At 62.9% G+C, this 57,671-nt stretch carries 49 protein-coding genes (1 of these 49 running past the window's edge); 35 read left to right on the top strand and 14 right to left on the bottom strand.

Going from position 1 to position 57,671, the window contains the following annotated elements; translation table 11 throughout:
- Positions 1 to 441: the 5' portion of an oxidoreductase gene (locus tag QQS38_RS20840; protein ID WP_479647255.1), read on the bottom strand. The gene continues 393 nt to the left of window position 1, outside the view; the window shows 441 of its 834 coding nt (coding positions 1-441); it begins with the start codon at positions 439 to 441; the stop codon falls past the left edge of the window.
- Positions 442 to 595: 154 nt separating this feature from the next.
- Here QQS38_RS20840 and QQS38_RS20835 point away from each other — a divergent pair, with 154 nt between their 5' ends.
- Both QQS38_RS20835 and QQS38_RS20830 read left to right on the top strand, forming a co-directional pair.
- Complete coding sequence (locus QQS38_RS20835) at positions 596 to 1,507, top strand: AraC family transcriptional regulator (RefSeq protein WP_479647254.1); 912 nt, start codon at positions 596 to 598, stop codon at positions 1,505 to 1,507.
- Positions 1,508 to 1,811: 304 nt separating this feature from the next.
- Positions 1,812 to 2,561, top strand: a complete 750-nt coding sequence (locus tag QQS38_RS20830) for a cupin domain-containing protein (RefSeq protein WP_479647253.1) — start codon at positions 1,812 to 1,814, stop codon at positions 2,559 to 2,561.
- Between the two features lie 15 nt (positions 2,562 to 2,576).
- Here the strand turns inward: QQS38_RS20830 and QQS38_RS20825 are convergent, their stop codons facing one another.
- The gene (locus tag QQS38_RS20825) at positions 2,577 to 3,797 is read right to left on the bottom strand and encodes a DUF5621 domain-containing protein (protein WP_479647252.1); all 1,221 of its coding nucleotides are present in this window, start codon (positions 3,795 to 3,797) and stop codon (positions 2,577 to 2,579) included.
- Positions 3,798 to 4,623: 826 nt separating this feature from the next.
- Between QQS38_RS20825 and tssB the strand changes: the two genes are divergently transcribed.
- From tssB to QQS38_RS20720, 21 genes are all read left to right on the top strand, one after another.
- Positions 4,624 to 5,163: a type VI secretion system contractile sheath small subunit gene (gene tssB / locus QQS38_RS20820; RefSeq protein WP_479647251.1), complete on the top strand. Its 540-nt coding sequence runs from the start codon at positions 4,624 to 4,626 to the stop codon at positions 5,161 to 5,163.
- 66 nt (positions 5,164 to 5,229) lie between these two features.
- Entirely contained in the window at positions 5,230 to 6,723 is a 1,494-nt protein-coding gene (tssC, locus tag QQS38_RS20815) for a type VI secretion system contractile sheath large subunit (RefSeq protein WP_479647250.1), read from the top strand.
- A gap of 77 nt (positions 6,724 to 6,800) precedes the next feature.
- Complete coding sequence (locus QQS38_RS20810) at positions 6,801 to 7,289, top strand: Hcp family type VI secretion system effector (RefSeq protein ID WP_277428516.1); 489 nt, start codon at positions 6,801 to 6,803, stop codon at positions 7,287 to 7,289.
- Positions 7,290 to 7,355: 66 nt separating this feature from the next.
- Positions 7,356 to 7,805 (top strand): type VI secretion system baseplate subunit TssE, encoded by a 450-nt coding sequence (gene tssE, locus QQS38_RS20805; RefSeq protein WP_479647249.1) that lies wholly within the window; start codon positions 7,356 to 7,358, stop codon positions 7,803 to 7,805.
- Between the two features lie 5 nt (positions 7,806 to 7,810).
- The gene (gene tssF / locus QQS38_RS20800) at positions 7,811 to 9,580 is read left to right on the top strand and encodes a type VI secretion system baseplate subunit TssF (protein WP_479647248.1); all 1,770 of its coding nucleotides are present in this window, start codon (positions 7,811 to 7,813) and stop codon (positions 9,578 to 9,580) included.
- Positions 9,535 to 10,623 carry a type VI secretion system baseplate subunit TssG gene (gene tssG / locus QQS38_RS20795; RefSeq protein ID WP_479647247.1) on the top strand — a complete coding sequence of 363 codons (1,089 nt, stop codon included), beginning with the start codon at positions 9,535 to 9,537 and terminating at the stop codon, positions 10,621 to 10,623. The genes tssF and tssG overlap by 46 nt, the downstream gene beginning before the upstream one ends.
- Before the next feature lie 11 nt (positions 10,624 to 10,634).
- Positions 10,635 to 13,337 carry a type VI secretion system ATPase TssH gene (gene tssH / locus QQS38_RS20790; RefSeq protein ID WP_479647246.1) on the top strand — a complete coding sequence of 901 codons (2,703 nt, stop codon included), beginning with the start codon at positions 10,635 to 10,637 and terminating at the stop codon, positions 13,335 to 13,337.
- Between the two features lies 1 nt (position 13,338).
- A complete protein-coding gene (locus QQS38_RS20785; RefSeq protein WP_479647245.1) occupies positions 13,339 to 15,264 on the top strand; it encodes a type VI secretion system Vgr family protein in 1,926 nt (641 codons plus the stop codon).
- Between the two features lie 29 nt (positions 15,265 to 15,293).
- The gene (locus QQS38_RS20780) at positions 15,294 to 16,022 is read left to right on the top strand and encodes a toxin-antitoxin system YwqK family antitoxin (protein WP_479647244.1); all 729 of its coding nucleotides are present in this window, start codon (positions 15,294 to 15,296) and stop codon (positions 16,020 to 16,022) included.
- A 3-nt stretch (positions 16,023 to 16,025) separates the two neighbouring features.
- Complete coding sequence (locus QQS38_RS20775; protein ID WP_479647243.1) at positions 16,026 to 16,412, top strand: DUF4280 domain-containing protein; 387 nt, start codon at positions 16,026 to 16,028, stop codon at positions 16,410 to 16,412.
- Between the two features lie 12 nt (positions 16,413 to 16,424).
- Positions 16,425 to 16,640, top strand: coding sequence for a hypothetical protein (locus QQS38_RS20770; RefSeq protein ID WP_479647242.1), 216 nt, complete (start codon positions 16,425 to 16,427; stop codon positions 16,638 to 16,640).
- A gap of 22 nt (positions 16,641 to 16,662) precedes the next feature.
- Positions 16,663 to 17,643: a substrate-binding periplasmic protein gene (locus QQS38_RS20765; RefSeq protein WP_479647241.1), complete on the top strand. Its 981-nt coding sequence runs from the start codon at positions 16,663 to 16,665 to the stop codon at positions 17,641 to 17,643.
- 28 nt (positions 17,644 to 17,671) lie between these two features.
- Positions 17,672 to 18,949 carry a dicarboxylate/amino acid:cation symporter gene (locus tag QQS38_RS20760; RefSeq protein ID WP_479647240.1) on the top strand — a complete coding sequence of 426 codons (1,278 nt, stop codon included), beginning with the start codon at positions 17,672 to 17,674 and terminating at the stop codon, positions 18,947 to 18,949.
- An 8-nt stretch (positions 18,950 to 18,957) separates the two neighbouring features.
- A complete protein-coding gene (cuyB, locus tag QQS38_RS20755) occupies positions 18,958 to 19,668 on the top strand; it encodes a cysteate racemase (protein WP_479647239.1) in 711 nt (236 codons plus the stop codon).
- The gene (locus QQS38_RS20750) at positions 19,665 to 21,086 is read left to right on the top strand and encodes a dicarboxylate/amino acid:cation symporter (protein WP_479647238.1); all 1,422 of its coding nucleotides are present in this window, start codon (positions 19,665 to 19,667) and stop codon (positions 21,084 to 21,086) included. Before cuyB ends, QQS38_RS20750 begins: the two co-directional genes overlap by 4 nt.
- Positions 21,083 to 21,664, top strand: a complete 582-nt coding sequence (locus tag QQS38_RS20745) for a hypothetical protein (RefSeq protein ID WP_479647237.1) — start codon at positions 21,083 to 21,085, stop codon at positions 21,662 to 21,664. The genes QQS38_RS20750 and QQS38_RS20745 overlap by 4 nt, the downstream gene beginning before the upstream one ends.
- Positions 21,665 to 21,748: 84 nt before the next feature.
- Positions 21,749 to 23,080 carry a type VI secretion system baseplate subunit TssK gene (tssK, locus tag QQS38_RS20740; RefSeq protein ID WP_479647236.1) on the top strand — a complete coding sequence of 444 codons (1,332 nt, stop codon included), beginning with the start codon at positions 21,749 to 21,751 and terminating at the stop codon, positions 23,078 to 23,080.
- Between the two features lie 14 nt (positions 23,081 to 23,094).
- Complete coding sequence (locus tag QQS38_RS20735) at positions 23,095 to 23,853, top strand: DotU family type IV/VI secretion system protein (protein ID WP_479647235.1); 759 nt, start codon at positions 23,095 to 23,097, stop codon at positions 23,851 to 23,853.
- Between the two features lie 37 nt (positions 23,854 to 23,890).
- Positions 23,891 to 28,048 carry a type VI secretion system protein gene (locus QQS38_RS20730; protein WP_479647234.1) on the top strand — a complete coding sequence of 1,386 codons (4,158 nt, stop codon included), beginning with the start codon at positions 23,891 to 23,893 and terminating at the stop codon, positions 28,046 to 28,048.
- Positions 28,045 to 29,154 carry a type VI secretion system protein TssA gene (gene tssA / locus QQS38_RS20725; protein ID WP_479647233.1) on the top strand — a complete coding sequence of 370 codons (1,110 nt, stop codon included), beginning with the start codon at positions 28,045 to 28,047 and terminating at the stop codon, positions 29,152 to 29,154. Before QQS38_RS20730 ends, tssA begins: the two co-directional genes overlap by 4 nt.
- A gap of 27 nt (positions 29,155 to 29,181) precedes the next feature.
- Complete coding sequence (locus QQS38_RS20720) at positions 29,182 to 30,555, top strand: DNA/RNA non-specific endonuclease (RefSeq protein ID WP_479647232.1); 1,374 nt, start codon at positions 29,182 to 29,184, stop codon at positions 30,553 to 30,555.
- A 131-nt stretch (positions 30,556 to 30,686) separates the two neighbouring features.
- Here the strand turns inward: QQS38_RS20720 and QQS38_RS20715 are convergent, their stop codons facing one another.
- A complete protein-coding gene (locus QQS38_RS20715; protein WP_479647231.1) occupies positions 30,687 to 32,048 on the bottom strand; it encodes an ATP-binding protein in 1,362 nt (453 codons plus the stop codon).
- A complete protein-coding gene (locus tag QQS38_RS20710) occupies positions 32,048 to 32,710 on the bottom strand; it encodes a response regulator (RefSeq protein WP_479647230.1) in 663 nt (220 codons plus the stop codon). Before QQS38_RS20710 ends, QQS38_RS20715 begins: the two co-directional genes overlap by 1 nt.
- Before the next feature lie 137 nt (positions 32,711 to 32,847).
- Here QQS38_RS20710 and QQS38_RS20705 point away from each other — a divergent pair, with 137 nt between their 5' ends.
- The 5 genes from QQS38_RS20705 to QQS38_RS20685 all read left to right on the top strand — a co-directional run bounded on the left by QQS38_RS20705 (position 32,848) and on the right by QQS38_RS20685 (position 39,249).
- Entirely contained in the window at positions 32,848 to 33,306 is a 459-nt protein-coding gene (locus QQS38_RS20705; RefSeq protein ID WP_479647229.1) for a PepSY domain-containing protein, read from the top strand.
- 69 nt (positions 33,307 to 33,375) lie between these two features.
- Complete coding sequence (locus tag QQS38_RS20700; RefSeq protein WP_479647228.1) at positions 33,376 to 33,849, top strand: DUF2271 domain-containing protein; 474 nt, start codon at positions 33,376 to 33,378, stop codon at positions 33,847 to 33,849.
- Positions 33,850 to 33,857: 8 nt separating this feature from the next.
- Positions 33,858 to 36,074, top strand: a complete 2,217-nt coding sequence (locus QQS38_RS20695) for a PepSY domain-containing protein (RefSeq protein WP_479647227.1) — start codon at positions 33,858 to 33,860, stop codon at positions 36,072 to 36,074.
- Positions 36,055 to 37,026, top strand: a complete 972-nt coding sequence (locus QQS38_RS20690; protein WP_479647226.1) for an FAD:protein FMN transferase — start codon at positions 36,055 to 36,057, stop codon at positions 37,024 to 37,026. Before QQS38_RS20695 ends, QQS38_RS20690 begins: the two co-directional genes overlap by 20 nt.
- A gap of 1,665 nt (positions 37,027 to 38,691) precedes the next feature.
- Complete coding sequence (locus QQS38_RS20685; protein WP_479647225.1) at positions 38,692 to 39,249, top strand: sugar O-acetyltransferase; 558 nt, start codon at positions 38,692 to 38,694, stop codon at positions 39,247 to 39,249.
- A gap of 232 nt (positions 39,250 to 39,481) precedes the next feature.
- Here QQS38_RS20685 and QQS38_RS20680 read toward each other — a convergent pair whose 3' ends face one another.
- Together QQS38_RS20680 and QQS38_RS20675 are read right to left on the bottom strand one after the other, a co-directional pair.
- Entirely contained in the window at positions 39,482 to 39,931 is a 450-nt protein-coding gene (locus QQS38_RS20680; protein ID WP_479647224.1) for a hypothetical protein, read from the bottom strand.
- 233 nt (positions 39,932 to 40,164) lie between these two features.
- Entirely contained in the window at positions 40,165 to 40,614 is a 450-nt protein-coding gene (locus QQS38_RS20675; RefSeq protein WP_479647223.1) for a winged helix-turn-helix transcriptional regulator, read from the bottom strand.
- A 132-nt stretch (positions 40,615 to 40,746) separates the two neighbouring features.
- Between QQS38_RS20675 and QQS38_RS20670 the strand changes: the two genes are divergently transcribed.
- Positions 40,747 to 41,619, top strand: a complete 873-nt coding sequence (locus QQS38_RS20670) for an NmrA family NAD(P)-binding protein (protein WP_479647222.1) — start codon at positions 40,747 to 40,749, stop codon at positions 41,617 to 41,619.
- Between the two features lie 80 nt (positions 41,620 to 41,699).
- Entirely contained in the window at positions 41,700 to 42,071 is a 372-nt protein-coding gene (locus QQS38_RS20665; RefSeq protein ID WP_479647221.1) for a DoxX family protein, read from the top strand.
- Between the two features lie 213 nt (positions 42,072 to 42,284).
- Here QQS38_RS20665 and QQS38_RS20660 read toward each other — a convergent pair whose 3' ends face one another.
- The 3 genes from QQS38_RS20660 to QQS38_RS20650 all read right to left on the bottom strand — a co-directional run bounded on the left by QQS38_RS20660 (position 42,285) and on the right by QQS38_RS20650 (position 44,817).
- Positions 42,285 to 42,710, bottom strand: coding sequence for a cupin domain-containing protein (locus QQS38_RS20660; RefSeq protein ID WP_479647220.1), 426 nt, complete (start codon positions 42,708 to 42,710; stop codon positions 42,285 to 42,287).
- 75 nt (positions 42,711 to 42,785) lie between these two features.
- Positions 42,786 to 43,613 carry an AraC family transcriptional regulator gene (locus QQS38_RS20655; RefSeq protein ID WP_479647219.1) on the bottom strand — a complete coding sequence of 276 codons (828 nt, stop codon included), beginning with the start codon at positions 43,611 to 43,613 and terminating at the stop codon, positions 42,786 to 42,788.
- A gap of 76 nt (positions 43,614 to 43,689) precedes the next feature.
- The gene (locus tag QQS38_RS20650; RefSeq protein ID WP_479647218.1) at positions 43,690 to 44,817 is read right to left on the bottom strand and encodes an ATP-binding protein; all 1,128 of its coding nucleotides are present in this window, start codon (positions 44,815 to 44,817) and stop codon (positions 43,690 to 43,692) included.
- Between the two features lie 121 nt (positions 44,818 to 44,938).
- Here QQS38_RS20650 and QQS38_RS20645 point away from each other — a divergent pair, with 121 nt between their 5' ends.
- On the top strand, positions 44,939 to 45,337 hold the full coding sequence (locus QQS38_RS20645) for a response regulator (protein ID WP_479647217.1): 399 nt from the start codon (positions 44,939 to 44,941) through the stop codon (positions 45,335 to 45,337).
- Between the two features lie 175 nt (positions 45,338 to 45,512).
- Entirely contained in the window at positions 45,513 to 46,754 is a 1,242-nt protein-coding gene (locus QQS38_RS20640) for a cystathionine gamma-synthase family protein (protein WP_479647216.1), read from the top strand.
- Positions 46,755 to 46,840: 86 nt separating this feature from the next.
- Here QQS38_RS20640 and QQS38_RS20635 read toward each other — a convergent pair whose 3' ends face one another.
- Genes QQS38_RS20635 through QQS38_RS20625 form a run of 3 tightly spaced genes read right to left on the bottom strand, consistent with a single transcriptional unit; the run spans position 46,841 to position 49,836 of the window.
- Entirely contained in the window at positions 46,841 to 47,170 is a 330-nt protein-coding gene (locus QQS38_RS20635) for an AtuA-related protein (RefSeq protein WP_479647215.1), read from the bottom strand.
- Complete coding sequence (locus tag QQS38_RS20630; RefSeq protein ID WP_479647214.1) at positions 47,157 to 48,515, bottom strand: acyclic terpene utilization AtuA family protein; 1,359 nt, start codon at positions 48,513 to 48,515, stop codon at positions 47,157 to 47,159. Before QQS38_RS20630 ends, QQS38_RS20635 begins: the two co-directional genes overlap by 14 nt.
- A 16-nt stretch (positions 48,516 to 48,531) precedes the next feature.
- A complete protein-coding gene (locus QQS38_RS20625) occupies positions 48,532 to 49,836 on the bottom strand; it encodes a CitMHS family transporter (RefSeq protein WP_479647213.1) in 1,305 nt (434 codons plus the stop codon).
- Positions 49,837 to 49,936: 100 nt separating this feature from the next.
- On the opposite strand from QQS38_RS20625, the gene QQS38_RS20620 reads away from it, so the two are divergent.
- On the top strand, positions 49,937 to 50,830 hold the full coding sequence (locus QQS38_RS20620) for a LysR family transcriptional regulator (protein WP_479647212.1): 894 nt from the start codon (positions 49,937 to 49,939) through the stop codon (positions 50,828 to 50,830).
- A 166-nt stretch (positions 50,831 to 50,996) separates the two neighbouring features.
- On the opposite strand, the gene eutC is transcribed toward QQS38_RS20620, so the two are convergent.
- Positions 50,997 to 51,809: an ethanolamine ammonia-lyase subunit EutC gene (gene eutC, locus QQS38_RS20615; protein WP_479647211.1), complete on the bottom strand. Its 813-nt coding sequence runs from the start codon at positions 51,807 to 51,809 to the stop codon at positions 50,997 to 50,999.
- Entirely contained in the window at positions 51,806 to 53,185 is a 1,380-nt protein-coding gene (locus tag QQS38_RS20610; RefSeq protein ID WP_479647210.1) for an ethanolamine ammonia-lyase subunit EutB, read from the bottom strand. The genes eutC and QQS38_RS20610 overlap by 4 nt, the downstream gene beginning before the upstream one ends.
- A gap of 213 nt (positions 53,186 to 53,398) precedes the next feature.
- On the opposite strand from QQS38_RS20610, the gene QQS38_RS20605 reads away from it, so the two are divergent.
- Positions 53,399 to 56,197: a type VI secretion system Vgr family protein gene (locus QQS38_RS20605; protein ID WP_479647209.1), complete on the top strand. Its 2,799-nt coding sequence runs from the start codon at positions 53,399 to 53,401 to the stop codon at positions 56,195 to 56,197.
- Positions 56,198 to 56,215: 18 nt separating this feature from the next.
- On the top strand, positions 56,216 to 57,671 hold a 1,456-nt coding region (locus QQS38_RS20600; RefSeq protein WP_479647208.1), incomplete at its 3' end, for a T6SS effector phospholipase Tle3 domain-containing protein.

Raw genomic sequence — 57,671 nt, 5'->3', positions numbered from 1 at the left:
GATGCCCGGCATCGTGATATGGCCGCCCATCGACGTGATATTCAAAATGTGGCCGCGGCGGCGCTGGCGCATGAATGGCAGGACGGCCTTCATCATGGCCACCGCACCAAATACATTCACATCGAACTGTCGGCGCATTTCCGAGAGCGGCGATTCCTCCACGATGCCCTCATGGCCGTAACCGGCATTGTTCACCAACACGTCGATTGGGCCAACGCCGGCCTCGATTTCCGTGACGACGCCCTCGATCGCATCGAAATCGGTCACGTCGAGCACTCGCGCCCAAGCGCCATGCGCGGACATGGACTCGAATTCGCGCTTTGCCTGCGCACTTCTTACGGTACCGACGACCTTGTGACCCGCTGCCAGCGCTTCGTGAGCGAGGGCGCGGCCAAAGCCGCTGCTCACGCCGGTGATGAGCAGAGTTTTCCTTGATGCCATTTAACCTTCTCCCGAATGTCGATTCGCGAGTGCATACTAATCTGACGAACGAGGTAAATTAAGGCGAGTTCCACTGATTTTCTTGCATAAAACTATGAACGCGATACACACTTCGGCCCGACATTCAGCGCTAGCTTCACGAAGCCAGAAACGCATGGTTGCCCTGCTGAATACGTTGGCGCCTAACGAGGGCTACAACCTCACGGCACTGCCGAGCGTGCGCATCTTGCGCTCGAACCGGGCGCTGTCGCGCACCCCCGTTCTGTATGACCCCGGTATCGTGGTCGTCTGCCAGGGGTGCAAGCGAGGTTATTTCGGCGGCCAGCTCTACTTGTACGACGAGCGTCACTACCTGGCGGTGTCCGTGCCCGTGCCGTTCAGCATGGAGACCGACGCAACCGAAGAGCGCCCGCTCCTTGCTCTGTATCTGCAACTCGATTTCGCATTGGCTGCCGAACTCGCGGAGCAAATCGACCGCGAAGGCCAACCGCAGCGCGCGCCAGCGCCTCGCAGCATGGTCTCGACGCCAATGGACGAGGCGATGTACGCATCCGTGCTGCGCTTGCTCGAGGCAATGCATCGACCACTCGAAGCGGCCGTATTGGGCGGTGGGTTGCTGCGCGAGGTGTATTTTCGGGTGCTCACCGGAGCCCAGGGAAGCGCGTTGCGCGCGGCTTTGGCGATGCGTGGGCAGTTTGGTCAGATCGGCCGCGCGCTCCGCCTGATTCACGCAAGCTTTGCTCAGCCCCTCGACGTCAGGCAACTGGCCGATGAAGCGGGTATGAGCATTCAGAGTTTCCACAGCCACTTCAAAGCGATTACGCAGGTGTCGCCGATTCAATACATAAAGTCGACGCGCCTTCACCAGGCCCGCTTGTTAATGGTCCGCAACGATATGACTGCGGAGGCGGCGGGGCACGCCGTGGGTTACGCGAGCCCGTCCCAGTTCAGCAGGGAATTCAGGCGTTTGTTTGGCTTGACGCCGGCCGCGGAGGCTAAGCGTATGCGCCGGAGCTTCGCTATCCCGGCCGTATTCGCCGACACGGCTTATGTCTCCTCGCACTGACTTGGGCTCATTTCGTTTTTGCCACGCCACGCCGCACCGCTATCGCGTAGTCAAACCGGAAGCTAGCACGATCGGATTGTTCGGTCTCGAATCGATACCGGAGCGCTACACGCGACCCTACGCGGCATAACCTGCTGACTCACGCAATAAAAACGACTCAGCGCAATGCTTTAGTCCCGTCGAACGGTATCGGCAGCCTTCATTGCTTTGATTAAATCTCACTGCGTCGGCTTTCCTGAGCCTATGGCCTGCCACGTAGCGGCGTGGCAATTTCCCCCCCCCGAGCTGAGCGACCGAACACGATATGTCCACCTTACATGAAGCAGCGGCACCCCGATCCTTCGTCGATCTTCGAAAATTTGCATCGGAGAAATCCGCAACGATCGGTACGGCGGCTACGTCAGATTCGATCCGGCAGGATCGATTTCTCGCGAATCGTTGCTGTCTGGAACTGCCGCCGGGCCCCGTCAGCGTGGGCGTCATCGCCCTCGATGCAGGATGCGGTGTCGTGCCGAGCCAGCCGGCGGACGAATTCATCATCGTTTCGCAAGGAACGATCACGTTGACGCAAGACGAGAGCACGCTGACGTTAGCGGCTGGCGATAGCGCTGTGCTGTGCCACGGAGCGGCGTTTTCGTGGGCGGCGCAGGGGCCCGTCTCGATCATCTTCATGCGCGATGCGGGCAGCCAGCCTGGCCAAAAGAACATCGTTCCGATTCGACACGACCCACAGCTCGAGCCATCGGGTGCGCCTGCCGCGGAATTGTTGCTTACGCCGACGCCGGTTTGCCGCAATTACACGGATTACCTTTCCGCCGATGGCGAGTTCGTCTGCGGCACTTGGGATTCAGCGCCCTATCACCGCAGAGCAATGTCGTATCGCCATTTCGAACTGATGCACCTCTTGGAAGGCAGTGTCACATTCGTCGACGAAGCGGGGCGAACCGGCACGTTCGAACGCGGCGACATCTTCCTCGTCGAACAAAGCGCACAGTGCAGTTGGGAAAGTCGTGAGCACGTCGCAAAGGTATACGCGATCTATCGCCCGGCATAGCATTGCGCTTGCGTATCAAACATACAAACCCATGCTCGACATGCTTGCCGTGAGTTGTCGCGTGGAGATGTCCACCGCTTGTTGTCCGCCGCCGCGAATCGGCAGCAACACGGTCGGAACGCCGCTGAGCCGCGTGGGCTGGAAGCCGATGTCGATCAGCGACTGCTTGAGCGCCGTATAGAACTCGGCTTTCTTATAGTCCTGAACGACTGCCCGCGTATCGGCGCCTTGATTTTCGAAGACCCACATGTACAGGTGGGGCAAGGTGCGTTTGAATATCCTGCGATGATGCTCGTTGATGAAGAAGTCGGAAAACTTCACGTACTGATCGACGCGGTTATTAAGAAAATCCCGTGTCTTACGAGCCCCCAGCAATGCTCCACCGATACCGGGGCTCGTCTTTTTGAAGCCGGACATCTTCGCCTTCATTTTTGCGTACAGATTGCATTGCTCGAGCGCGTTGTAATCGGGCGAGGGAGGGGCGGTGAAGCGTGTTCCAAAATGATCGAGAAATTTCCATGCAAGAAACCATGCCATTTGCGCAGATTCGCCTAGTTCCTTCTTTACGCTTTTATCCAGGTTGACTTGTCCGCTATGATTTCCGGGAAACGGAATATAAATCGCGTTCGTCCCTGAGTTGGTAAATGTGACGCGTTTGGCGTCCTGCGGCTTGAAAAAGCCTCGGGTCTCATGCATCGACAGCACCGACAGATAATTCTTGACGTTGCCTCGAATCGTGCTTGCGTCGTCGTCGCTCTTGTTCCCGATGCCGGCGACAGGGTCCACTGCGAAGATGTTGACGGCGATGTCCGGAAAGATTTCTCGAAGCTTGTACGCGAGTTTCGTGCAAGTCACCGCGCCGCGGCTCCAGCCCAGCATGTTGACGGTCCGAGGCGCAGGATTCAACTCCGCAATCGTTGCAATGGCGTGCATGACGTTATCGTCCCAACCGGCCCCCGTCATGACCCCGGTCGCCTTCCAATTGTGATGGGAGTGCCCCATTTCTTTGCTGCCGAAGAACGACTTCGCTTGCTTGTCGCGCGTGAACGGATTGAATTGCCCCGGGATGGGCGCCGTTGTCGGGCTGCTGCCCGGACCGTCGCAGATCAGGAAGTCCTGGTATTCAACGCCCGCGGCGAGACGGCCGAATTCCGCAACGATTTCTCCTTGCCCATCTCGGCTGGCGCAAGTGCCATGATTAAAGACCGTGAATACGGGCGAAGTAAATGCGGGCATGGGGTATTCACCTTCAATGGAGTGTTGCGGCGTTGCTCATCGGGCTATTGCGAGCATGCAAGGCACAGGCTGTCAGGCTGAGATCACAGGATAGCAGCGCCATTGAAAATATTGCAATGGGGGGCGAGTGCGCCGACCGAGGAATCGGTACCGATTCCAATTTCGATATACCTGGCCTTCATGTTGATTTAATTAATCATACAAATAAATGAAGCCACGAAGCACGCATGACGCGCAGGCCTGTATGACGAGTCAATTTTCGATGTGCAACTAGGGTTTTCGCTTAACTTGCCCTCGGTCGAGCTTGCTCGAACATTCGATTGCCTTACTAGTATGCTCGATCGACCAAGCCCTAATTGACAATGCCGGGCGTCTGTTCGGGGGGCAACACTTTTTAAGTTTTGTATGCTAGAGTCGCGCCTCAAAGAGACCTGAAACAGATCAAAGCAGAATTCAGTCGAGCGTTGCGGACCACAACCTTTTCAACACGACACGGGGACAACTCACGGATAGGTCGGGCAACGACCATTTGAACGAGTCATCACGAGGTACGCGTGGCATCGGTCGATGCTCCCGCTCGCCTCGACAGTGAGGCGGTGTGCGGTCGGGGGGCGCGCCGGTTCATTGATATCGCAGGGGCTTCGGCGCCGAGTAGCGACCTCTAGGTTCGTCTCGCGTCGCATACGCGCCCTGCGTCTTAAGGGGTAATTTCTTCTCCCCGCTTCGCAGCAGCCGCCCCCCTTACGAGTCCGAGTCATTTCATCGCGAGGCGCCGCATGCGCGGCTATTCCGATTGCGCGTTCGTGTTTTTAGTCCGGAGGGGACCATGTCCAATAGTTTGCAGAAATGGGTCGGGCGCAATCGTCCGCCGCGTGTTCAGATCACCTATGACGTCGAGATCGGCGACGCAGTCGAAAAGCGCGAATTGCCGATGGTCGTCGGCATGCTCGCCGATCTTTCGGGGCAGCCGGCCACGCCGCTTCCCAAGTTGAAGGAACGCCGCTTCGTCGAGATCGATCGCGACAACTTCGACGAAATCATGGGCAAGATCGCGCCGCGTCTCGATCTCTCCGTGCCCGACACGATGAAGGGCGAAGGCAACCTCAAGGTCGAGCTCAAGTTCAATCAGTTCTCGGATTTCCATCCGGAAAGCATCGTGCGCCAAGTGCCGCGCCTCGCGAAACTGTTGGAAGCGCGTCAGCAGTTGCGCGACCTGCTGGGCAAGCTGGACGGCAACGACGAACTCGATTCCATCCTCGAGCGCATCGTTCAGAACTCCGAAGAGCTCAAGAAAGTGCAGAGCGAAGCGAATGCCGGCGGGGTGTCCGCAGCCGAGCCGGCAGCCGAAGGCGCACCGGCCGAGTAAGCGGCGCCGCGGCGCGGGGCCCGCGCCCAGCTTCGCTGATGCAACGAACTGACAAAGGACTACCAGATGGAAACGAATTCCGCCGTCGAATCGTCGGCTGCAGGCGCAACGACTAACGCCGATCTCTCCCTGCTCGATCGCATCGTGCTCGAAGGCAACATGGCCGTCGAGCCGTCGCAGGGCATCTACGCGAAGAAGCTGATCGGCCAGCTCGCGTCGCAGATCCTCGACGAAGGCATGCGCACGAGCCCCGACAAGGGCGTGGTCGCGATGATCAATGAGCGCGTGGCCGAGATCGACAAGCTGCTCACGGACCAGCTCAACGCGATCATGCACGACGAGGCGTTCCAAGCGCTCGAGGCGTCGTGGACGGGCCTGCACGACATGGTCTATGGCACCGAAACCAGCACGCGCCTGAAGCTGCGCTTGCTCAACGTCACGAAGAAGGAACTGCTCAAGGACCTCGAGACCGCCGTCGATCACGACATGAGCGTGCTCTTCAAGAAGGTCTACGAAGAGGAATACGGCACCTTCGGCGGCTATCCGTACTCGGTGCTGATCGGCGACTACTCGTTCGGCCGGCATCCGCAGGACATCGCACTGCTCGAGCGCATCTCGAAGGTGGCAGCGGCCGCGCACGCGCCGTTCATCGCCGCCGCCGCCCCGACCCTGTTCGATTTGAAGGCGTTTACCGAGCTGGGCGTCACGCGCGATTTGTCAAAGACCTTCGAAAGCGCGGAACTCGCGACGTGGCGCAGCTTCCGCGCCTCGGAAGATTCGCGCTACGTCTCGCTCGTGCTGCCGAGCTACGCAGCGCGCTTGCCCTATGGCGCGAAGACGAAGCCGGTCGAGTTGTTCAATTTCGAGGAGGACGTCGACGGCTCGGATCACAGCAAATACCTCTGGGCGAACTCCGCGTACCAGCTCGGCCTGCGCATTACCGATGCCTTCGCCAAGTACAGCTGGTCGACGGCAATCCGCGGCGTGGAAGGCGGCGGCAAGGTCGACGGCATCGCCGCGCACGCGTACAAGACGTCGGAAGGCGACGTCGCGCTCAAGTGCCCGACCGAAGTGACGATCACGGACCGCCGCGAGAAGGAACTCAGCGATCTGGGCTTCATCGCGCTAGTGAACTCCAAAGGCTCGAACTACGCGGCGTTCTTCGGCGGTCAAACGGCCAACAAGCCGGTGCTGTACAACAAGGACGAAGCGAACGCGAACGCGCAGTTGTCGGCGCGCTTGCCGTACGTGCTCGCGGCATCGCGCTTCGCGCATTATCTGAAGGTGATCATGCGCGACAAGGTCGGCAGCTTCCAGACGCGCGGCGGCATCGAAGCGTTTCTGAACAACTGGATTTCCGATTACGTCTTGATCAATCCGTCGGCGTCGCAAGAGCAGAAGGCGCGTTTCCCGCTTGGCGAGGCCCGTGTGGACGTGACGGAAGTGCCCGGCAAGCCCGGCTCGTATCGCGCGACGTGCTTTATCAAGCCGCACTTCCAAATGGAAGACCTGACGGCTTCGATTCGGCTCGTGGCCGACCTGCCGGCGGCGGCTGCCTGACGGCGAGCAACGCATGAACGTGCGGCGTGCGCTGGAGCGCCGCCGCTTCCTTCGCCATACATCGAATCGGAATACACATGGATACAGTCATCCTGCAGTTCAAGGACATCAAGGGCAACTCGCTGATCGACGGCTACGCCGACGGCATCGTGCTCTATTCGTTCAGCCACAGCGTCGCCATGCCGATGAACTCGGACACGGCCAACACCGAGCGCACGATGGGCCGCCCGACCTTCAGCGAGTTTTCGATCACGAAGGCGACCGACCAGGCAACCCCGGCCCTGTACGCGGCCTGCGCCGCGGGCACGAAGCTCGGCGATGCGACCATTTCGATCGGCCGCAACGAAGGCGGCAAGTTCATGCTGCTGATGAAATACGTGCTGAGCAACTCGATGATTTCGCACATCAGCACGGGCGGCGGCAGCTCCGAGATGTCGGATTCGGTCACGATCCACTTCACGCAGATGACGTCGCAATACACCCAGCAAAACACCGACTCGACGAAGAAAGGCAATGCCTCCTTCGGCTGGGATCTTGCCGCGAACAAGGCAGTCAGCGTGTCGTGATGAAGTGAATGCGGTGCGCCGCCCGAAGGTGGCGCACCCGGTAGTTTTGGGTTCTACGCTTACGTTATGTCGACCATGCGCCAGGGCTATCCGATGCCGCTGTTCGAGCGTCTCGTCGAGGATTCCGACGCCTGGCTCGAAGGCGAGGGCGCGCTGCGCGATTCGGTGGCGCGCGAGCTCTCGCGCCTGCTGAATGCGCGCTCGCGTTTGACGATGGCCGAGTTCACCCGCAGCGACTGCGGCGTGCTGGACTACGGCGTGCCCGACTTCTCGGAGCGGTCGTTGCGCTCGGGCGCCGATTGCGATGCGATCCTAGCGGCGGTGCGCCACGCGATCGCGCTGTTCGAGCCGCGGCTCGTCAACGTGGGCGTGAAGTTCGCCTTCCGCGGCGATAACAGCCGCGACGCGGTGCTCGTCGTCGAGGGCGACATTCGCGTCGAACGATCGGTCGACCACGTATTTTTCGAATTGGCGGCCGGCGCCGGCGCAAGCCGGGACGACCCGGACGGATGCTGACCGACATGGCGCCAGACGATATCCTCCAGTACTACAAACGTGAGCTGTCCTATTTGCGCGTGCAGGGCGCGGACTTCGCTCAGCGTTATCCGAAGGTCGCCTCGCGTCTCGCGTTGCACGGCACGGAGTCGCTCGACCCTCATACGGAGCGTTTGATCGAAGCGACGGCGTTTCTCGCGGCGCGCGTGCATCGCGATCTGGACCAAGCGTTTCCGCAAATTGCCTCGGCGCTGCTCGAGAACGTCTGCCCCTCGCTCGCCCAGACCGTGCCGTCGATGACCGTCGCTCAGTTCGAGCTCGATCCGACTCAAGGCAAGGTCACGGCCGGGTTTCGCGTGCCGCGCCATACCGGGCTGGCGGCGCTGACGGAAGACGGCGAAGCGTGCCGCTTCCGCACCGCATGGGAAACCGTGCTGTGGCCGCTCGTTATGGCCGATGCACGGTTCGGCGACGACGCGACGCTGCGCCTGCGGCTCGATTGCGAGCCCGGCGTCGACTTCTCCGAACTCGAAATCCGCACGCTGCGGCTGCACTTGCATGGTGACTGGATGGTCACGATGCCGCTGTACGAGTTGCTCGTCTCGGGCGTCGTGGGCGTCTCGCTCGCGCCCGCCGATGCGCCGCTCGTCCGTCTCGGGCAATCGGCGTGGCGCGAAGTGGGCTATGCCGAAGAGGACCGCGTGCTGCCGGCGCCGGCTCACGCGCATCCCGCCTACGGCCTGCTGCAAGAATATTTCGCCTTCCCGCGCAAATTTCATTTCTTCGATTTGGACGTGCCGGCCGGCGTATTCGGCAAGGGCCGCAGTTGCGAAATCGTTCTGCATCTCGATCGCATGCCGCGCGCTCGCGCCCTCGCGCACCTCGGCGCACAACATTTTCGGCTCGGCTGTACGCCCGTGATCAACTTGTTCGCGCAGACGACCGAGCCGATCGTCGTCGACGGGCGCCGCCACGAGCACCGTCTCGTCGCCGAGCAGAAGCGCGAGGCCATCACGGAGATCCATTCGATCGTCTCGGTCATCGCGTCGGATCCCGTCGCCGATCGCGCGATCGTGCTGCCGGGCTACACCGCGGTCGATCGCATGGATTTGGACGGCGAGAGCAAGCAATCGACATTTTGGTTCGCGCGGCGCGAGCACAGCGTGCGCGGCAATGTGCCGGGCGTCGACACTTACCTGAGCTTCGTCGATGCGAAGCACAACTTCGTCGATCCCGCCACGCCGGTCGTCTACGCGAACGTCCTTTGCACGAACCGCCGCCTTGCCGAACATGTCCCTATCGGCGCGCGCATGCTCGTCGAACGGGTGTCGCGCAATACGCGCGTGCGATGCCTCTATGAGCCCACGGCGCCGCGCGAGCCTGCGCTCGGCAGCGAAACGCTGTGGCAGTTGGTGTCGTTGCTCACGCGCAACTATCACTCGCTGGTCAGCGGCCCGAACGGCAGACGCGAGTTGCAGGAGATGCTGATGCTGTTCGCGTCGGAGGGCCTGCGCGAACAAGACCAAATTCGCGGCATCAGCCGCATCGGGGCGCGCCACGTCACGGCTCATGTGGGCGCCGACGCATGGCGCGGCTATTGCCGCGGCACCGAGGTCAATATCGAATTCGATGCGGACGCGTTCGTCGGCAGTTCGCCCCTGATGATGGCCGCCGTGCTCGCGCGCTTCTTCGCGATGTGCACCTCGGTCAACTCCTTCGTCCGGCTAGTGGTGTGCCGTGGAGATGAGATATGGAAGCAATGGGAACCGATGACCGGTTGCCAGCAGTTGCTCTGATCGAGCGGCTTCTCGCTCATCCTCATGACTTCGACTTGTTCCAGGCGATTCATTTGCTGGAATGCGCGCAGTCATGGGCGCGGCCGCTCGGAACGGGCGACGGCACGGACGAGGCGGTGCGCTTTTCGGGCCATGTGTCGCTGGCCTTCGAGCCGAGCGATATCCGCACCGTGCGCAGCCACGCTGCCGGCAACGATCGCGCCACCTATACCGTGAGCACGGCGGCGATGACGCTCGCCGGCGCGAGCGGACCGTTGCCGTTGGCGTTCACCGAATGGCTCTTGAGGCGCCGCGCGGCGCGCGAAACGGCGATGTCGGATTTCCTCGACATCTTCAATCACCGCTTCCTTTCGTTCTTGTATCGCAGCCGTCAAAAGCATGCGCCCGGGCTCAATGGGCGCGCACCCGATGATGCGACGCTGACGGCCTGCCTCGATGCGCTGGGCAATCTCGGCCTGCGCGCGGGCGAACGCGGGCCGGGCGGCGCGCGGCGCTGGTTGCGTCATGCGGGGCTGCTCGGGGGCGCCCCGCGCTCGATGTCGGGATTGCTGGCGTTGCTGTCCGACCGGCTTGGCGTCGCCGTGCGCGGCGCGCAGTTCGTCGGAGGCTGGCGCGAGCTCGACGCACGCGATTCGGCGCGCTTGTCGGGCCTTCGCGGCGCGGCTTCGCGTTTGAACGGCAGGGCGGTCGTGGGGCGGCGCTGCTGGGATCAAGCGGCGGGCGTTCGCATCGAGTTCGTCGATCTGCCCCAGGAACGGTTCGAGGCGCTGTTGCCCGGCGGCGCGCTGCACGCGCTCACCGCATGGCTCGTGCAATCGTATTTGGAACAGGACCTCGATGTCCATATCGTGCTGCGGCCCGCGCCTAGGAAGGCTGTGTTTGCCGTAGGCGGCGCGGGCGCGGCGCGGCTCGGGTGGACGTCGTGGCTCGGCGCGGCGCGCGGCGCGAGTCAGGATCCCAAGGCTCCGGCGCCCCTCGCGCCTGCCCGCTTCACGCTGCGCCTGCCCCCGTCCGCGGCGGCATGGCGTCCAACGAATGCATAACCCGGCCCATCATGGAAATTGACATTCGCACTTTGGTGAGCCGGCTCAACCCGGCGTGCAAGCATGCCATGGAGCTTGCGGCGCAGCTGTGCGTACGGCAGACGCATTACAACGTCGATGTCGAGCACTTCCTGCTGCAATTGCTCGAATCGGATGCGCCCGACTTGCGCGTCATTCTCGAGCGCTTCGAGATCGCGTCCGACGACGTCTGCGCCCAACTGCAAAAAGCCGTCGATCAGTTCAAGCGCGGCAATGGCCGCACGCCCGCACTATCGCCGAACTTCTCGCGTTTGTTCCAAGAGGCTTGGCTTCTCAGTTCGATGCTGCTCGGACAGCAGCAGATTCGCTCGGGCACGGTCCTGCTCGCATTGCTCGAAGTGGACAGCCTGCGCGGGTTGTTGCTCGAGTCGGCGCCCTCGCTGCTGAAGATCGCGCGCGCGACGCTGCGCGAATCGTTGCCGTCCGTGCTGGCCGCGTCGACCGAAGACGGCGGGCAGGCGGCGGCGCCTGCAAGCGGTGCGGCGGCGGGCGGTGCATCCGCCGCGCAAGCCCCGCTGCCGGCGATGCCGTCGGCAGCGGGGCGCGGGCCAGGCGGCTCGGCGCTCGCGCAGTACACGGTCGATTTGACCGAACTGGCTCGCGAAGGAGCGATCGATCCGATTTGCGGACGCGATCTGGAGATTCGTCAATTGATCGACGTGCTGCTGCGCCGGCGCCAGAACAACCCGATCCTCACGGGCGAGGCCGGCGTCGGCAAGACCGCCGTGGTCGAAGGTTTCGCCCAGCGCATCGTGCAAGGCCAGGTGCCGCCCGCATTGCGCAACGTCACGGTGCGCTCGCTCGATCTCGCGCTGCTGCAAGCCGGCGCGGGCGTGAAAGGCGAGTTCGAGAATCGGCTCAAGTCGGTCATTGCCGAAGTGAAGGCGTCGCCTGTGCCGGTGATTCTCTTCATCGACGAGGCGCACCAGTTGATCGGCGCTGGCGGCAGCGAGGGGCAGGGCGATGCCGCCAATTTGCTCAAGCCCGCGCTCGCGCGCGGCGAGTTGCGCACGATCGCGGCCACCACCTGGGCCGAGTACAAGAAGTACGTGGAACGCGATCCGGCGCTCGCGCGCCGTTTCCAAGTGGTCAAGGTCGATGAGCCCAGCGAGGCGGTAGCCATCGAAATGCTGCGCGGCATGGTGCCCAAGCTCGCGCATCATCACGGCGTCGAAATCGTCGACGAGGCCGTGCGCGACGCCGTCAAGCTGTCGCATCGCTATATCTCGGGGCGTCAGTTGCCGGACAAGGCGATCAGCGTGCTCGATACGGCGTGCGCCCGCGTGGCCATCGGGCAAAGCGGCGTGTCGCAGGATCTCGAGGCGTTGGGCCGGGCGCTCGAAGCGGGCGAGAACCAGTTGCGCGTGCTGCGCCACGAAGCCGCGACGGGCAGCGATCATGCCGATGCGATCGCCGCGTTGACGAAACAACTCGAAGAACAGCGCGCCAAGCATGCGCGGCTCGCCGATAAGCTCGCCACCGAGCGGCGCGCGGTGGAAGAGATCCTCGCATGGCGGCGCAAGATCGCCCGCCAGGTCGAGGCGCAAGAGCCGGCCGAAGAGGGCGAGGACGCCGAGTCGTTGCTGGCCAACCTCGGGCGCCTCGAGAAAGGCCTCGAGGCCGTGCAGAACGACGAGCCGATGGTGCCGGTATACGTCGATTCGGCAATGGTGGCCGAGGTCATCTCCGGCTGGACCGGTATCCCGGTCGGCCGGATGCTCGCCGATGAGCTGCACACGGTGCTGTATCTGCACGACAAGCTGGCCGAGCGCGTGGTCGGACAGGACGAGGCGCTCGACGCCATCGCTCGACGCGTGCGCACGTTCCGCGCCGATCTGGACGACCCGAGCAAGCCCGTCGGCGTGTTCCTGCTGGTCGGCCCGAGCGGCGTCGGCAAGACGGAGACCGCCGCTGCGCTAGCGGACACGTTGTACGGCGGCGAGCGCAACATGATCACGGTGAACATGTCGGAGTTCCAGGAAGCGCACAGCGTGTCGGGCCTCAAAGGCGCGCCCCCGGGCTATGTGGGCTACGGGCGCGGCGGCGTGCTGACCGAGGCAGTGCGGCGCCGGCCGTACAGCGTCGTGCTGCTCGACGAGATGGAGAAGGCGCATCCGGACGTGCTCGAGCTGTTCTTCCAAGTATTCGACAAAGGGATCATGGAAGACGGCGAAGGCGTGCCGATCGACTTCAAGAATACGTTGATCCTGCTCACCTCGAACGCAGCGCAGGAGGTCATCACCGAAGCGAGCCAGGGGGGACGCCGGCCGCCGCCGGAGGAATTGATCGAGCGGCTGCGCCCTGCGCTGCTGCGCCAGTTCAGCCCCGCGTTCCTCGGCCGGCTCGTGCTCGTGCCGTACTACCATCTAGGCGACGCCCAAATCGCAGCGATCGTCAATCTGAAGCTGAACCGGCTCGCGGAGCGTTTCGCGCGCAACCATCACGCCCAGTTGACCTGGGACGACGACTTCGCGCGCGTCATCACCGAGCGCTGCAAGGAAGTGGATAGCGGCGCGCGCAACGTGGATCACATTCTCACGCACATCGTGCTGCCGGAACTGGCGCGCGAGGTGCTCGAGCGAATCTCGGTGGCCGAGCCGTTCTCCGCCGTTCGTTTGAAATTCACACCGACGGGCGGCCTCGCGTTCAGCTTCGCGGCGGGCGACGGAGTCTGACATGCCGGCAGTCACGACGGTCCAGACGGGCAGCTTTCTTTCGGTCAGTACGCCGTTCGGGGCGGATGTATTGCTGCTCGAAGGTTTCTCGGGGCGCGAGGCGATCTCCGAGCCGTTCCACTTCGAGCTGCGCATGCGCTCGAGCAACGCGGCGCTATCGGCGGCCTCCATCGTCGGTCAGAGCGCGACCGTGGCGCTGCAGACCCAGGGCGGATCGGCGCGCTACTTCAACGGCATCGTCACCCGCTTCGCGCAGGTGGGCGCCGATGCGGCGAACGGCTACTACTCGGCGGCGCTCGCGCCGCGTTTGTGGCTGGCCACGCTCGGCAGCGACCGCGTGATCTATCAGAACCTGAGCGTGCTCGACATCATTCAAAAGGTGCTGGCTCCCTTCAACGTCACGGTGAAGCAGAGCACGACGGGCACGTACGCGGCGCGCGAATACTGCGTTCAGTACGACGAGAGCCCGTTTCAGTTCATCTCGCGGCTCATGGAAGAAGAGGGCATCTTTTACTTCTTCACGTTCGCGAACGGCAGCCATACGATGGTGCTCGCGGATAGCCCGTCCGCGCACGAGCCGATAGCCGGCGCTTCGCAATTGTGGTTCTCGAGCGATTCGGCGGCGCACGACCCGTCCGAGCGCGTGAGCGCGTTCGAACTCGTTACCGGACTGACCGAACGCACGCATATCGTCGCCGATTACGACTTCACGTCGGCAGCGGTCTCCACGGGGACTTCGTCGGCATCGAGCGGGGTGACGAACGGGACGCGCTATACGTTTCCGGGGCGCTATGCGCAGGCGTCTGACAGCGCGCACACTGCCGATTTGCGGCTCGCGGCGCTGCAGATCGGCCAGCAGACCGGTCGCGGCGCCAGCGCCTGCTATGCGCTCACGGCCGGGTCCAGCTTTACGCTCGGCGGTCATGCCAACAGCGCGGTCAACACGACCTATGTCGTGCGCGCCGTCGAACACAGCGCGGCGAACGACGTTTACAAGAACGAATTCGTCGTGTTTCCCTCGTCGGTTCCGTTCCGTCCGCCGCTCGTCACACCGCGGCCCGTGGTTGCGGGCAATCACACGGCGACGGTATCGGGCTCTTCCGGCGAGGAGATTTGGACCGATTCCTTTGGGCGGATCAAGGTCAAGTTTCATTGGGACCGCTCCGACAGTCAGAACGAGAACACGTCGTGCTGGGTGCGCGTCGCGCAGACCGTCGCGGGAAGCGGCTGGGGGCACTTCTTCCTTCCGCGCGTCGGGCACGAGGTGATCGTGAGCTATGTCGACGGCGATCCGGACCGCCCGCTCGTGACCGGCAGCGTGTACAACCAATCGAGCACGCTCCCGTATGCGCAGCCGTCCATGCAGACGCGCAGCACCATCATGTCGCGCTCGTCCAAGGGCGGCAGCGCAGGCAATGAAATCCGCATGGAGGATAAGACCGGCAGCGAGGAGTTGTACTTGCATGCCCAGAAAGACATGACCGTGTCGATCGAGAATGCGCTTGCGACCACCGTGATCGCAGGCAACGAGACGCATACGATTCAGAAGGGCGACCGCACGGTGGACGTGCAGACGGGCAAGGAAACGTACACGGTCAAGGGCACGCGCTCGCTCGACGTGACCGGCGACGAAACGCATACCAACCACGCGAAGTACACGCACGATGTGACGGGAGACTACACGCTCAAGGTGAGCGGCAATTTGACGATCGACGTGAGCGGGTCCATCACGTTCAAATCCGGCACGTCGTTGACCTCGCAGGCCGGCACCTCGCTCTCCAATCAAGCGGGCACCACGCTCGAGAACAAGGCCGGCACCACGCTCACACTCGAGGGGCTCGAGGTGCAGTGCAAGGCGTCGGCCGCGGCGACGGTCGACGGCGGCGGGATGCTGACCGTGAAGGGCGGCCTCGTGAAGATCAATTGACGCTGCCGCCTACCTGACGAACGACCGCCATGTCCGAGCCCAAGCCTACGAGTCTCCCGCTTTCCCCGGCCGCGCCGCCGGGCGCGCTCGCGCGCACCGTGATCGAGCAGCGCGATGCGAGCGGCGCCGTGACCGGGCGCACGTCGACGGCGGGCGGCGTGCCGCACGGCGCCATGACGCGTTGCACGCCCGACGGCAGGCCGACCTTGGAAGCGCAGTATGCGCACGGGGTCTTGTCGGGGCAGATGCGTGCGTTCGATCCGCCGGGGGTGCCCGCGAAAGAGGCGCATTACGTCGATGGCAAGGAACATGGCGTGACGACGCTGTATCAGGATGGCCGCGTCGCGGCACGGCAGTGCTTCGCGGCGGGCGTGCTTCAGGGCGAAAGCGTGTCGTATGCGCCGTCGGGCCAAGTCACGTCGCGGCTTCCCTATCTAGCCGGCAAGCTCGAGGGCGAAGCCGTGTATTTGCACGAAGGCGTGGTCGTGCGGCGCGCGCGATACCGCGCGGGCGTGCTCGAGGGCGAAACGCGCGAGTACGCCGCGGACGGCACGCTGGTGCAGAGCCTTCCGTATCGCGCTGGTTTGTTGCATGGAACGGCGCGCCGCTTCGGCCCGGACGGCCAGGTAATGGCCGAACGACGCTACGCAAGCGGCAAGCCGCAAGAGGCATGGCGCAGCGTCGACGCGCCCGTTGCCGGCGCGGCGGGCGGGCTGCCGAAGATCGTCGCTAACTTCGAGAAATGGGTGAAGGGCTGAGCCATGGGCATTCTCGTCACCACCGGCACCACGTTGCAATGCAGCTTCGGCGTGGCGCCTTCGTCGCTGAACGTGCTCCCCACTGCGTGCGTCATGTCGGGCGCGCCGGCCGCGACCATCATGGACAACGCGCCCATGGTCAACGTCATGCCGTTCGGCATGTGCAACTGCCCGGCCAACCCGCAGGTGGCGGCCGCCACGGCGGCGGCGCTGGGCGTGCTCACGCCGATGCCGTGCGTGCCGGTCACGGCGGCGCCGTGGGCGCCGGGCTCGCCGACGGTGCTGGTCGGCGGTATGCCCGCTTTGCAGGACAGCTCGAAATTGATGTGCAACTGGGGCGGCGTGATCCAGATCGTCGCGCCGGCGCAATTCACCACCATGGTTCCCTGAGGACGAGTCCCGATGCCTTACGTTTTTTCCATGACGGCCCGAATGGCGACGATTGCGGCGTGCTGCATTCTGCTGCTATGCGTGCTGCTGTTCCTGCTCGGCGTCGAGATCGGTGCGCGGTATGCCACGCCCGATGCGCCTGCCGCATCTGCCGCGCCTGCCGCCGCGGCTGCGGCTGCGAGCGCGGGCGCTGCGGCCTCCGCCGCGCCCGCTTCCAATGCTTCTTGAAATCTGTCAACGGTAATCGCTTATGTCTACGCTTCACAGTTCGTGTCCCGCACCGCACCGGCGTCGCATCGAGGCACGCGCGCTGCGCGCGCTCGCCGGTCGCGTTGCGGCCGCTTTGACGATCGGCGTTTCGCTCTTCGCGGGAACGGGAATGGGCACGGCCGCCGCGGCCGGTACGGTGGCGGCTGTGCCTGCCGCCGCCGCGGCGCCGGCCAGCGCGCCGCTCGTGCTGACGCCTACCGGGCTCGTGCGCATGCCCGACGGACGCCTGCTCGCGCCTGAGTTCGCGCGCATCGTGAACCGCGGCGAATTGGTGGTGGCGATGCTCGGCGTCGATCAGCCGCCGTTCTTCGAGACGCGCAACGGCCGCCTGCAGGGCATCGACGTCGAGATTGCCGACGAACTGGCCGCCAAGCTCGGCGTCAAGGTGCGCTTCAACCGCGACGCGAAGACCTTCGACGGCGTGGTCGGCCTGCTCGCGAACGGCGACGCCGATGTGGCGATCAGCAAGCTGTCGCGAACCTTGGCTCGCGCCGAGATCATCAGCTTCAGCACGCCGTATGTCCGGCTGCATCGCGCCCTCTTGCTCAATCGCATCAACTTCGCGCAGGTGGCGCACGGGCGTACCGCGCCGGACGTGATCCGCTCGTACGACAGCACGATCGGCGTGGTGATGAACTCGTCTTACTCGCAATATGTGCGCACCAACTTTCCCGATGCGAAGGTCAGACCGTACCCGAGCTGGGATGCGCTGCTCGGTGCGCTCGACAAGGGCGAGGTGACGGCGGCCTACCGCGACGAATTCGAAGTGAAGCACGTCCTCAAAAGCAACCCGACGGCATCGCTGAAGCTACGCGTGGTCACGCTGGACGATCTCGACGACCCGATCGCAATCGGGGTGAACGTATCGACGCCCGCCATGCTCGCGTTCGTCAATCAGTTCCTGAGCGAACGCAGCAAGAAGCTCGACGTCAAGACGTTGCTGCAGGCAACCGATAACTAAAAAGACAGCGCATCTCGGAGACCGAACGATGAATACGAAAAAGCTTTATGCCTTTGCCGTGAACCCGTGGGTGGTGATCGGCGCGCTCGCGCTCGGCAGCGCTTTCGGCTTGTTGCTTCCCGCGATGGCGGCGAAGCTGGAGGTGATCGGCGATCTTTACGTCAACTTGCTGAAGATGACGACCTTGCCGTTCATGGTATCGGCGGTGATCTTCAGCCTGCAGCGCCTCTTTCGCGATGGCGGCACCTCGCGCCTGCTGCTGCGCGTGGTGATCGTTATCCTCGGCGCATCGGCGACGGTCGCGCTCGTGGGCGCGATCGTGCTGCTGACGATGCGGCCCGGCGTCAATATTTCGACGGCGACGATGCATACGTTCGGCGCGATGGTGGGCAGCGACGATTCGGGCTCGAACGAGACGGTGATGAGCCTGTACGGAACGGACACCATGCCGAAGACCATCGGCTTGACCGACATGCTCAAGAGCCTCGTCCCGAGCAATATTTTTGCGGCGCTGGCCAGCGGCGACGCACTCAAGGCGTTGGTGTTCGCACTGTTGTTCGGCCTGGCCGTTGGCCGCGTGCCGGAACGCATCTCCGTGGGCCTGAGCCAAGCGCTCGAAACCGTGTATCACGCGTGCCAGAAGCTCATGCATTGGCTCAGCTATCCGCTGCCGCTGATCTTGTTTTGCATGAGCGCGGCGCAATTGGGCAAATCGGGCGTAGGACCGTTGCATGCGATGCTGCAATTCGTCATTGCGTTCTTCGTCGTGGCGCTGTTGCTGCTCGTCATTGCCGCCACCATCATCTGGAAGCGCTCGGCCAATTCGCTCGGCAGCACGCTCGATGCGCTGCGCGCGCCGTTCGCACTGGCACTCGCGACGCGCAACAGCGCCGCTTGCATGCCGAGCATGATCGAAAGCCTCGTCGACCGGCTCGGCTTCGCCCGTTCGCGCGTCGAGTTGATGGTGCCGCTGACGGTGTCGCTCCTGCGCGTCGGGCCGATGGTCTACTACGTGTGCGCAACGCTGTTCATCGCGCAGCTCTACGGCAAGCACCTCGGCGTGGCCGAAGTCGCCACCGTCTTGCTCGCGTCGGTTCTGGCGGGCTTCGCATCGGCGGGGATGACCGGCCTCGTGACAGTGTCGCTGATCGGCATGACCTGCGTCTATCTGAGCCTGCCCTTCGAGGCGGCTTTCATTCTGTTTCTTGCAGTCGATCCGCTGTGCGACATGCTGCGCACGCTGATCCTCGTCATCGGCAATACGGCGGCCGTGTCGATCATTTGCCCCCGGCCGCTCAAGCTCTAGAACCGGCCATGGCGCTGATAGGCATCTTAGGCGGCATGGGGCCGCTTGCCACCGTCGATTTCATGGAACGGGTGATCGCGTTGACGAGCTCGGCCGGGGCCTTGTGCGACCAGCAGCATCTGCCGTTGCTGGTGGCGCATCTGCCGCATATTCCCGACCGGTCGGAGGCGTTGCTCGGCACCGGCGAAAGCCCGTTGCCGGCGCTGCTGCACGGCATCGACATGCTCAACCGCAACGAGGTGGAGCTCATCGTCATACCATGCAACTCGGCCCATCACTGGTACGACGCGATGCGCGCCGAGAGCCGTGCGCCGATCATTCACATCGCCGAGGCAAGCGTGGCGGCGTTGCCCGCGGGCGTCGGGCGCGTGGCCGTGCTTGCGACGGGCGGCACCTTTCATTGCGGGCTCTATCAGCGCATGCTTGCTGCGCGCGGGTTCGAATCGATCGAGCCGGACCTCGACACGCAGCGGCACATCGATGCTTGTATCCGCGACGTCAAGGCGGGGAAGATCGGCGCATCGACCGAACACCTCGCCCTTGCGCTGGACTGGTTCGTTCGTCATGGAGCGAAGGCGGGCATCCTGGGCTGCACCGAGCTGCCGCTTGCCGCACAGCAGATGGACGCTCCGCCGATCCCGATGATCGACAGCACGCTCGAGCTCGCGCGTGCGACGGTATCGTACGGTCTCGCGCACGGCTGGAATCAGGCGCTATGAACAAGTTGAGACAACTGCCCAATTCGGCGCTGCTCCTGCTCTTGTGCGTGCTGCTCGGCAGTGTCGCGGGCGCGTTCGCCGAGCCCGTGGGCGAGGCTGCCTATGCCGTCGGCCAACTCTACATTTCGATCGTCAACATGGCTGCCGTCCCCTTGCTCGTGGTGGCCATGTTCTTCGGGCTGCGCCAGCTCATGGGGCTGCCGCGTCCCGGCCTGCGCATCGGCACGATGCTGATGTTGGCGCTTGCTCTCGTCGCGCTATCCGCGCTCGTCGGGACGCTGGCCGGCGTGATGGCGGCGCCCGGCTTGCACTTGACGCAAGCCGCACACGCCGAGCTTGGCCGCCTGATCTTGTCGAGCGGCGGCGATGCCGGCGAGGTGCGCATGGCGCTGTTCTCCCAAGGGGCGGACGGCATACCCGAGCATCTGTTCGCCCTGACCGAAATCGTCCCCGATAATTTCTACAGCGCGCTCGCGAACGGCCGGGCGCTCGGCATCCTGACCTGCACGATCTTCTTCGGCATGGCGTTCGCCGCCTTGTCCGCCGAACGGACGAAGGTGCTCAACGGAATCTTCGAGAGCATCTACCGCACGCTCGAAGCGCTGATCGATTACGCCAACCTGCTGTTGCCCGTGCTGGTGTTCGGTACGGCGGCTCATATGGTCGCGCATATGCCGCGCGAGGTCCTATCGGCGATGGGCGGCTTCATTTCCGTCTTCGTGATTTCGGCGGGCGTATTGTCGTGCATCGCGCTGGCCACGATCGCGACGCGCACGGGCGTCTCGTTCGGCCGCGTCGTCGCCTGCCTGCGGGCGCCGATGTTGGTCGGATTCACCTCCGGCACCGCGACGGCAGCGATCCCCCACACGATCGAGGCGATGAGCGCCAAGCTCGGCTTCAGTCGCGGCGTGGCGGATCTGGTCGTGCCGTTCGGCGCAGTATTCCTGCGCGCCGGCTCGGCGCTTTATTTCGCGCTCGTCGCCTCCTTCGTTGCGAACTTGTACGGCAACTCGCTCAATCTGGGCGACTGTGTAATGATCTGCGCCGCCTCCACGGTGGCCGCTTTCGCATCGGCAGGGCGCAACGGCGTGGGCGGCATTGCCGTCGCGGGGATCGCATTGTCGCTGCTGCGCCTGCCCGTGGAGGCGGCTTTGGTGATATTCGTCGGGATCGATCTGATTTGCGACGGACCGCGCAATCTGCTGAGCCTGCTGTCGACCTGCATGGTCGTGGCGCTGGCGTCGGGGGGCTTGCAAGCCGATCGGGCCGCTAGCCCGCAACCGAGCGCGATGCCGCATCGCGATTCGGTGGTCGTGCGCCTGGCGTTCACGCGGGCGCAGCTGGCGGTGGTGGCGGGCTGCGCCGTCGTGGCGGCTTCTTTGATCGTAGTCATGGGTATTGGAGTGGGGGCAAGATGACGGACTGGCGACGCTTTGCGGGACAGCCTTCCTTCGTGCGGGGCAGCGTGCTGCGCGATGCGCGCGCGGGCTCGCGCGCGACGAGGTTAGCGGCGCGCGGCGAGACGGCTCGCATCCGGCGCTGGGCCGCGGGCCTGCTGGCGGCGGTGTGCTTGGGGGGACTGGGCGGGTGCTCGATGCTGTTTCCGTCGGGCGACAAAGTGAAATGGGACGAGCTCACGCTAGCGGCGAGCGACGAAGCGAACAACGACAGCCCGGTCGCCGTCGACGTCGTGTTCGTGACCGACAAGACGCTGCTCGCGCGTGTGGCGGAGCTGCCTGCTTCGAAATGGTTTGCCGTGCGCGGCGATCTTGCCGCCACCTTTCCCGATTCGATCCGCTACCAAAGCTGGGAGCTCGTGCCCGGTCAACGGCTCGTGGTCCCCGGAGAAAAGCTTCGAGGCCCGCGCGTGGCGGGCGTCTTCGTATTTGCGGACTACTCGGGGCCGGGCGCCAATCGCGTTCGCATCGAGCGGTTCAATGGCCGGCTCGTCGTGCAGCTGGGCGACAACGCATTTTCCGTTTCGAGTGTGAAATGACCGAACTTCGCTGTTCCTTCGATCGCCGGCTCGCGGCGCCGCCGTGCGCCAGCCGGGCCCCTCTCCTTGGCGGGAGGGGCCGTCATGTCTGAGCGACTCATTCCCGTCGTCGACCGCGTCGAGTGGTTCGAGGGCATGCTGCTGGCGCCGCAGCACTTCCAACTGCTCGGCGCGCGTGTCGACTCGCTCGTCGCTTGGCAGAGCTTGGCGGCGGCCCCGTTCAGTTGGGGCGTGCGGCGCCTCGTGTTCGACGAGGGGTTGCTCGCGGCCGGCGTCGTGCGCGTGCTTGCGCTCGAGGCCATCATGCCGGATGGCACGGCGGTGTCGTACTCGGCCGAAGTCGCTCAGCACGGCCGGCTCGAGCTGTCGCTCGCCCCGTTCGCGGAGCGGCTCGCCACGGCTGCGCTCGAGATCTATCTCACGCTGCCCGTCGCTTCGTCGGCGCGCGCAGAGTCCGACATGCGCCGGTTCCGCTCGGTGGCGGGAGAACCGGTGGAAGACGACACCTCGGGCGCGCCGCCGGCCGACATTCCCCGCCTCGTGCCGAACCTCGCGCTCGAAGTGGGCGAAGTGCCCTCCGGGCGCTTCGTGTCGCTGTGCCTGGGTGCCGTCTACAAGGACAATGAAGTCGTCAAGCTCGGAGAGCGTCAACCTCCGCTGCTGGAAGTGGCGCGCGACAATCCGCTGTGGAAGGCGGTCGCGGGGCTGCTCGGCCAAGTGCGCGGCAAGGCGGCGTTCGTCGCACGCCAGACGGCCATCCCCTCGTCGAAGGCGGACGATCGCCTGACCCAGCTCGAGCTGAAGGACCGCCTGCGCAGCCTGCTTTCGGCGCTGCCGCTGGCCGAGGCCGTGTTGCGCACGCCGCATCTGCATCCGCTTGCGCTCTATCATGCCCTGGCTGCGCTGCATGGCTCGCTTTCGATGCTCGCACCCGGTGGCCTGCCGCCCGTTCCGCCGGACTACGATCATGCCGATCCGCTCGCCGTTTTCACGCCGCTGCTCGGCTCGTTGCGCGAAGCGATCGCCGAAGTCAGCGAAGGGTACCGCGAGCGCAAGTTCCGCTACGGCAACGAGATGTTCGAGATCGCCTTGCAAGCGCAGTGGGTGCAAGGGCGGCTGATCATCGGTTTGCGCGGCCAATCGGATCGAGATCTGCTCGCTTGGATCGATGGCGCAGTGATCGGCTCCGAATCGGTCTACGCGTCGCTGCGCAGCCGGCGCGTGCTCGGCGCGGCGCGCCGCGCGGTGGAATACGCGGAAGAACTCGGCATACGCTCCGGCTCCGGCTACCTGCTGTTCGAGGTGCAAGCCGATCCCGCGCTCGTGCGCGCAGGCGAGGCCCTCGTCATCAGCAATCCGAACGAAGGGGCCAGCGCGCAGCGGCCTCAGGAAATGCTGCTATTCACGAAAGACTGACGGCGTACACCAAGATGGCACGCACCCGTATCGAAACGAAAGAGAACGACCTCGCGATGGATCAGTTTTGCGCGTTCCTCGACGAACTCGTCAAATCGCAACGGCGTTTCTCCGAAGCGGCCGAGACCGATGCCGAGCAAGCCGCGCAAGGCATGTCGCGGCATCTTTTGAACGTGCTCGAGATTCAGACGCTGCAGTCGCGCCGCGACAGCACGCGCTTCGACATCGAGAACGTGGCGGACGCTCGCTACCTCAAAGCCGTCCTCGCCGACGAACTGCTGCTCAACACGCCGTGGGCCGGACGCGAGCGCTGGACCGCGTACTTGCTCGAATCGTCGCTGTTCCGCACCAACATCGCGGGCGATCTCGTCTTCAAGAAGATCGAGGAATTGCTGTCGGACCGCGAGCCGTCGCGCCGCGAAATCGCTCGGCTGTACCTCTTTGCGCTCGCGATGGGCTTTCAGGGGCGTTTTCGCGGCGCGGGCGAGCAGGCCGATGCGCGGCTGCGCAGCTATCGAGAGGAGCTCTACGAATTCATCTATCAGCGCCGTGCCGATTTGGGCGGGCGCGACCGTGTGGTGGCCGAATCCGCGTATGCGAATACGCTTTCCCATATCGCGCCGCGCAAGCTGCCGACCGTCAGCCGCTGGAGCGTCATGACGCTGCTCGCGGTCGTGGCGTTGCTCGCGATCTCGGAGATGCTGTGGCTGTGGCAGTCGTGGCCCGTGCGTCAGGCCCTGCACGGCGATACCGTCGTGGGAGCGAGCTCATGAACGCCTTGCATCGTTCGTTCATTGCGGGGGCGGCGCTATGCTGACGAGCAATCTATTCCTATTGTCGGTCGCCGTGCTGATCGTCGTCGTGCTCGTCGTGCTCGGCGCGGTTTTCTGGATCGCGGCGCATAGTGCACAGAACAAGCCGGCCGCCGATCGCAAGATCGTGCGGTTGCGCACCGATTCGCTGCGCAATGCGTTTCGTCATGCCGTCGAGTTGATCGAAGGCAACATCGCCTCGCGCAGCGAGCGTTACAACGTGCCGTGGGTCATCGTCCTGAACGAGGGCGACGACCCGCGCCCGCTGCCGATCGCGCAGGCGGGCGTCGCGAGCGTCTTGAGTTCGGAGGCGGCAAACCCGGCCGCCATCCAAGGCATCTCGTGGAATTTCTTCGATCGTGGCGTGGTGATCGACATCAAGGCCGCGTACCTCGGCTCGCCCGACGAAAGCAGCGACGAAAAGCCGTGGGACGAATTTCTGAGCCTGTGCCGCAACTACCGGCCGCAGCGGCCGTTCGATTCCGTCGTCGTGACCGTGCCGGCTTCCATGCTGCTCGCCGACCATCCCGACACGCGGCTCGAATTGGAGCGCCACGCAAAGCTCGCGCATCGCCGGCTATGGCTTGCACAGAATCGCTTCGCGATGCGCTTCGCCGTCTACGTCGTCGTGACCGGCTGCGAGAGCCTCGAAGGCTTCGCCGGGTTCGCGCGCGCATTGCCCGAGCCGCTGCGCGCGAGCATGCTGGGCTGGTCTTCGCCGTTCGATCTTTCCACGACCTACCAATCGAGCTGGGTCGATGCCGCGATGGGCAGCATCGAGCGCGCGGTGTCCGACGCAAGTGCCGAGTTGTTCACGCTCGATACGGGCATGCTGGACGTGCAAGGGTGTTTGCTGCTGCCCGCGCGTGTCGATGCGATGCGCGCGCAGTTGCAGCTGTATGTCGATGAACTGATGCGGCCGAGCGCCTACCACGAGCCGTTCTTCTTCCGCGGCATCTACCTGACCGGCGACAGCGGCGAGCTCGCGCAACAGGGCGCAGACCGGCCGCAGGCAGGCGACGCGTCGGCGCCCGATGCGCCCGAGGCCCTCGATCCGTACGACGAGCACCGCGAGCCGCGCTTCGCGGCGGAGGCGGGCGCCGACACCGGCGGGCCGGAGCACGACGGGCACGACCCAAGCCGGGCGTTGAACGACCTCATGCTGCAGCCGGCCTTCTTGCGCGATTTGTTCGAGAAGAAGGTTTTCCTCGAATACGGGTTGACGCGGCCGTCGCGCTCGCAACACCTCACTCGGCCCCTGCTGCATCGCGCGGTGCGGTGGGGGGCGATTGCCATGCTGGGAGGCTGGACGATCGGGCTCACGGGCGCCACGCTCGTGCTGAGCCATCGCAACCCGCGGCTCGTCGCCGCATTGAACGAACTGCACCTCGATTCGCAGGAACGCGACGCCGCCGCGCGCGGCGGCGAGGCTCTGCCGTCGGATTGGTACCGCAAGAAGACGTTGTCGCTGATCGGCATGAACGATCAACACATCGGCACGCTCTGGACCGTGTTCATGCCCGGTTCATGGAGCGCATTCGACGATTTGGACGAACGCGTGCGGGCTCGCTTCGAACACGAGTTCGGCGAGATCGCACTGACGGCGCTCGAACGCGAGATGCTGCTGCGCGTGAGCCGCATGACCGGCGTGACGAGCGATCCGAGCACCGGCCAACTGATCGTCGGCGCCGATTGCGCGGCTCCGGCGCTGAGCAACGATTCCCCCGTGGTGAGTAGCTTGGCGGTCGAAGATTTGCCTGCGATGCAAGCCATGCAGCGCTACGTCGCTACGATCGATCAGCTGGACGCAGCTCTGGCGGCCATGCAGCGGTTGCAGCGACCGTCTTCGGGCAACGAAGAAGCGCTACGGCTCGTGGTGCGCTATGCGTTCGGCGTCGAGCTGCAGGGCAACGTCGCCGGCAGCCTGCGCTACTTCTATCGCGACGCTTCGCGCCGCGGCGGCGCGTATTCGGCGGACGGCACGGGCGGTTTGAATACGCCGGCGATTCGCGAGGCGGTGCGCTGCACGTTCGACAAAGGCGCGCAGCAACTCGATGCGCAGATGTTCACGGCCAACCCGCTACTCACGGCCGAACGCGCGGTGACCGCACAAATCGACGCGTTGTCGGTCGGCAGCATCGGCCTTGGCGATTTTGCGCAGACGGACGGCAGCTATCAGGCGATCGTTTCCGGCATCGATACGCAGCAACGTCTGCTCGCCTCGGGCAAGGCGGGCTGGATGCACCAAGCTCAGTTCAACCCCGGCCCCGTGTGGGAGCGCACGTTCGTGCGCGCCACGCAAAACCGGTTGCTCGGTGCCGACCTCGTCGCGCAAACGCGGGAACGTTCGGCCACGGCCTTTCAGGCGTTTACGAGCGAAATGGCGCAGCGCTTCGGCGGCCCCGATGGCGCCATCGTATGGGTGGACAAGGATGCGCGCTACGCGGTTTCGCCGGCACGGCTCGCATTGCGCGACGGCTTGGCCAAGTTGTTGGCGCAGCCGTTCATGGTGGCGCCGCGCAATCTATCGTTGCCGACGGTGGCCGACGGCTCGATCGTGACGTGGGATCGCACGCGGCTCGATCAAGCGATTGCGCTCGGCGACGAGCGCAAGAAGTATCTGACCGATGGCCTCGCGACCTTGCCCGATGCCGTTCGGCCCGCCGTGCAGCAGGCGCTCGATGCACAGTTTGCGCGCCTCGTTCTCGATCAAGTGGCGTCCGCGGCGTCCGTGGGGCCCACGGACGGCGATCCGAACAGCGCGGCCTTCGAGGCGGCGCGCCCCCGGCTCGTGAAGATCCGCGCCGCGCTTGCGGAAATGGGGGCGAATGCGCAGGCGGCCGATCTGGACACGTTCGTTTCGAGCGACGCCATGCAGCATCTTCGCCTGGTGGACACCATGCTGACGCAATCGGATCTGTACGCGACGCGCCCGGCTTACAGCGGATCCACGACGGTCAAGCCGGTGCTCGCGGCATTCGGCGTCAACGATGCGGCCGCGCTGAACGCGTATCTGCAGCAGCAATCGCTGCGGGCGCTCACGCTGGGCAAAGATGCGAAGACGTATCTGGCGGCGCTCGATGCCGCCGATGCGAACTCGCCGCTCGCACAGCGTTGGCAGGCGATCGTCACCGATCTGGAGCGTTACCAGCTCAAGAACCCGAACAGCAGCTTGCTGATGCTCGAGCAATTCTTGCAGACCGTTGCGGCCGACCCCAACGCGGGCGATTGCGTCGACCGCTTCCCCCCGCGCCCGGCCGGCGTGGGCGGCGATTACTTCACGACGCTGCATATGCGGCTTTACGACGGCCTGCTGACGCGCTGCGGCTCGAGCTATGCGAATACGTTGAGCCGCGAGTGGGATGGTTTCGCGTCGGCGTTCAATCAGAGCGTGGCCTGGCGCCGGCCGTTCAGCAGCCCCGCGCGGTCGGTGAAGCTGAACGACGCGGACGCAATGCCTGCCGATTTCGGCGAACTCGGTGCGGCATTGAAGCGCTACGAACAGGTGGCTTCCTCGTTACGTTCGGCGGGCGGCCCCGGTGCGCGAGCGATTCATGCCGATGCAGTGCGCCGCTTCGTCGAGCAGTTCGATCCTGTCGATGCGTTGCTCGCGCCGCTTTATCCCGCTGCGGACGGCACGATCGCGGGCTACGACGTCAACGTCGACTTCCGCGCCGACCGCACGGCGGAAGTGGCCGGCAATCAATTGATCGATTGGACGATCCGCATGGGGGATCACAGCCTGTCGATGCAGGACGCCCCGCATTCGCTGCACTGGGAATACGGCATGCCGGTCACGCTCGTGCTGCGCTTCGCGAAGAATTCGCCGCTGGTTGCGAAGAACGATCCGGCCCAGCGCAATTTCGCGACCGACGGCCAGACGCTGACATGGCAGTTCACCGATCCATGGGCGTTGCTTTCATTCGTTTCCGCGCAGCGGGTAGCCGATACGACGGTGCGCGCGAGCGCCGGCGCATCGCTGCTGCGATTCGAATTTCCGCTCGAAACGACCAACCCAGCCGATGCGGCGCTCGTATCGAAGTATCCGCGCGGCCGTGTGTTCGTGCGTGTGCGGATGACGCCCGGCGGCAAGAAGATCCCGCTTGCCTGGCCGAGTAGCTTTCCGACTCACGCCCCGACCTGGAGCGCTTCATGAATCCATCCGATCTGATCGAAGCCGAGTTGAGTTTTGCCGTCGATCTGACGCCGCTTCTCAGTCCGTTGCCGGAGGGGGACGGAGTGGGCATTTCGTTGCGATCGGATCCGGTCTGGCAGCGGATTCGGGACGCGCAGCGCGAGGACGATCCGTCGCTGCCGATGGGGGAGTGGGAGCGCCCCCTCGTCAAGGCCGACTGGAATGCGGTGGCATCGCTGTGTGCGGATGCGCTTCGTCTGCGCAGCAAGGACTTCCATTTGGCCGTCTGGTTGTGCGAAGCGTGGACGCGGCTCTACCGCCTCGAGGGCCTCATGGCTGGCATGCAGTTGCTGAACGACTTCGTCGATCGGTTTTGGGAGCATGCGTACCCGCAAATCGACGGCGCAGACACGGACGCGCGCGCGGCGCCGCTTCATTGGATCAGCCGCCAGCTCGAGATCGTGCTGAAACTTCATGTGCCATTGATCTGCCTGCCGGTCGAGCCGGGTTTCGTCAATCTCGACGATTGGCGCCGCGTCGTTGCGGCTTCGATGCAGGAGGAGGACGGGCCGGCCGCGCGCTTGCCGCGAGAGATGCTCGATCGCGAGGCGGGGCAAGGATCGAATCTCGCTTTGCTCCGGCAGCTCGAGCGCACTGCCGGGAACGTGCTTGCGGCTATCGATGCGCTATCGCGCCGGCTCGACCATCACCTGGGTGACGAAGCGCCGAGCTTTACGCGAGTTGCGGCCACGTTGAGCGAACTGCAGCGTGCGGCGCGCGCGCTGCGTAGCAATCACGCTTTGGATGAGTTGCCCGCGGCGGCTGCACGGCCGGAACCCGATGAAGTTGCCGGGGCCGAACCTGACGATACGCAACTGGAGGTTGATATGCAGCCACGAGTGCTACCCCTTACCCGCGAGCATATCGTCGATCGATCGCATGCATACCGGTTGCTCGAAGAAATCGCACGTTATCTTGCCGAGCACGAGCCGCATAGCCCGACGCCGTATTTGTTGGCGCGCGCCGTTAGCTGGGGCCGCATGCCGTTGCCGGATCTGATGCGCGACATCGTTAGTCAAGAAGGCGATCTCGGCCGGTATATGGCGATGCTGGACGTGGAACTCTAAGCGCGGACGCGTGGGACGGGGACAACGATGGCGAAGGTACTGGCGTGGTGCGCACAGACGATGGCATTCGATTTCCACCCGGCCATGCATATGCCGGTGGGACTCGCGGCGATCCACCAGATGCGTGAGCGTGTGACGCGCGTCTACGCGTTCATCGATGGAGGTGGCAGGAAATCGGGCGAACGGACGAACTTGATCTCGTATCCGATTTCGCTACGGCCTCTCGACGCGAGCATGTTTCACTCGCAGGACGATTACGACGAGATGCCGGCTCATACCGAGCGGGGGCACCTCATTGCCGACGTTTACGGGGGCGACGACGACGAGCGCAATCTCGTGCCGATGCCGCGGTTGTTCAACCAGCAAACGTGGAAGATGCAGGTGGAAGCGGCGCTGAGCACACTGGCCGCATCGCGCACCGACGAGTTGCTGGGAATGAAGATCGATTGCCACTACGATGGGCGCGATCCACGGATTCCCTCGCGATATTCCGTGGATTTCTACACGTTCGGCAAGAAGAACGACTTGCGCATGCGCGCCGGTTGGGAAAACGTGCTTTCGAGTGCCAACGCGATCTTCGGCGATATTCCGCGCGGCTACCAAAGCTCGATCGGCTTGCTGTTCAATCCGTTCAACTTCAAGCATATGCGCACGCTCACGCTTACGCCCGCGTTGCCGGGGCCGATCGTGCCGGAGGACGTATCCGTGGTGGGGACGATGAGTCTCGCCACGCTGCGCGAACTCGTGACGGAGTTGCGCGAGCCGTTGCTCAGGGCGCATGCGGTGGTGACGGCTACCGGGTGGCGATTGGAGAACACTCGCGATGCGACCTTCTTCAGTTTCAAGCTTCCGCCGCCGCACCGCCGGCCTTATGCCGCGCTGGACTATATGCTCGAGAGCGACGTTCTGCAGCGCATTCACCCGAAATTGGAGCGGATGACGCTTAGCCAGTGTTTCCGTGCAAACGGGTTCGACGATTGGCAGCGCGAACTGATTTTCGCGGCCAATATGATCTTCCACGGCTACGATGCCTTGCTCGTTTCCGATAATGAAGACGACGAGGTTTATCGTGAAGTCGAGGTGACGATGGATCTGAGTGCGGCTCCTGCCGCGCGCTCGACGATGGGGCGCTACGAGTATGCGGTGCGCGAATGGGCGCAGGCGGTGAATTTGCCGCCGCGCTACAGGGTGCCGCGCGGCGCGTTGTTTCTCGACTCGACCGCCTTTGCGCCGCAGGTGGATCACATCATTGCGAAGGCCGGATCGGGGAATGGGATCGATGCGTTTAGTAATGCGCAGGTGGTGAGTGGGCGGTGGAACCGGGCGAAATCGGATGATGTCATCGAACCGGGGACGGTGGCGCATGTGCGGGAGTGGCGTAGTGCGCGTCTGCGGTTTTGAGGGAGCAGCCAGGCAATGGAGGACGGCAATATGTGCGAATGGCTGCGCGATCGTCCGTAGCCCTTGTCCGGCCGATACCTGGCACGTGACCTGCGGCCGGGAATCTCGCACATACCGAGCTGCATGCGGCGCTACCGGTGGAAGCCCGCTTCAAGGCCGTTCTCGCTTTCGCTGTTCTTCAAATTGTCGACAACCGCCTCGAAGCCATCCGACATTCCTGAAGCCGGCGAGCGCAAGGTTAGACGTGCGCCTCCCGCCTGAGCGATTGCATTCGCGATTGCCAGTCCGAGGCCACTACCTTTAGCTGTTGCCGCACCGCGTTCAAATGGCTCGATCAGGCGGGAAAGTTTGTCTGCGGGCACGATAGGGCTGCGGTTTATGACGCTTAGCCGGCCTTCGTCGGCGAGCACCACATCGATCGCCTCCGTCTTGGCGCCGTGCTTGACCGCGTTCTCGATGAGATTGCGCGCGAGTATGGCGAATGCGTCCGGGTCGATACGCGAGCGCACGGCGTGTTCCGGCAACTTCAGGCGCAGCACGCTCGATCGTTCGGCGCGCCTGATGTCCTCGACGACCATGTGAAGCACCGGCCGCAAGTCCTGCGCCGTATCTGCCAAGACACGCCCGCCCTCTGCCCGGGCTAGCTGCATGAGCTTTTCGCTCAGGCGTGCAAGTGTGTGCAAGGCCGACTCGACGTTCCGCGCGCGCGTCTCGACCGGCGTGCCCTTTGTTTCCGCTATCAAGCGCTGCGTTTGCGCAAGGGCAGCGGCAATGGGCGTGCGAAGCTCGTGAGCGCTATTTGCAGTGAAACTACGCTCGGCCGTCAGCGCTCGGTGCAGCCGCTGCATTAGATCGTTCACCGAATCGGCAATGGGTTCGATTTCGGCAACCATCCCCGTCTTGCGCAGCGGGCTAAGGTCATCGCGCCCTCTAGCGGCTATGCCGTCGCAGAACAGGCGGATCGGGCGCAGTCCTGAACGAACGACGAGCCATGCGCCGATTAGGCCCAGCGGAACGATGAGCAGGAGCGGCTGCACGACGGCAAGGGCTGCGTCGATCCCCGCGCGATGACGCGCCTCCAACGGCTCCGCAATGGTGAGCGACACCGTTCCCTGAAGGACTGTCTCCGTGTAAAGCCGATGCGTACGGGTCGAGGCAAATCCAGCTTTGAGCGCCGGCGGAAAGATGGCGGGGTTCGCGTCGTGCGACTGAAGCAGGGTCTCGCCTGTCTGACCGCGGACGATATACGTCAGGAGTTCCCCGTGCGTTCGCACGCCCGCAATGCGCTCGGCCGCGCTTTGCTGATCACGATCGAGAACATCCATCACTGCGAGCGGGACGATGCGCTGTGCCGTCTCCTGCAGCGCACTGTCCGACATCCGATCGATCTCACTACGCAACACCCGAAATGCAGCTGTTGCCGCGACGAGCGAGAGCACCGCGAGACCCATGGCGAGCATCGCGGCCAGACGTGCTTGAAGGCTGTGCAGCATCACGGCGATGGCCTGAGCTTGTATCCGAGCCCGCGAACCGTCTCGATGAGATCGGCTCCGAGCTTCTTGCGCAAGCGGCTCATATGCACCTCGATGGTGTTGCTGCCGATCTCGTCGTTAAACGAATAAAGGCGCTCCTCGAGCTGTGCCTTGGACAGAATCGCATTAGGACGCTGAACCAACGCCTCGAGCAATGCCCATTCGCTGGCAGTGAGAGAAACGTGGCGCCCCGCTCGGATGATGCTGTGCGCGGCCAAATCGAGCTCGATGTCGCCAAACGTCACCAGCGGATTGGGATTGCCCGCATATCTTCGCGCCACCGCATTCACACGCGCCGACAGCTCCGAAAGATCGAACGGTTTGACGAGGTAATCGTCCGCGCCGGCATTTAGTCCTGCGATCCGGTCCGCGACTTGGTCGAGCGCAGTGAGGACGATGACCGGAACGGACGAGCCGCCCACGCGCAATTCGCGCAGAAAGTCTATCCCTTTGCCGTCCGGCAGCAGCAGGTCCAGCAAGATCAGATCGTAGTTCGCGGCTTCGGCATAGCGCCGGGCGTCGCGCAGGGTCGTCACATGGTCGGTGGAGTGTCCGTCCCGCGTGATTTGCTCGTTGACCGCCTCTCCGAGCAAATTGTCGTCCTCGACAAGCAGCACTCTCATGCTTTCTTCCTGGTGAAGTTAACGCCAAGTCTGCGTTGCCAAGCTTACGCCAGACTGAAGAAAAATCCTCGCGGTCGCAAGGCTGGCTTCAGCTTCCGGCTGCATTGTATCGACTGTCAGATAAACCGGAGATCAGCATGGCGCGCCGCTCATTTCTCAACGGCCTTGCAGTCATATCGCTTTTCGCAGTCTGCGCCGGCGGCGCCGGCGTGGTCCTGGCGGACGATGCCTGCAATGTGCCGCTCTCTGACTGGAAGCCGGTCAAGGACCTCGATGCATTCGCCAAGGCACAGGGCTGGAACGTGACCAGGATCAAGACGGATGATGGTTGCTACGCAGTCCGCGGAACGGATCGTCAGGGACGTCGCTTCAAGGCAAAGGTGAATCCCGCCACACTCGCCATTGTCCGAATGAGAACCGAAGGCGACGATCGAGCCGATGAGGGGCGTGACGAGCGCAAGGGGCATCACGCGGTCGACGCAAGTGCCGGAAAGCCAGCCGTATCTAACAGTGCGCCCGTCGATCCGGCAAGCGCCGCCGCGCCTCCCGGAGGGATTTTCACACCGGGGACAAGGCCGCGAGTTCAGATCCAGTAAGGGCCCGATGCAGTCGCCCAACGATTTTCAGCATTGGAATCAGTATTGTCACTATCGAAAGGTCAGGTCATGAGCACCATGTTCGCACTACCTATTGCAGTTATCGCCGGCGCACTCGCGATTCCGTCGATGGCTTCGGCGCGCCCGGTCACGTTGGAGACTCAACTGAGCAGCTACGGCGGCGACGGCGCGTACGTCGTCATGTATGTCACCGATCGGAGCGGACGCTATCAAGGAACATTGTGGATGGCCGGGGACAAGGCCAAATACTACAGGCACCTTCGAGACTGGTATCGGATGTCGGGTGGGGGAGCCGCCCTCGATGGCGTGACGGGAGCCAGCGTTGGCGCCGGTAAAACGCTGCGCGCAACGCTCGACGTCGCCGACGCGCTCATCGACGCGGGATATGAGATCCACGTCGACACTGCGGTGGAAAAGATGAACGAGAACCCATCCGAGATCGTCATTCCCCTGACGACGTCCGGGGCCGGAAAGCCGGTCAAAGGCCGCGGCTATGTGAAATCGTTCCGTTATACGCTCTGAGAATCGAAATGCTTCGCAAGCTTCATTCAGTGCCCGGATTGATTGCCGCGATCGTACTCACGATCATGGCGCTCTCGGGCACAGTGCTGTCCCTCAACCCTGCCCTCGAGCGTGCGCGCACACCCGCGCTCGCAGGGGGAGCGCTGGATGTCGCAACGCTCGCCTCACGGGTGAACGCGCAGTACCCTTCGCTTGACAAGATCGTGCGGCGGCCGTCGGGCGAAATCGTCGCCTATTACGCTTCCGGCGGCGAGTCCCGCGCTTCCCGAATCGATCCGTCGACTGGGGCGGGCATCGGGCCGTATGTGCCGTCACCCGCGATGCGGTGGGTCACGAACCTGCATCGAAAGTTGCTGCTTGGCGATGCAGGCCGCATCGCGGCCGGTGTTGCCGCAGGCTTCATGTTGTTGCTGGGGACATCGGGTCTCGCGCTCCTTGCTCGGCGCATGGGAGGGTGGCGACATCTTGCCGGTCGAATTCGGGGTAGCGGCCTTCAACGCGTGCATAACGAAATCGCGCGCATCGCCCTCGTTGGACTGATGCTTTCGGCGGCCACTGGACTGATTATGTCCTTGACGACCTTCGGGGTCGTCCCCGAACGACAGACGGCGGAGCTTGCATACCCCGATTATGCGAGCGTGCGCGCACCCCTTCCCGTCGCTCGGCTCACCGCACTCAAAGCCGTAGACGTGACGGCCTTGCGTGAACTCGCGTTCCCTGCACCGCAAAACCCGCACGATGTCTATGCATTGAGCACTTCGAAGGGTTCCGGGTATATCGATCCGTCCTCCGGAACGTGGCTCTCGTGGCAGGACTCCGATAGATGGCAGCGTGTCCATGAAACCGTGCTGATGTTGCACACGGGTGAAGGGATCTGGTGGTTAGCCCTGTTGCTCGGCGTGGAAAGCGCTTCGATTCCGGTGCTTGCCGTAAGCGGGATCTGGTTGTGGGCTCTGCGCCGTCGCGCAATGCCTGATCTGCCCAACAATGCGAGCGTGCGGCGAGCGGATACGGTGATTCTCGTGGGCAGCGAGTCGAACGCGACCTGGGGGTTCGCGACGGCCATTCATCAAGCGCTCACCAGGGCGAATTTTCGGGTGCATACCGCTTCGATGAACGATCTTTCGTCGCGTCACTGCACAGCGCAGCGGCTCATCATTCTGACGTCGACCTACGGGGACGGGAATGCGCCGTCGAACGCAACGCAGTTTCTCCAGAAGCTGGCTCGCATGAAGGTTCCCGCCCAAATGCGATTTGCCGTTCTGGGCTTCGGCGATCGCCAGTTCCCGAGTTTCTGTGGCTTTGCCCGCAAGGTGCAGGAGGCCTTGTGCGCAAAGAGTATGAGTCCCCTGACGGATATCGGGATGGTAGATCGCCAGTCGGAAAGTGAGTTCAGGCAATGGGCGGGCAGATTGAGCGCCGCGCTGGGTGTCGAGATCGAGCCTCATTACCAGCCATCGTTACCAAGGACCATTGCGCTCGAATTGATCGCGCGGAAGGACTATGGGGCCGGGTCCGAGACGTTCACCTCGGTATTGCGCTTCGCCTGCCCACGCAAGGCTGATTCGGCATGGCAAAGACTGATGGGGGCCCGGCTGCCGGCGTTCGAGGCTGGGGATCTCATCGGCATCGTGCCGCCAGGGGACACAGTGCCGAGGTTCTATTCGTTGGCGAGCGGCTCGCAAGACGGCTTCGTCGAGATCTGTGTGCGCAGGCATCCGAACGGATTGTGTTCGGGATACCTGACAAGCCTGCAACCAGGCGACTCGATCGACGCATTCATCCGTACGAATCCCGGTTTCAGGCCCGCGCCCCCTGCCGTCCCGCTCATTCTGGTGGGTGCCGGCACCGGCATCGGCCCGTTTGTGGGATTCATCCGGCAGAACGCGTCGAGGCGCCCGATGCATCTGTATTTCGGCGCCCGGGGGGCCGGCGATTCGTTCCTTTACGAGGATGAGTTGCGTCGCTTCATGGTCACTCGCCAATTGACCACGCTTGCGACCGCGCTGTCGAGCCCGGTGGAAAAAACTTACGTGCAGGATCGACTTCTTCGGGATGCCGTGATGCTTCGTGCGCTTGTTGCCCGAGGGGCGCGCGTCATGGTGTGCGGAAGCAGGGATATGGCAAGAGGGGTCGCGGCCGTGTGGGAGCGGATTCTAGCCGGCTCTGGGGTTACGGTAGGCGACCTGAAATTGAGGGGGGGCTATGTCGAAGATGTCTATTGAGGAAAAGGGAACAGGTGGTCTTCGCCGCCATACGTTCAACGGGGAAACGATGGGTACTCGCTATAGTGCCCAATGTTACGCAGAGCCGGACCTCGATCCCTCATCGCTTGCCGCTGAGCTCGAAATGGCGGTGCAGGCGGTCGACCAAGAAATGTCGAACTGGAAGGCGAACTCGGACCTGACTCGCCTGAACCAGGCGCCGGTCGACGCGTGGTTGCCGATATCCGGCAGCCTCGCAATGGTGCTTGCTCGTGCAGCCGAGATCGGCCGCGAGACCGAGAACGCATTTAACGTCGGCGTGGGCGACCTGGTCGATCAGTGGGGGTTCGGCCCGCAAAGTACTGGTCGCCCCGACGTGCCGCACTTATCGTCACAAAGGCCGCGCGCGCCGGTCGGCGACCTACTCGAGATCGACATCGCAGGAAGTCGCGCTCGCAAGCGGGCGCCGCTGGCGCTCGATTTGTGTGGCATTGCGAAGGGCTTCGGCGTTGATCAACTGGGCCGTATGATGGATCGCAACGGCATTCATTCGTGGCTCGTCGGAATTGACGGCGAGATGCGCGCAAGGGGAACGAAGCCAGCGGGCTCTTCATGGGCACTCGCGATCGAGCGGCCAGCGTACGACCGCAGGGAGCCGTTCGCGGTAATTGAAATTACCGACGTTGCGATTGCGACTTCGGGCGACTATCGGCACTGGAGTGAAACTGGGAGCATGCGAGTCTCACACACGATGGACCCGCGCACAGGGGCGCCTCTGCAAAACGGGATTGCCTCGGTGACTGTGCTGGCAGCTACATGCATGGATGCCGACGCGTATGCAACTGCGCTTATGGTGTTAGGTGATGAACGCGGGGTACAGTTCGCACGCCGAAAAGGATTGGATGCACTTTTTCTGGTGCGTGAGGGTGAGGGTTTGAGGGCAACGGGGACGGGCTGCTTTGCGCAGAGATGACCCGCCGCTTTATCAGCATCGGCAAGGCAATGAGCCGGCTTCTCGGGTCATGTGCGGACGGCATTTTCGTCGGATGGCACTATATCTCGTCAAGAAGGGCGTGGAAACGATGGCGCTGGGCGCGGAGCCATTCGATTAGCTGACGAATCGCTGCCAGAAATTCAAGTACATCGACATCTACCGTATATTTTCGGAGACGTCTGTACGGGTTGGATTCCGTGTATTGAAGGTTGTAACCCAGATCGAACGACTCCCCTTTGATGTTACGAACCAGTGCGCGTTCCATCGTCGTAAAGTGAGTGCCGGGCCAATTGGAAGCATTCGGAAGAGTCGATGGCAAATATCCGGTGGTATACGTTGGTCGCCCACTAGGATGCTCCCGAATCGCAGCCTGCCCTTGCGGCGACATGTTCCATTCTTCTCCCCTGAGGTAGTTCTCCAGGTCGGAGAGTACCGAGTATAGATCGTTTAGCCTCATGGCTAGTGGGCGAGCCAGGACTTGTCTAGCCTGCGAGAGCGACTGGATTTGTCCCGAGTTGGTTACATACGGAGCGAGTCTAGTCCGCAATTGATCGAGGCCGGCGTAATGAAATTGCCGGCACAGGTGCATGATCTGAGTGGCTTCCCGTACCGTCAAGAAGCTGAATATATAGTTGACGAGTTCTTGCGGTAGCATGGCACCCCTTTTTTAGTATGTGCTGTGCGCTTGACGAAGTCCCTACGAGTCCATCACTACCTGATCACCAAAATGTCTCGTAGCCCGGCGATTATGCTTGTCCGTTAAGTTCCGCGCCTCGGTGGATAATACAGCAGACGAGGAGTCGTGCGCACGACTTCGCGATCGAGGTCGGACGCTCACACATGCCGTCCCTCGCGGATCGATAATTGGACCGCTCCGATGCGCTGGTATTTACGGCGCGTCGTTATAAGCAACCCGGCGGGCGTTCCGCGATGGCGAGAAAATCTGCTTATTTCCGGTGGCTTGGCGCGGCCAGAGCAGCCCTTCGGCATCTTGCTCAGAATCGTCGACAGTCTTCCCGTCTGCGCTCCAATTGGCTCATCTGCATATTACTGTCCGCTCCAAACACCGGAGTAAAGGTCATAGACGGTCAAGTGTCGTAGCGCGTCCGTTACCCTTTCTTCCCCCACAGTGTCAAGCAGTCGAGTCGGGATAGAAATCCCGACATGCTCTCCGCCGATCGGGAATATTTCAGCACCACCGCGAAGCAGGCCAAGCCTGCGCTCAACATCACTCAGGGTGATTCCGCGAGTTATCAGTTGAAGGCTCATGATCGCTCACCCGAACCTTCGCGAGGTCCCCGAGCGCTTGTTCCAAGCGACTTTCCAGTTCGACCATAACCCTTTGGCCGCGCACGTCGTAGTGCACGACAAACGTTGCGGGCAGAGGCACATGTTGTCGGCCAAAGTGAATGCGTCCCCGAACGAATGCAACGCTTAGGTTCAGTGCCTCTTCCGTCTCCACATAGTGATTGGCGATCAGGGTATGCTCGGCGGCATCGGTTGCCGTCGACGCATGCCGTCTATCATCCCAAGCTCGGCGAGACGGCGTCCTCGGTCGGAGTGCGGCCAGAAGCGGTCAATCGACAGAGAGGGCTGGATCGTCGACAATCGGACCGACCGCTTTGCTATGGAAGGAAAGAACGAATGGCGAATGATGACTGCACCAGAATAATCCCCAGGAGAACGCCGGAATCAGCGGCCATGTCGGCAAACATCAAACGAGCGATGGCAATCACCGCCGCTCTCAATCGGTTGACGTTTAACGATGCGGATGCAGTCCGTGCCTTGTTCAGTGATCTCATCGGTAAGAAAGTGGACAGCAGCTTTTTACTGATACCACCGTTCTACACAACCGGCGGGACCGATATCGGTATCGGGCGCAATGTATTCGTAAATCAGAATTGCACTTTCTATGACCTTGGCGGAATCGACATTGCCGACGATGTGATGATTGGGCCGAACGTGAGCATCATCACTTCCGGGCATCCCATCGAACCTTCCCAGCGACGTAACGTCGTAATCGCAAAGCCCGTCGTGATTGAGAGAAACGTCTGGATCGCAGCCGGCGCGACCATTATCGGTGGCGTAACCGTTGGCGAGAACTCGGTTGTCGCAGCAGGATCGGTCGTCACCAAGGACGTCCCCCCGAATACGCTTGTCGGTGGAAATCCGGCGAAGTTTATTCGTTCGATTGCTGACTAAGAGGACATCTGCAAGGGGGTGGTTGATCGCCCAAGCGGGGTTATGAAGGTCCGCTCTTGAGAAAGGCGACGGTCCCATGTGGGTCGGACTGCGCCCCCCTGCGATCCCGAGCCACAAGACGGTACCGTCGGTCGGGGTGCATTAAGGTTATGCCTCATGCGTGAAAAACGGGACCCGAGGCGATCGACCTATTGCATCCTGTACTCCCAGTCGGCGCAACACTGCGATGCCTTCAAGAGCGGGCGTCGCGGCGTGCTTGAAGAACCGAACCGCTGAACCACGCAGCGACGGATGGGAAGAACAGCAACACGGTCGCTGCAGCATTGCAGAAATAGAGCACTCCGAGATCGAAACGCAGTTTCAGAATCTGCAAAGTCAGCAGCAGCAACATGCCGAACACCGTGACGATCAGTTGCATCACCTTTGCCCAGTTGCCGCGATATGCGATGCCGGTCAGCAGCACGGCATTGAGCAACTGCCATCCTCCCCATATGACGGACATCATCACTAGGCCGAGATGCTGTTTCGGATTCAAAGGAATGCGACTTGTCAATAAGAACAAGTGCAGCGAATTGTTGAGTTCCCAGAACCAGCCGAACACGAACAGCAAGAATGACAAGCGAGCGGCCCACGGCGCGTTGGCACCGAAAAGCGGAACTCTTTCAGCCAGCCATTGGTACATCGCCGTTACCCTTTGAGCGGATGTCTGCTCTGATTTCGCTCGCGACTGCGCGTGCCGATCGGAGCCTTACTCATTGGATAACGGCGCAACTTGCCGAAATTTAAGGTTAATGTCTCAAGGCGAGTCCATCGGAGTTTCGTCGACCGCTGCTCACCTTCCACGCCATCTGCACAGCAGAGCCATAAACCGGCCGCTTCAGGCTCTCGCCACCACGCCTACATCGGGCTGAGCATCTAGCGCGGGAGATGACCGGATGCACCGTCAAAGCGGACGCGCGCGGCATGGATGTCGGGATAACGACGATCGGCCCAATCGATGAGGGCCGCCATCGGTTCCAACAGGGATTGGCCTAGCGGGGCCAGACGATATTCGACGCTTGGCGGGCTGGTGGGAAAAACATGGCGAGTGACGAGTCCGTCGCGCTCCAGATCGCGGAGTGTCTGCGTAAGCATGCGCTTGGAAATGTCCGGGATGGCTCGGTGAAGCTCACTGAAGCGCTGTGATCGCGTCGCAAGCTCCATGATCATGAGCGTGCTCCATTTGTCGCCGATGCGGTCGAGCACGTCGCGAACCGCGCAGTGTGCGGGCTGGGCGTCGCCCAGTTGACGTTGATATCGGCCGAATCTCTCGATCGCATTCTGGGCGTTGCTCATTCGGGTTCCCTTTAACTCTTCTGGTAACAAAAAACTGCCTCCTTCCGGCGCGAGGCATAGGTCTCTATGATAGACCTGCCCTCAAACAAAGACCTTTGCTCGGGGAACTCCAGCCCCGGAAATGCCGGCGCTTACAGGCAACACTAATTTCAGGAGAAACACATGTTTTTGGTAATGGGAATTACTGGACGCGTAGGCGGCGCAACGGCTCAACATTTGTTGGCGCAAGCCAAGAAAGTCCGGGCGCTGGTCCGCAATCGCGAGAAGGCGACGAAATGGGCGGCTCAAGGCGTCGAGCTGGTCGACGGCGACTGGAATGATGCGGCGGCCGTAGAGAAGGCGCTCGAAGGGGTCGAAGGTGCGTTTGTCATGCTGCCGGCTGTCTGGGCACCGTCGCCTGATTTCAGGGAAGCAAAGAGCGTGATCGCGAACTATGTCGAAGCGCTGACCAAGGCTGCGCCACCTCGGGTGGTGGTGCTGTCGTCGATGGGTGCGAACAGAACCAGCGGGCTGGGAATGATCACGGCCCTGTCGCTGCTGGAACAAGGACTGCGCCACCTGACGTTACCGATTGCCCATATGCGAGCCGGCGGGTTTTTCGAAAACTTCCTTTACGGCTTGCACGTTGCCCAGGGCGGCACGCTACCCGTCTATTACAACCCGACGAGTCGGAAGTCGACCATGATCGCAGCCGACGATATCGGCGCCGAGGCGGCGACGCTGCTGACCGGACCGTCGTGGTCGGGGCATCGCGTCGTCGAGCTTGGCTCGATGGTCAGCGCGGATGAAGTCGCGGCGCAGCTAGGCGAAGTCTTGCAGCGCGACGTCAAGGCCTTCGCCATCCCGCGAGCCGAGTGGACAGCAGCGTTCGAACAGTTCGGCGTCCCGAAGGGCCAGACCGGACCGGCCGAGGAGATGTTCGATGCCGTCAACGCGGGCTGGATGGACCTCGGCGTCGCGGGTACGGAGCACGTCGCGGGCACGACGCCCCCTCGCGATGTCTTTGCGGCGGCCCACAAGGCCACCAAGGCATGAACAGAGCAAGATCGGCCGGCTCGTCGATCAGGCAGCCACACTGATCCGAGGCAGCGCCCTCATTAGAGAAGGTAGAACGAATGTCCAAGATAGCCTGGCGCAAAGTCTTACCTTTGGTTCTTGCCGCTTTCTTCGTCGTGGGATCGCTCAGCAACATCGTCGCCCCGCGATCCATCTTTGAGGAATACCTGAAGTGGGGATATCCGCACTGGTTCCATTTCGTGACTGGTTCGCTGGAACTCATGACCGCCATTTTGCTGGTGCGAGCACGGACGCGGATGTGGGGCTCGGCGCTCGGCTGCACCGTGATGTTGGCTGCGCTGGCAACAGTCACAGTCCACGGCGAATACGGACATGGGGTGGCGCCACTCGTCGTGGCGACACTTTCGGTCGTTGTCGGCTGGATTGATGGGCGCAAGCGGCTCGCTGCCGGTTCTATAGCGGCAGGCTAAACCTTACCTCACCCGGCTCTTCAAGAGCTTAAGGGTATGCTGGAAGTGCGATTACCAACCAGCTTGGAGGCGAGCAGCAACAGTCGACGGCGAGCCAATTCGGCCTCGAGCGAACAGTGAACTAGCGCGCGCAAATCGACGACAATCGCGTCTCTGAAGTCTCACCCGTATTCGTTCGGTGTGACTTCTCGCCTGTCGGACCCGATGGCCGGCTTAAATCCACTGGTCGTTTTCGACAGTTCGCTCGCCTGCTGCGCCGTCGCCCGTATTCACCACACCTCGCGGCTCGATGAGCAGCAACTTAACTTCCGCGATTGCATGCGGCTTGTGCTCGACGCCCTTCGGCACCACGCCCAACTGCCCAGCACGCAATACGATCGAACCGTCGCCCGACGGCCCCGCACGAAAATCGATACGTAACTCGCCTTCGAGCACGATGAACGCTTCGTCGGTATCGGCATGCCGGTGCCACTGGAAGTCGCCTTCGAGCTTCACGACCTTGAATTGATAATCGTTCAGTTCGGCGACGACGCGCGGCTGCCAGTGGCCGCTGATCTGTGCGATCTTGCCGATCAGATCGATGGTCTGGCACTGGCCGCGGGTGACCGGCGCGGTGGGATAGTTCGAGGATTGAGACATCGTTCTCTCCGTTCAAAGATTGATGCGTTGAGGGTACGCATGCTCCTTGCGGCCGTATTGAACGATCGTGGGTTTTCAGCCGCGCTGGATGCCGCCCGCGACCTGGAGCCAGCGTCCAGGCGTGAGTCCAAAGGCTTTCGAGAAGTGCCGCGTCATGTGACTCTGATCGGCAAAACCCGTGGCTGCGGCAGCGTGAGCGAGCGAGGAGCCTGCGAGCAGCATGTGGCGCACTGCATCGAGGCGACGCATGATCAGATACCGGTACGGGCTCGTGCCGTAGAACGTGCGAAAGTCGTGCGACAGGCTCCAGCGATCACGGCCCGTCGCCGCTTCAAGTTCGTCGAGCGTGACAATGCGCTCGCAGTTCGTGTGCAGATAGTCGCGTGCGCGCCGCGCGGCGAGGAAGTCGCCTTTAGCTGTTCGTGCAGGGGTACCGGCTACTGCGGCAAGGGCATTCGCTAATTCGGCAAGCGCATCGCTCTGCTCGAGCGGCTCGAGCGTATAGCCGACGTGCTGCAGCAACGTCGCCGTAGCAACCGCAAGGCGCGGATCGGTCGTCACACCGCCTTCGAGGAACGGTAGCGCTCGCCCACCGAGTACGTCCTGAATAAGTGCGGGTTCCACGTAGATCATCCGGTATCGGAACCCTTCCTCGGTGCCCGCCTGACCATCGTGAGGCTCGTCGGGATGCAGTACGAGCGTGTTGCCGGGCAGGCTGTTTCGCTGGCTGCGCCGATAGTTGAAACGCTGGACGCCAGCGAGCGTGCGGCCGATCGCATAGGTGTCGTGGCGGTGCATGGCATATGCGCTACCGCGAAACCATGCTTCGATGCGCTCGACGCCTTCTATCGGCGCGGCGTGCTTGACCCAGTCGGAGGACAAAACCGGTGTTTTTCGGTTCATGATGCATGACCCTTGGTGGCCTGGCGTATCGCGGTGCGGCATGGGCGTTCGGGCGCGGCGATCTGCGCGTAGCACATCATGTGTGCTTTTTCTCACGGGGCAGGCGTACGGAGAACACCGTTTCTCTCTCGTCCGAGCGCGCTTCGATCCCACCCCCGTGAGCCTTGGCAATCTCGCGCGCGATATACAGCCCGAGCCCCAGACTGCCGTCGGCCGTTCTGTCCTGATGATTCGGGCCTCGCTGGAGCGGATCGAAGATGCGCTCCAGCGTTGAGCGCTCAATGGCGGGCCCGCTGTTCTTCACCTCCAGGCAGACCTGCGCTTCATTACTAGTCGCCGAGACACGCACCGGCGTGTCTGGCGCTCCATACTTGATTGCATTTAGAACCAGGTTGCCGAGTAATTGCTGCAGACGGCGGCCGTCCCACATACCTTGGCAGTCGCCCGCTACGTCCAGATCGATCTGGCGGTCGGGATGCACTGCTCGCAGCAGGTCCAGCTCATCGGCCACGTGTTTTGCCAGGTCTGTCTCCGTCGGCGCGACATTGATGCCCAGCCCCAGCTTGATGCGATTGAAATCGAGCATGTCGTCCAGCAGCGCCTGCATGCGAGCGCCGCTTCTGATCAAGCGGGACGCGGCTACCGATACCTTCTCCCCGGCGTTCAGCGCCGCGAGATACGAAGCGGTCATCTGGATGGTCTGCAGCGGGCTGCGCATATCGTGCCCCAGCATGCCAAGCAACAGATTGCGGGCCTGTTCCACTTGCGCGCTGAAAAAGCTGATCGATTCGGCAATTGCCTGATCGATGGCCTCGTTGAACCGTATGACGTCATCCAGACGGGGGACGTCGTGCCGACACTCATCCATCCACAAGCGAAGTACGCTGGCGCGCAGCGCGCGGTACTCCGCGGCCAATTGGTTGATGTCGAAGCCGCTCCGCGCGCGCAGAAGCGCGTGCGTTTGTGCCGCGGTCTCCGACGAACCTTCGAGTTGGGGCGCCTGCCCGATCGATTTCTCGAACTGGGCTTCCGGGGTCTGGAAGGTGGACAAGTCTTGCGCTATGGCCTCCAGTATCTGTTGCGCATGGTCGCGCAAGGCCAGTGACCGCATGTTCGCCGCGGCTGGCAACAGCGTGCCGGCAAACGCTTCCCACTGCGCCAGAATGGTATCCATGTCACGCACGATGAAGTCGGCCAGTCGCATGGTTCCCCCGACGGATGGAAAAGACGTTGCAGAACGCATCTTTGCGGAATGCAGACCCAAAAGCAAACAATTACTTGCTCGGGTCCGCCGATTGCTGGTGGTATGGCACTTGGAGAACATAATGCCTACCCCAAACGCCGTGCGCTTGCTCATCGCGGACGACGACACGAGCGTGTTGGAAGCATACGTGTCGTTCTTCGACGCTCAGGGTTACGAAACCCGGGCAACCGGAAATGGGGCGGATGCGCTCGCGCAGTACCGGGGATGGCATCCGGACGCTGTCGTTCTCGATGTTCAGATGCCCGGTATGGACGGTCGCGCGGTAGCGAGGGAGATACGGCGTCTACGATTCGCGCCGCTCCCGCTGCTGGTGGCAGTGACCGCTCTGACATCGCCCGCCGACCAGGCCGAATCCATCAACTCCGGGTTCGACTACCATTTTGTCAAGCCCGCGGACTTGCCGGGCGTTCACGCTGCGATAGTGTCGCGCGTTTCCCCAGGCACCGCGGACCACTCATAATATCGGCTCGGCGGCCAGCGACGCCACCGAGGAAAAGAGCATCGCAAAGAAAGCCGGATTTCGTTGAATTCGCCAGTTTCGCGTAAACTGCGCCGAATGCCCGCGCGCTAATGTGTCAGCCATCGATTAGCGGCGGTCGCTGCCGGAAGCAATCAACTTGAGAAGCGGAGTAAGGATGGGCAAGCAAGGCTTCACCACAAGCATCGTTCACGGCGACAGAACCATGGGCACCGAGCACGGCGGCGTGCATCAACCGATTCATACGTCCGTGCAATATGGTTTCGAGCGCGTCGAGGATCTGATCGGCGTGTTCCAGGGCACGAAGAAGGGCGGCTTCAACTACGCACGGCAGGGCACGCCCACGACAGCTGCGCTGGAACGCAAGGTCACGAGCCTCGAAGAAGGCATCGGCACGGTTTGCTTCGGAACCGGCATGGCCGCGATCACGGCGACGTTTCTCACGCTCCTGCGCGCGGGCGATCACCTCGTGTCGAGCCGCTACGTATTTGGCAACACCAACAGCTTGTTCGGCACATTACGGTTGCTCGGCATCGAAGTCACGACCGTCGACGCGTGCGACGTCGAAAACGTGAAGCGCGCGATCCGACCCAATACGCGCATGACGTTCGTCGAAACCATCGCGAATCCGGGCACGCAGATTCCCGACCTGCAGGGTATCGGCGAGGTATGCCGTGAGCGCGGCATCGCGTATGTCGTCGACAACACGATAACCTCGCCCGCCTTGTTCAAGCCGAAAGCCGTGGGCGCAAGCCTCGTGATCAATTCCCTGACCAAGACGATCGCGGGCCATGGCGCCGCGCTCGGCGGTGCGGTGACCGATACCGGCCTGTTCGATTGGAGCGCCTATCCGAATATCGCCGACGACTACCGGCGTTCGGCGGCCAAGGATCAAGGGCTCTTGCAGATTCGCAAGAAGGGCCTGCGCGACATGGGGGCGACATTGGCGTCGGAGCAGGCCCATACCATCGCACTGGGCGCGGAAACGCTCGCCTTGCGCGTGAAGCAGAGCAGCGACAATGCGCTCGCGCTCGCGCAGTTCCTCGAAGGGCACGAAGCCGTCGGCAAGGTGTTCTATCCGGGCCTGAAGAGCCATCCGCAATACGAGGTTGCGCAGGCGCTATTCAAGGGCGCGTCGTGGCTGTTGTCGTTCGAATTGCGCAACGCGGAGCGCATGATCGAATTCGTCAATGCGCTCGAACTGCCGATAAAGGCGACTGGGCTCGCCGATACCCGCACGTTGATCATCCCCGTCGCGCCGACGATCTTTTTCGAGGCGGGGCCTGAAACGCGCAAGGCGATGGGCATCTCCGACGGCATGCTGCGACTGTCCGCCGGCATCGAGGATACCGACGATCTAATCGCAGATTTCGCGCAAGCGCTGAAGCTCGCGGCGTAAGGGTGGTGAGGCTGGGATCGGCGTCATTCGAACGCTGGGCGGTGTATCCGTGGTTGCGCCGCCTGCACCGCTGCGCGATGCCGGTGCTACGCCTCACCCGTCAACGTCTCATCCACGTCGATATCGATATCGAGCAGCGCCATGCTCAACGACTTGCCGTGCGCATCGAGCGCGAGTGAACGCGTCACCCCTCCGCCGAGCGCGCGGCCAAGCACGAAATTGAAGGCGTGCAGATTCGGCAGTTCGTAGCGCACGACCTCGCCCTTTACGACTTCTGCAAGATGCGCCTTCACGCGCTCGGGCGTGAGCTGCACGCGCAACTGCGCATAGTGCTTCGCGTCAAAGCAAATCACCGATACGTTGAGCGTGTCGCCCTTGTCGCCGGTGCGCCCGTGCGCCAGTTCACGCAGTTTCATCGCTTGCCTCCACGAATTCGAACACTGGTTTCACCTGTTCGCGCGCAAGCAGCACGGACTGCACCGCGATCACTTCGCGCGTCGCCTTGGTCACGCCGCCGCCCCCCGCGGGGCCATTCGTATAGAGCGTTTCAACCTCGTCGCCGATGCGCGCCGCAGCGCGCGCAGTCGCGGCCCGGCCCGCCACGCGAAGGCGGACCTCATATGGCTCGGCGTGCCGCGACGCGATCGCGTCGCCATAAAGCGAGTTCACGCCAATGAGGTCGAAGCGCAACTCGGTCGCGTCGATCCCCGTAATCGCAAGGCGTTCGCGCACGATGTCGAGCGCGAGCCGCGCGCGCGCCACGGCGCCGGGGCCTCCATAAGAAATCTGTCCTTCGCCGATGTAGCCATCCAGGTACGCAACCGACGTCTTCAACGTGCCGGTGCGGGCCGCGCCGCGGCCGCCTGTCACGCGCACGCGGTCCTTCGCCTCCTGCGTCACCTGCACTTGCGTGAAATCCGCGACGACATCCGGCTGAAAGTAACGCGCCGGATCGTGGATCTCGTAGAGCAGCTGCTCCTTGCACGTCGCCTCGGTCACGCAGCCGCCGGCGTGGGGCACCTTCGTCACGACGATCGCGCCGTCCGCGCTCACTTCACCGATCGGAAAACCCAGCCGCGCGAGATCGCCGACCTCCTTGTAGCCCGGATCGGCAAAATACCCACCCGTCACTTGCCCCGCGCATTCGAGCAAATGGCCGATGGCGGTCGCTTGACCGAGCGAAGTCCAGTCGTCCATCTTCCAGCCGAACTCGTGAATGAGCGGCGCGGTGAACAGGGATGGGTCCGCCACACGCCCGGTCAGCACGACGTCGGCGCCCGCCGCGAGGGCTGCGACGATCGGCGCCGCGCCGAGGTATGCGTTCGCCGAGACGATTCTGTCGGCGTACGCGCGCACATCGTCACCGGACTCCTCGAAGCGCAGGGTCGAGCGCCGGACGATATCGAACACGTCGTCGCCGGTGACGGCTGCTACCTTCAGACCGTGCAGGCCGAGTTCTCGCGCGATTTGCGCCGTTCTCGACGCCGCTGCGCGCGGATTGGCCGCGCCCATGTTCGAGACGATGCGCACGCCGCGCTTCACCGCGACAGGCAGAACGGCGCGCATACGCGCTTCCAGCAACGGATCGAAGCCCGCGCTCGAATCGTTGCGCCGCGCTTGCTGGGCAATGGCGATCGTGCGTTCGGCCAGGCACTCGAACACGAGATAGTCCAATGCTCCGTGCTCGGCCAGTTCGACGGCAGGCTCGATGCGGTCGCCCGAGTAGCCCGCGCCCGCGCCTATTCGGATCGTATCTTTCATGGCGTCATCCCTGCGATTACAGTGCAAACACACCCAGCATGACGGACGCGATCGTCATCACGATGGATGCGCCGAACAGTAGCGGAAACGTAAACTTCTGATGGTCGGCGAGATCGATGCCGCACAGACCGACAACGAGAAACGTCGCGGGCGTAAGCGGGCTCACCGGAAAACCCGTCGTCATTTGACCGAGCAGTGCGGCCTGCCCGACATGCACCGCGGGCACGCCCAACTGCGATGCCACTTCGGCAATGACCGGCAACACGCCGAAGTAGAACGAATCGGGATCGAACAGCATCGAGAGCGGCATCGACAACATACCGAGCACGACCGGAATGTGTCCCGCCATCGAAGGCGGAACGAAGCCCACCGCCGCCTGGGCCATTGCCTTGAGCATGCCACTGCCCTGCATGATGCCGGTGAACACGCCTGCCGCGAGCAGAATGCCCGCCATCATCAGCGCAGCCCGCGCATGGGCGTCGATGCGCTTGCGCTGCATGTCCACGTTCGGGTAGTTGACCATCAGCGCGATGCATAGGCCGACCATGAACATGATGGCAGGCGGGATCTTCTCGTCCATCAGTACCATCGTGCCCAGCACGACGAGGGTCAGGGCGATGTTGAACCAGAAGTTCTTCGGGCGGCGCAGCGCCTGTTCCTCGGGCGTGAGCTTGCGCTCGGGCATCGGGATCGCGCCGTTCGCGCTCGAGTAGCCAAGCCGCTTCTCCTCGCGACGGCCGAGCCACCACGCCATACCGAAGACGAACACGAGGCCGATCGCCTGCACCGGAATCAGCGGGTTGAACAGCGCCGAAATCGGTAGATGCAGCGACGCGGACGCGCGGATCATCGGTCCGGTCCACGGCAAGAAGTTGATGCCCGCCGCCATGGAAACTGCAGCCGCGAGCACGCGCTTGTCCATGTTCAGGCGCTCGTAGAGCGGCAGCATCGCGGGGATCGTGACGAGGAAGCACACCGCGCCGGATCCATCGAGGTGGATCAGCAGCGCGAGCAGCGTCGTGCCCATGACGATGCGCGTCGGCCGGGTGCCGACCGCGCGAAGGATGCGGTCGATGATCGGATCGAGGGTGCCCGCATCCGTGATCGTGCCGAAATAGAGAATGGCGAACACGAACATGCCGACGACGGGCGCGAGATTCTTCAAACCGAGGATGACGAACTTGCTGGTCTGCAAGCCGAAGCCGCCGATCAGCGATGCCGCGATCGGCACGATGATGAGCGCAACGAGCGGCGACATGCGCTTCGAAAGAATCGCCGTCAGGAGAACGGCGATGGTGGCCAGGCCGAGCAACGGCAACATGAACTTGTCTCCGAATCTTGTTTTTTGATGTCGTTCACAGTATGTTCGAGGCAGCAATTACGCAATTGAAATAATTTGATCGCAGCTATCACGGGTTGTAATGGATCTGAATCTACGCGACATTCGCGCATTGATCGCCGTGGCCGAGGCGGGAAACTTCACGCGTGCGGCGGAGCGGTTGCACCTGTCGCAGCCGGCGCTGACCGTTCAGATACGCAGGCTGGAGGAAGCCCTCGGCGCGCGGCTGTTCGATCGCAACAGCCGCAACGTGGCGCTGACGCCAACCGGGCGCGAACTGTTGCCGCTGTTGCGCAAATCACTGCTCGACATGGACGCCGTGCTGCGCGATGCGCGTGCGATGGGTGTCGGAGAAAGCGGCACGATTCGTCTCGCGTGTTTGCCCACGTTTGCGGCGAGCGCGTTGCCCGAGCTCATCATCGAAATGAAGCGCGATGTGCCCCGCGTCGCGTTTCAGATTCGCGACGTCGTGGCGGCAACCGTGAATGCGCTTGTGCGCAACGAGGAAGCGGATATCGGATTGACGGGCGGGGAGGTGCACGACCCGATGCTCGAGGTGCTGCATACGGGTGTGGATCGGCTCGTCGTCGTTTGTCCCCGGGCGCATCCGTTGGCCAGGAAGCGCCGCGTCGGCCTGAGCGATCTGGCGCACGCATCGCTGGTGCTGACTGCGACGGGCACGAGCGTACGCGCGGTGGTCGATGCGGCATTGAGCGAAACAAGACACGCGCTGGATATCGCGTGCGAACCGACTTACATGATGACCGCCGTGGCGATGGTGCGCGGGGGGCTGGGCGTGACCATCTTGCCCGAGACCGCGCGGGAGGTGCGCGCGGAACCGGGACTCGTCGTCAGGGCGATCGACCATCCGGCGTTCGTGCGGTCGATCGCGATCGTGAAGAAGATAGGTAGAACGTTGCCCGCGATCACCGACAAATTCGTGAACCTGATGAGTCGAGGCTTGGGGTCTCGATAACATCGCGCGGCTCGGGTCGAGCCGACCGTGGGCGATGTCCTCATGCGAGTTCGCCGGGATGTTCGAGTCCGAGGTGCGCGCAACCTGCGCAAGATTTAACTCAGACGCGGCGCCAAGCGTTCCACCGTCGGTTGCATGGGGTCGCTGCTCGAACGCAACAAAGGTCCTACATGCCGCTATCGGTCGACAGCACTTTGCCATCCCAAACGCTTTCGTCTTTCAAGCCGACGCCCGTGAGCCGGCGTGTGCGTGCAGCCTCCAGCAGGTGTGCAAGCTTGAAAGCCGCGGCGTCGTAGTCCAACCCTTCCGGACGCACATTCGATATGCAGTTGCGCTGTGCATCGGTGCGCCCGACGCGCGGCCGATAGGTCAAATAAACCCCGAGGCTGGCCGGTGAACTGAGGCCCGGCCGTTCGCCGATCAGCACAGCGACCATATCGGCGTTCATCAATTCGCCGATGGCGTCGCCAATGGCTACGCGCGCCTGCGTAGCAACCACGATCGGGCCGAACTGCCACCCCGCCAGCCGTGCGACGGTCCTGTCGATGAACGGCAGTGCGTGCGATGCCGCCGCTTTGGCGGACAGCCCGTCGGCAATGACGAAGACCAGATCGGGCCGCACGGAATCGGACGCCGCGCGCTGCGCGAGATATGCCGCACTCGGGGCATCGAGCATGCGCCCGAGATCAGGGCGACGCAAATATTGTTCGCGGCTTTGCGCGGCGCTGTGTACTTCTATCGAAGCGAGGGCTCTGCTTTCGATTTCGCGCATGAGCGCTTCCGTGTCGAGCGGTGCATGCACGGCGTCTCGCGCTTGCGCGTGAGCCAGCGTGAACGCAAGGAGCGGCGCGGTGGGCAGGCTCGCGCCGGCGCGCCCGAGTGCGATGCGGGCGTCGGTGAATCGACGCAACGCGGTCCAAGCGTTTTCCTCGACTGCCCGGATTGGCCTATTGATAGGGTCCACGTCTTCTTTCATCATGATTCGATCCAATCGAGACGCAAGGGTATGCGCGATCGGTGCTGAATTTGGCCGAATGCATCGGTGATTTGCATCGCCTCGAGCCAGGCTTCGAACTCCGGCGCCCGCTTCAAATCGAGCAAGCGTCGTACATAAAGCGCATCGTGGAACGAAGTGCTTTGATAGTTGAGCATGATGTCGTCCGCGCCGGGCACGCCCATGATGAAGTTGACGTTGGCGGTCCCGAGCAAGGTCAACAGCGTGTCCATGTCGTCCTGATCTGCTTCGGCATGATTCGTGTAGCAGATATCGCAGCCCATCGGCACGCCGAGCAGCTTCCCGCAGAAGTGATCCTCGAGGCCAGCGCGGATGATCTGCTTGCCATCGTAGAGATACTCCGGGCCGATGAAACCGACGACGGTATTCGTGAGGAACGGGTTGAATTTACGGGCGACGGCATAGGCTCTGGCCTCGCAGGTTTGTTGGTCGACGCCGTGATGCGCATTCGCGGATAGCGCGCTGCCTTGACCGGTCTCGAAGTACATCACGTTGTTCCCGATCGTGCCGCGGTTCAACGAAAGGCCCGCGTCATAGGCTTCGGCGAGGAGCGACAACGTGATGCCGAAGCCCGCATTCGCTCGTTCCGTGCCCGCGATCGATTGAAAAATCAGGTCCACGGGCGCTCCGGCTTCGATCGCCGCGAGGGTATTGGTTACGTGTGTCAGCACGCAGGTTTGCGTAGGGACCGCGTACGCTTGGCGGAATTCGTCCGTCATCTCGAGCAGCGCCGTAATGGCGGCGAGCGAATCGGATGCCGGATTGATTCCGATCACCGCATCGCCGCAGCCGTACAACAGGCCGTCGATCATCGACGCAGCGATGCCTTTGATGTCGTCCGTAGGGTGATTCGGCTGGAGACGCACCGACAGATGGCCCGGCAGCCCCACCGTGTTTCGGAAGCGCGTCACCACGGGCCGCTTGCGTGCGGCGAGGATCAGGTCTTGATTGCGCATCAGCTTCGACACGGCGGCGATCATCTCCGGCGTGATCCCGGGGGCGACGCGTTCGAGCATTGCGCCATCGCTCGTATCTGCCAGCAGCCATTCGCGGAACTCGCCCACCGTCAGATGGGCGATGGGTGCGAAGGCCTCGGCGTTGTGATCGTCGACGATGAGGCGAGTGACCTCGTCGTCTTCGTAGGGGATGACGGCTTCGTCGAGAAATGCTTTGAGCGGCACCGCGGCCAGCGCCATCTTCGCCGCGGCGCGTTCTTCCTCGGATGCGGCGGCGAGGCCGGCGAGTTCGTCGCCGGAGCGGCGAGGGCTTGCCTTGGCAAGCAGCGTGGAAAGGCCGTCGAAGCAATAGCGACGCGGGCCGATCGTTTCACGAAAGTTCATGCAGGCACCCTCGCTCGCGGGGAAGTGAAAGCACTATACGCCGTTGCCGGCTACGGTTCGTTGACGCTGCCATCGCCCCTGCGATCGGCCCGCGCTCCGCCGAATGCGAGGGCCGTCGACGCGTAAATACGTCTGAAAATCGCTCGTTTTCTGCCCGTTCGCAGTCAGTACGTGTTCAATAACCCGCTTGCATTGTGAGCGAGCGAACACGTCGTGAACTACCCCAGCCTGCCGCGTGCCTCATTCGGCGCATTGCCGTCTCAAAGAAAGCGCGCCATCCGTCTGAAGTTCGGCGAGCAACCCAAGCACGCCGAGCAGCTCGAAGACCTACTGCTGCCGCAACGCGTCGATATCCGGGAGAGCCTGTTCGGCGGCATCGACGGCTGTGTGTCGTGCCTCTCGGCTAGTGCCGGCATCCCGTTGACCGCGGTGATCGGGCTACCGGTGTCGGTCCAGTTGCTGACGGATCAAGGCGCTTTGCATGCGATCAACGGCATCGTAGTCGATGCGCGCGAGGGCGAGTGCGATGGTTCCTTCGCGGCATATCAGATCCTGATCCGGGATGCGCTGTCCCTGCTGGAGGGGCGCATCAATACGCGAGTCTTTCGCCGAATGAGCGTGTTGGACGTCATCCACACGCTTGTCACGGAGTGGCGGCAAACCAGCACCGTGCTTGCCGGCGCCTTTTATCTCGATATCTCGAAGGTCGATGCCGCGAGGTTGCCCGCGAGGGAGCAGACGGTTCAGTTCGACGAATCGGACGCTGCGTTCATTCGGCGGCTCTGCCGGCGCGAGGGCATCGGCTGGTTCGTGCGGGCGGGCGAGCGCGGACAAAAGCAACCGGGTGCAGCCGGCGACACGGCCCATACGCTGGTGCTTTACGACAATTCGATCAAGCTGCGGCAGTCGGCGCTCGGCTCGGTCGTTTACCGGCCCGACGCGACCATCGGCGAGCGCGACGCAGTCACATTGCTCTGTACGGCCCGGCAGTTGGTGCCGGGGTCGATACGGCGCTTTAGTTGGGACTACACGCCCGGCCGGATGGATCGCATCCAAGGCGCGACGCGCGTCGATCAGGGTAACGCGGGCAATGACCTCGGCCGGTTGCTGATGGATTCGCGCATCGACGCGCCGCATATTGCCGACTCTTGGGCCGACTACGATCGCATCGGTACGGCGCGCGTGAAGTCCCACGGCGCGCGTGCGGTTCGAATCGACGGCGCGAGCGGCGTCCGCAATCTGGCGGTGGGCGAATGGATCGAAGTCACGGGGCAGGGTCCTTTCGATCGTTTGTCGAAAAATCCGCTTCGAATCACGGTCGCCAGTTTGCATCATCGCGCCGAGAACAATCTGCCGAAGGCGTTGAACGAGCGCGCGCAGGCGCTGTTCACGGCCAGCCGGTGGTCGTTCGATGCGCCACCGGTGTCGGTGGACACGCCCGATCGGCCCACTGTCTTTGGCGATTCGGCGCAAAGCCGATATGAAAACACGTTCAGCGGCGTACCGCGCGATATGCCGCTTATTCCCTCCTACGATCCGCACGTCGACTTGCCCCGCGTGTATCCGATTCCCGGCATCGTCGTAACCACTGAGGGGGAGGAGGTCTATTGCAACGAGCGGGGGCAAATCAAAGTTCAACTGCAGGGGCTGGATCGGAAAGACCACGAGCATGCGAACGGCGCGGGCGCGAGCGGCACGCACGACGACAGTGCCTGGGTGCGGGTGCTGACGGGCTTGGCGGGGGAGGACTTCGGTGAAAATTGGCTGCCGCGCAAAGGGATGGAGGTATTGCTCGACTTCCTCGGCGGCGACCCCGACAAGATGTACGTGGCCGGCGTGTTTCATAACGGGCCGCATATGCCGGCAACGTTCAGCCATGCGGGCGCGCTGCCGGGTAATCGCTACGTGTCGGGGGTGAAGACCCGCGAAGTGAAGGGACGACGGTACAACCAACTGCGGCTCGACGATACGCCTGGGCAGATCAGCGTCCAACTGGCAACGGAGCATGCGGCCAGCGAAGTCAATCTGGGGTATCTGACGCACCCGCGAACCAACGGCGTGGGCGAGGCGCGTGGCGAGGGGGCGGAACTGCGCACGGATGCGGCGGCGGCGCTGCGGGCCGCGAAGGGCATTTTGCTGACCACCTACGCGCGTAACAAAGCGCACGGGCATCAGCTCGATCGCGATGAGTTGGACCGGTTGCTCGGCGAATGCGAGGAACTGTTCAAATCGCTAGGGGAGTATGCGGGGGCGCATGGCGGTGAGTCTACGGACGTGGCAGGGCAACGGGCACTCGCGGAAGCATTCAAAGGCTGGCAAGCGGCAAGCCCGGACGAGATCGGCTCGTCGAGGGAAAGTCCTCACGCGTTGATGGCGTTCGGCGCCCAGGCGGGTGCGATCCACGTCACACCGAAGACCCATCTCACGTATGCGGGCGAGAACATCGACCAAGTAGCGCGCCAACACGTGCAGGTGGCGAGCGATCAGAAGATCAGTCTGCAGGCCGGGCAAGGGCTCGCCCTATATGCGCAAGCCGACGGCGTCTCGGCCGTCGCCAATCACGGCAAAGTCAAGCTGCAAAGCCAAGCCGACGATACCCAAATCGATTCCGCGAAGAACATAAAGATCACGGCGGCCGGCGGCAAGCTCGCGGGTGCGGCAAGCGACGAAGTGGTGTTCGTCACGTCCGGCGGCGCCTATCTAAAGCTGCACGGCGGAAACATCGAATTGGGGTGCCCCGGCAGCTTCACGGTGAAGGCTGCCGGTCATCACTGGGACGGACCCGCAAGCATGAAGGTAGATCTGCCGACGTTCGACGCAGGCTCGACGGGACGGGTACCGCAATGGATTCGAGCTTCGGATGGCGTGCCCGTCGGCGGGTACGAGGGCGAGGTTCTCAAGGCGACCGGCAACCTGGTCGAGGGGGAATCCGATCCGCAAGGCAAGTTGTCGCGCATCCGCGGTGAGCGCTTCGAACCGCTGATGGTCAATTTCTTCAAGAACGAGAAGTAAGAGAACGAGAACCGACCCATGACCGATTCTTCTTCGAATACGCCGCGCGTGCTCGTAAGCAGCACGCGGGGGGTGATGTTGTTCGATCCGGATACGCCGCTCATTTGCGTGAAGCAACTGCCGTTGCCCGGCATCGTCATCTTCGTGCACGGCGTGAATTCGGACGGCGAATGGTATTCCGCGTCGGAGGAGGGGTTGTGTCGCGGTTTGAACGCGCGGCTTGGGCGTAAAGATGACCAGCTGAAATATACGGGCATTGCTGCCGGGCAACTCTCGCCCGCTCAGTACATCGAGAGCGTGACGGCGGATGGGTACATCAACCCGGAGATGACCTCCAAGAGTTGCGTCAAGCCGGACGCGTCGTTTTCGCCCGTCATCCACTTCCGTTGGGGATACAAAGCCAATAAAGACGAATTGAAGCGTTACGGTTCGAACATCTTTCTGAACGAGCAAAACTACTGGGGCGGCGGCCCGTTCGCCAATGGCACCTCGAGCCTTCCCGACTTGTGGCACGAAGGGCTGAACGACACGCTCTTTCTTTGGATCACCGTGCAGCACTTGAACTCCGTGCCGGCTCGGAAGGTGTATCAATGCCCGCCACGCGGGTACATGGTGCTGGCCGCGTTGCGCCTCGCCAAGCTGATCGAATCGATTCGCCGAAGGCAGGCCGACACACTGGTTACGGTGGTTTGCCACAGTCAGGGCAACATGGTCGGTATGGCCGCTGCGTTCCTCGGCGAGCGGCTTGCCGAGGTGACCGACCCGTTCGGAGCGAGTGGCCGGTGCGTTGCCGATACGTATGTGCTCTTCAATCCCCCCTATAGCCTCGTGCCCGGTATCGGGACCGATTCTTGGGCGCAGCGTGGCATCAAGGATCGGAGTGGCCGCCGAGGACGAGAGAGCTATGTGGCACGCGCCGAGACGCTGAAGGCTTACTTCGAGATCTTGCGTGAGCGCGCGGCCCATGAGCCGAGTGCGGCTAAGCTCGATGAGGAAATGGCGAACACGCGCACGTCCGAAAGCGGCGGCGCGGCCTACAACGCGGGCGACGATCGCACCGCGCATGGGTTGAACGGCCAGACGTACGGGCGCGTCACGCTCTATTGCTGCCCGCATGACCAAGTCATTTCGGCTGAAACCGTGCAAGGCATCGGCTGGCGTGGGTTGAGCGACAAGGAGCGCGCCGATACGCATGCCGACGGGGTGTTTTCGCAGCGAGTGTTCTCGTCTGGGTTCGAGGTGGGCCGTAGCGGCGTGTATTACCACTACTGGGACGATGACTGGCGCAGCGGCAAGAACAAAAAGGAAGGGTTTTGGTTTCCGGCTTCGCCCGCCGTGCGGTTCCCGTTGGACCGGGGGCTGCGGGCGGGCATGAATCCGCTGCCGCAGATCATGACCTTGGCCACTGCGCCGGTTCTTTATCTGGTCAACGTATTCACGCGGATACCGGTGAATGCTAGCCCCGATCCCGATT

Source organism: Trinickia sp. Z7 (genome assembly GCF_056498045.1).
The sequence above is the reverse complement of the archived record's forward strand: the minus strand, read 5'-3'. Positions and strand labels throughout refer to the sequence as shown.

Excerpts from the sequence above, each read along its gene's own strand:
- QQS38_RS20835 (WP_479647254.1), top strand. The coding sequence starts at position 596 with ATGGTTGCCCTGCTGAATACGTTGGCGCCTAACGAGGGCTACAACCTC.
- QQS38_RS20830 (WP_479647253.1), top strand. The coding sequence starts at position 1,812 with ATGTCCACCTTACATGAAGCAGCGGCACCCCGATCCTTCGTCGATCTT.
- QQS38_RS20825 (WP_479647252.1), bottom strand. The coding sequence starts at position 3,797 with ATGCCCGCATTTACTTCGCCCGTATTCACGGTCTTTAATCATGGCACT.
- tssB (WP_479647251.1), top strand. The coding sequence starts at position 4,624 with ATGTCCAATAGTTTGCAGAAATGGGTCGGGCGCAATCGTCCGCCGCGT.
- tssC (WP_479647250.1), top strand. The coding sequence starts at position 5,230 with ATGGAAACGAATTCCGCCGTCGAATCGTCGGCTGCAGGCGCAACGACT.
- QQS38_RS20810 (WP_277428516.1), top strand. The coding sequence starts at position 6,801 with ATGGATACAGTCATCCTGCAGTTCAAGGACATCAAGGGCAACTCGCTG.
- tssE (WP_479647249.1), top strand. The coding sequence starts at position 7,356 with ATGTCGACCATGCGCCAGGGCTATCCGATGCCGCTGTTCGAGCGTCTC.
- tssF (WP_479647248.1), top strand. The coding sequence starts at position 7,811 with ATGGCGCCAGACGATATCCTCCAGTACTACAAACGTGAGCTGTCCTAT.
- tssG (WP_479647247.1), top strand. The coding sequence starts at position 9,535 with ATGGAAGCAATGGGAACCGATGACCGGTTGCCAGCAGTTGCTCTGATC.
- tssH (WP_479647246.1), top strand. The coding sequence starts at position 10,635 with ATGGAAATTGACATTCGCACTTTGGTGAGCCGGCTCAACCCGGCGTGC.
- QQS38_RS20785 (WP_479647245.1), top strand. The coding sequence starts at position 13,339 with ATGCCGGCAGTCACGACGGTCCAGACGGGCAGCTTTCTTTCGGTCAGT.
- QQS38_RS20780 (WP_479647244.1), top strand. The coding sequence starts at position 15,294 with ATGTCCGAGCCCAAGCCTACGAGTCTCCCGCTTTCCCCGGCCGCGCCG.
- QQS38_RS20775 (WP_479647243.1), top strand. The coding sequence starts at position 16,026 with ATGGGCATTCTCGTCACCACCGGCACCACGTTGCAATGCAGCTTCGGC.
- QQS38_RS20770 (WP_479647242.1), top strand. The coding sequence starts at position 16,425 with ATGCCTTACGTTTTTTCCATGACGGCCCGAATGGCGACGATTGCGGCG.
- QQS38_RS20765 (WP_479647241.1), top strand. The coding sequence starts at position 16,663 with ATGTCTACGCTTCACAGTTCGTGTCCCGCACCGCACCGGCGTCGCATC.
- QQS38_RS20760 (WP_479647240.1), top strand. The coding sequence starts at position 17,672 with ATGAATACGAAAAAGCTTTATGCCTTTGCCGTGAACCCGTGGGTGGTG.
- cuyB (WP_479647239.1), top strand. The coding sequence starts at position 18,958 with ATGGCGCTGATAGGCATCTTAGGCGGCATGGGGCCGCTTGCCACCGTC.
- QQS38_RS20750 (WP_479647238.1), top strand. The coding sequence starts at position 19,665 with ATGAACAAGTTGAGACAACTGCCCAATTCGGCGCTGCTCCTGCTCTTG.
- QQS38_RS20745 (WP_479647237.1), top strand. The coding sequence starts at position 21,083 with ATGACGGACTGGCGACGCTTTGCGGGACAGCCTTCCTTCGTGCGGGGC.
- tssK (WP_479647236.1), top strand. The coding sequence starts at position 21,749 with ATGTCTGAGCGACTCATTCCCGTCGTCGACCGCGTCGAGTGGTTCGAG.
- QQS38_RS20735 (WP_479647235.1), top strand. The coding sequence starts at position 23,095 with ATGGCACGCACCCGTATCGAAACGAAAGAGAACGACCTCGCGATGGAT.
- QQS38_RS20730 (WP_479647234.1), top strand. The coding sequence starts at position 23,891 with ATGCTGACGAGCAATCTATTCCTATTGTCGGTCGCCGTGCTGATCGTC.
- tssA (WP_479647233.1), top strand. The coding sequence starts at position 28,045 with ATGAATCCATCCGATCTGATCGAAGCCGAGTTGAGTTTTGCCGTCGAT.
- QQS38_RS20720 (WP_479647232.1), top strand. The coding sequence starts at position 29,182 with ATGGCGAAGGTACTGGCGTGGTGCGCACAGACGATGGCATTCGATTTC.
- QQS38_RS20715 (WP_479647231.1), bottom strand. The coding sequence starts at position 32,048 with ATGCTGCACAGCCTTCAAGCACGTCTGGCCGCGATGCTCGCCATGGGT.
- QQS38_RS20710 (WP_479647230.1), bottom strand. The coding sequence starts at position 32,710 with ATGAGAGTGCTGCTTGTCGAGGACGACAATTTGCTCGGAGAGGCGGTC.
- QQS38_RS20705 (WP_479647229.1), top strand. The coding sequence starts at position 32,848 with ATGGCGCGCCGCTCATTTCTCAACGGCCTTGCAGTCATATCGCTTTTC.
- QQS38_RS20700 (WP_479647228.1), top strand. The coding sequence starts at position 33,376 with ATGAGCACCATGTTCGCACTACCTATTGCAGTTATCGCCGGCGCACTC.
- QQS38_RS20695 (WP_479647227.1), top strand. The coding sequence starts at position 33,858 with ATGCTTCGCAAGCTTCATTCAGTGCCCGGATTGATTGCCGCGATCGTA.
- QQS38_RS20690 (WP_479647226.1), top strand. The coding sequence starts at position 36,055 with ATGTCGAAGATGTCTATTGAGGAAAAGGGAACAGGTGGTCTTCGCCGC.
- QQS38_RS20685 (WP_479647225.1), top strand. The coding sequence starts at position 38,692 with ATGGCGAATGATGACTGCACCAGAATAATCCCCAGGAGAACGCCGGAA.
- QQS38_RS20680 (WP_479647224.1), bottom strand. The coding sequence starts at position 39,931 with ATGTACCAATGGCTGGCTGAAAGAGTTCCGCTTTTCGGTGCCAACGCG.
- QQS38_RS20670 (WP_479647222.1), top strand. The coding sequence starts at position 40,747 with ATGTTTTTGGTAATGGGAATTACTGGACGCGTAGGCGGCGCAACGGCT.
- QQS38_RS20665 (WP_479647221.1), top strand. The coding sequence starts at position 41,700 with ATGTCCAAGATAGCCTGGCGCAAAGTCTTACCTTTGGTTCTTGCCGCT.
- QQS38_RS20660 (WP_479647220.1), bottom strand. The coding sequence starts at position 42,710 with ATGTCTCAATCCTCGAACTATCCCACCGCGCCGGTCACCCGCGGCCAG.
- QQS38_RS20655 (WP_479647219.1), bottom strand. The coding sequence starts at position 43,613 with ATGAACCGAAAAACACCGGTTTTGTCCTCCGACTGGGTCAAGCACGCC.
- QQS38_RS20650 (WP_479647218.1), bottom strand. The coding sequence starts at position 44,817 with ATGCGACTGGCCGACTTCATCGTGCGTGACATGGATACCATTCTGGCG.
- QQS38_RS20645 (WP_479647217.1), top strand. The coding sequence starts at position 44,939 with ATGCCTACCCCAAACGCCGTGCGCTTGCTCATCGCGGACGACGACACG.
- QQS38_RS20640 (WP_479647216.1), top strand. The coding sequence starts at position 45,513 with ATGGGCAAGCAAGGCTTCACCACAAGCATCGTTCACGGCGACAGAACC.
- QQS38_RS20635 (WP_479647215.1), bottom strand. The coding sequence starts at position 47,170 with ATGAAACTGCGTGAACTGGCGCACGGGCGCACCGGCGACAAGGGCGAC.
- QQS38_RS20630 (WP_479647214.1), bottom strand. The coding sequence starts at position 48,515 with ATGAAAGATACGATCCGAATAGGCGCGGGCGCGGGCTACTCGGGCGAC.
- QQS38_RS20625 (WP_479647213.1), bottom strand. The coding sequence starts at position 49,836 with ATGTTGCCGTTGCTCGGCCTGGCCACCATCGCCGTTCTCCTGACGGCG.
- QQS38_RS20620 (WP_479647212.1), top strand. The coding sequence starts at position 49,937 with ATGGATCTGAATCTACGCGACATTCGCGCATTGATCGCCGTGGCCGAG.
- eutC (WP_479647211.1), bottom strand. The coding sequence starts at position 51,809 with ATGATGAAAGAAGACGTGGACCCTATCAATAGGCCAATCCGGGCAGTC.
- QQS38_RS20610 (WP_479647210.1), bottom strand. The coding sequence starts at position 53,185 with ATGAACTTTCGTGAAACGATCGGCCCGCGTCGCTATTGCTTCGACGGC.